This is a genomic window from Streptomyces sp. NPDC051921, from assembly GCF_040680975.1.
GTDB lineage: Bacteria > Actinomycetota > Actinomycetes > Streptomycetales > Streptomycetaceae > Streptomyces.
Map to the genome: position 1 here is coordinate 1 of NZ_JBFAXU010000020.1, position 57671 is coordinate 57671.

Annotated in this window: 47 protein-coding genes, 1 tRNA gene and 1 pseudogene (1 of these 49 running past the window's edge); 25 read left to right on the plus strand and 24 right to left on the minus strand. The window is 72.8% G+C overall.

The annotated features are described in order from the left end of the window. Nucleotides 1–1121 (minus strand): homocysteine S-methyltransferase family protein (locus tag AB0M16_RS24920; protein WP_365346489.1); only part of this gene is annotated, 1121 nt, incomplete at its 3' end. A gap of 243 nt (nt 1122–1364) precedes the next feature. Between AB0M16_RS24920 and AB0M16_RS24925 the strand changes: the two genes are divergently transcribed. The 6 genes from AB0M16_RS24925 to AB0M16_RS24950 all read left to right on the plus strand — a co-directional run bounded on the left by AB0M16_RS24925 (nt 1365) and on the right by AB0M16_RS24950 (nt 9025). Beyond that, nucleotides 1365–2129 (plus strand): IclR family transcriptional regulator, encoded by a 765-nt coding sequence (locus tag AB0M16_RS24925; protein ID WP_365346491.1) that lies wholly within the window; start codon nt 1365–1367, stop codon nt 2127–2129. A gap of 265 nt (nt 2130–2394) precedes the next feature. Then, the gene (locus AB0M16_RS24930) at nt 2395–3180 is read left to right on the plus strand and encodes an MIP/aquaporin family protein (protein WP_365346493.1); all 786 of its coding nucleotides are present in this window, start codon (nt 2395–2397) and stop codon (nt 3178–3180) included. Between the two features lie 35 nt (nt 3181–3215). Then, nucleotides 3216–4766 carry a glycerol kinase GlpK gene (glpK, locus tag AB0M16_RS24935; RefSeq protein WP_365346495.1) on the plus strand — a complete coding sequence of 517 codons (1551 nt, stop codon included), beginning with the start codon at nt 3216–3218 and terminating at the stop codon, nt 4764–4766. 16 nt (nt 4767–4782) lie between these two features. After that, nucleotides 4783–6396 (plus strand): glycerol-3-phosphate dehydrogenase/oxidase, encoded by a 1614-nt coding sequence (locus AB0M16_RS24940; RefSeq protein WP_365346497.1) that lies wholly within the window; start codon nt 4783–4785, stop codon nt 6394–6396. A 149-nt stretch (nt 6397–6545) separates the two neighbouring features. Beyond that, nucleotides 6546–7607: an LLM class flavin-dependent oxidoreductase gene (locus AB0M16_RS24945; RefSeq protein WP_365346499.1), complete on the plus strand. Its 1062-nt coding sequence runs from the start codon at nt 6546–6548 to the stop codon at nt 7605–7607. Nucleotides 7608–7774: 167 nt separating this feature from the next. After that, on the plus strand, nt 7775–9025 hold the full coding sequence (locus AB0M16_RS24950; protein WP_365346501.1) for a PAC2 family protein: 1251 nt from the start codon (nt 7775–7777) through the stop codon (nt 9023–9025). Between the two features lie 75 nt (nt 9026–9100). Here AB0M16_RS24950 and AB0M16_RS24955 read toward each other — a convergent pair whose 3' ends face one another. The 5 genes from AB0M16_RS24955 to AB0M16_RS24975 form a co-directional block, all read right to left on the minus strand. Next, the gene (locus AB0M16_RS24955) at nt 9101–12157 is read right to left on the minus strand and encodes an NPCBM/NEW2 domain-containing protein (RefSeq protein ID WP_365346503.1); all 3057 of its coding nucleotides are present in this window, start codon (nt 12155–12157) and stop codon (nt 9101–9103) included. A 113-nt stretch (nt 12158–12270) separates the two neighbouring features. Further along, nucleotides 12271–13500 (minus strand): cysteine--1-D-myo-inosityl 2-amino-2-deoxy-alpha-D-glucopyranoside ligase, encoded by a 1230-nt coding sequence (gene mshC, locus AB0M16_RS24960; protein ID WP_365346505.1) that lies wholly within the window; start codon nt 13498–13500, stop codon nt 12271–12273. A 178-nt stretch (nt 13501–13678) separates the two neighbouring features. Then, the gene (locus AB0M16_RS24965) at nt 13679–14494 is read right to left on the minus strand and encodes an SCO1664 family protein (RefSeq protein WP_365346507.1); all 816 of its coding nucleotides are present in this window, start codon (nt 14492–14494) and stop codon (nt 13679–13681) included. Then, nucleotides 14491–15081 (minus strand): DUF3090 domain-containing protein, encoded by a 591-nt coding sequence (locus AB0M16_RS24970; protein WP_365346509.1) that lies wholly within the window; start codon nt 15079–15081, stop codon nt 14491–14493. The genes AB0M16_RS24965 and AB0M16_RS24970 overlap by 4 nt, the downstream gene beginning before the upstream one ends. An 82-nt stretch (nt 15082–15163) precedes the next feature. Then, nucleotides 15164–15853: a histidine phosphatase family protein gene (locus tag AB0M16_RS24975; protein ID WP_365346511.1), complete on the minus strand. Its 690-nt coding sequence runs from the start codon at nt 15851–15853 to the stop codon at nt 15164–15166. Between the two features lie 85 nt (nt 15854–15938). On the opposite strand from AB0M16_RS24975, the gene corA reads away from it, so the two are divergent. Continuing rightward, nucleotides 15939–16931 carry a magnesium/cobalt transporter CorA gene (corA, locus tag AB0M16_RS24980; protein WP_365346783.1) on the plus strand — a complete coding sequence of 331 codons (993 nt, stop codon included), beginning with the start codon at nt 15939–15941 and terminating at the stop codon, nt 16929–16931. Nucleotides 16932–16959: 28 nt separating this feature from the next. Here corA and AB0M16_RS24985 read toward each other — a convergent pair whose 3' ends face one another. Continuing rightward, complete coding sequence (locus tag AB0M16_RS24985) at nt 16960–17745, minus strand: ferritin-like domain-containing protein (protein ID WP_365346513.1); 786 nt, start codon at nt 17743–17745, stop codon at nt 16960–16962. Between the two features lie 447 nt (nt 17746–18192). Next, nucleotides 18193–19242 (minus strand): LLM class F420-dependent oxidoreductase, encoded by a 1050-nt coding sequence (locus tag AB0M16_RS24990; RefSeq protein ID WP_365346515.1) that lies wholly within the window; start codon nt 19240–19242, stop codon nt 18193–18195. Between the two features lie 163 nt (nt 19243–19405). Between AB0M16_RS24990 and AB0M16_RS24995 the strand changes: the two genes are divergently transcribed. Both AB0M16_RS24995 and AB0M16_RS25000 read left to right on the plus strand, forming a co-directional pair. Then, the gene (locus tag AB0M16_RS24995; RefSeq protein WP_365346517.1) at nt 19406–20389 is read left to right on the plus strand and encodes an aldo/keto reductase; all 984 of its coding nucleotides are present in this window, start codon (nt 19406–19408) and stop codon (nt 20387–20389) included. After that, nucleotides 20386–22554: an ATP-dependent RecD-like DNA helicase gene (locus AB0M16_RS25000; RefSeq protein WP_365346519.1), complete on the plus strand. Its 2169-nt coding sequence runs from the start codon at nt 20386–20388 to the stop codon at nt 22552–22554. The genes AB0M16_RS24995 and AB0M16_RS25000 overlap by 4 nt, the downstream gene beginning before the upstream one ends. Nucleotides 22555–22662: 108 nt before the next feature. Here the strand turns inward: AB0M16_RS25000 and AB0M16_RS25005 are convergent, their stop codons facing one another. Further along, the gene (locus tag AB0M16_RS25005; RefSeq protein WP_365346521.1) at nt 22663–23298 is read right to left on the minus strand and encodes a hypothetical protein; all 636 of its coding nucleotides are present in this window, start codon (nt 23296–23298) and stop codon (nt 22663–22665) included. A gap of 47 nt (nt 23299–23345) precedes the next feature. Between AB0M16_RS25005 and AB0M16_RS25010 the strand changes: the two genes are divergently transcribed. Continuing rightward, nucleotides 23346–23534 (plus strand): DUF5703 family protein, encoded by a 189-nt coding sequence (locus tag AB0M16_RS25010; protein ID WP_125749393.1) that lies wholly within the window; start codon nt 23346–23348, stop codon nt 23532–23534. Between the two features lie 55 nt (nt 23535–23589). Here the strand turns inward: AB0M16_RS25010 and AB0M16_RS25015 are convergent, their stop codons facing one another. The 3 genes from AB0M16_RS25015 to AB0M16_RS25025 form a co-directional block, all read right to left on the minus strand. Then, a complete protein-coding gene (locus AB0M16_RS25015; RefSeq protein ID WP_365346523.1) occupies nt 23590–24432 on the minus strand; it encodes a chaplin in 843 nt (280 codons plus the stop codon). 119 nt (nt 24433–24551) lie between these two features. Then, on the minus strand, nt 24552–24785 hold the full coding sequence (chpH, locus tag AB0M16_RS25020) for a chaplin ChpH (protein WP_123450641.1): 234 nt from the start codon (nt 24783–24785) through the stop codon (nt 24552–24554). 149 nt (nt 24786–24934) lie between these two features. After that, a complete protein-coding gene (locus AB0M16_RS25025; RefSeq protein WP_365346526.1) occupies nt 24935–26260 on the minus strand; it encodes a M20/M25/M40 family metallo-hydrolase in 1326 nt (441 codons plus the stop codon). A gap of 208 nt (nt 26261–26468) precedes the next feature. Here AB0M16_RS25025 and AB0M16_RS25030 point away from each other — a divergent pair. The 3 genes and pseudogenes from AB0M16_RS25030 (at nt 26469) to AB0M16_RS25040 (ending at nt 28623) form a co-directional block, all read left to right on the plus strand. Then, nucleotides 26469–26556: transfer RNA gene (locus AB0M16_RS25030), tRNA-Leu, on the plus strand. Between the two features lie 51 nt (nt 26557–26607). Further along, a complete protein-coding gene (locus AB0M16_RS25035; protein ID WP_365346528.1) occupies nt 26608–27558 on the plus strand; it encodes an RluA family pseudouridine synthase in 951 nt (316 codons plus the stop codon). A 124-nt stretch (nt 27559–27682) separates the two neighbouring features. Beyond that, a pseudogene (locus AB0M16_RS25040) lies at nt 27683–28623 on the plus strand (IS481 family transposase). On the opposite strand, the gene AB0M16_RS25045 reads toward AB0M16_RS25040, so the two are convergent. The 4 genes from AB0M16_RS25045 to AB0M16_RS25060 all read right to left on the minus strand — a co-directional run bounded on the left by AB0M16_RS25045 (nt 28620) and on the right by AB0M16_RS25060 (nt 33058). After that, entirely contained in the window at nt 28620–29240 is a 621-nt protein-coding gene (locus AB0M16_RS25045; protein WP_365346530.1) for an MBL fold metallo-hydrolase, read from the minus strand. The pseudogene AB0M16_RS25040 and the gene AB0M16_RS25045 sit on opposite strands and share 4 nt — an antisense overlap. Continuing rightward, nucleotides 29240–30325 (minus strand): S-(hydroxymethyl)mycothiol dehydrogenase, encoded by a 1086-nt coding sequence (locus tag AB0M16_RS25050; protein WP_365346532.1) that lies wholly within the window; start codon nt 30323–30325, stop codon nt 29240–29242. The genes AB0M16_RS25045 and AB0M16_RS25050 overlap by 1 nt, the downstream gene beginning before the upstream one ends. 351 nt (nt 30326–30676) lie before the next feature. Further along, complete coding sequence (locus AB0M16_RS25055; protein WP_365346534.1) at nt 30677–32155, minus strand: amino acid permease; 1479 nt, start codon at nt 32153–32155, stop codon at nt 30677–30679. 201 nt (nt 32156–32356) lie between these two features. Then, the gene (locus AB0M16_RS25060; RefSeq protein WP_365346536.1) at nt 32357–33058 is read right to left on the minus strand and encodes an FCD domain-containing protein; all 702 of its coding nucleotides are present in this window, start codon (nt 33056–33058) and stop codon (nt 32357–32359) included. A 147-nt stretch (nt 33059–33205) separates the two neighbouring features. Between AB0M16_RS25060 and AB0M16_RS25065 the strand changes: the two genes are divergently transcribed. Both AB0M16_RS25065 and AB0M16_RS25070 read left to right on the plus strand, forming a co-directional pair. Beyond that, nucleotides 33206–33778 carry a gluconokinase gene (locus AB0M16_RS25065; RefSeq protein WP_365346538.1) on the plus strand — a complete coding sequence of 191 codons (573 nt, stop codon included), beginning with the start codon at nt 33206–33208 and terminating at the stop codon, nt 33776–33778. A 251-nt stretch (nt 33779–34029) separates the two neighbouring features. Continuing rightward, entirely contained in the window at nt 34030–35427 is a 1398-nt protein-coding gene (locus tag AB0M16_RS25070) for a gluconate:H+ symporter (RefSeq protein ID WP_365346540.1), read from the plus strand. Between the two features lie 42 nt (nt 35428–35469). Here AB0M16_RS25070 and AB0M16_RS25075 read toward each other — a convergent pair whose 3' ends face one another. The 3 genes from AB0M16_RS25075 to AB0M16_RS25085 all read right to left on the minus strand — a co-directional run bounded on the left by AB0M16_RS25075 (nt 35470) and on the right by AB0M16_RS25085 (nt 40998). Then, on the minus strand, nt 35470–38832 hold the full coding sequence (locus AB0M16_RS25075; protein WP_365346542.1) for a HEAT repeat domain-containing protein: 3363 nt from the start codon (nt 38830–38832) through the stop codon (nt 35470–35472). Further along, nucleotides 38829–39245: a hypothetical protein gene (locus AB0M16_RS25080; RefSeq protein ID WP_365346544.1), complete on the minus strand. Its 417-nt coding sequence runs from the start codon at nt 39243–39245 to the stop codon at nt 38829–38831. Before AB0M16_RS25080 ends, AB0M16_RS25075 begins: the two co-directional genes overlap by 4 nt. A gap of 85 nt (nt 39246–39330) precedes the next feature. Further along, the gene (locus AB0M16_RS25085) at nt 39331–40998 is read right to left on the minus strand and encodes an FAD-binding dehydrogenase (protein WP_365346546.1); all 1668 of its coding nucleotides are present in this window, start codon (nt 40996–40998) and stop codon (nt 39331–39333) included. Between the two features lie 95 nt (nt 40999–41093). Here AB0M16_RS25085 and AB0M16_RS25090 point away from each other — a divergent pair, with 95 nt between their 5' ends. The 7 genes from AB0M16_RS25090 (at nt 41094) to AB0M16_RS25120 (ending at nt 45300) form a co-directional block, all read left to right on the plus strand. After that, nucleotides 41094–41723 carry a helix-turn-helix domain-containing protein gene (locus AB0M16_RS25090; RefSeq protein ID WP_365346548.1) on the plus strand — a complete coding sequence of 210 codons (630 nt, stop codon included), beginning with the start codon at nt 41094–41096 and terminating at the stop codon, nt 41721–41723. Nucleotides 41724–41751: 28 nt separating this feature from the next. Next, nucleotides 41752–42516: a glucose 1-dehydrogenase gene (locus tag AB0M16_RS25095; protein WP_365346550.1), complete on the plus strand. Its 765-nt coding sequence runs from the start codon at nt 41752–41754 to the stop codon at nt 42514–42516. A 110-nt stretch (nt 42517–42626) separates the two neighbouring features. Next, complete coding sequence (locus tag AB0M16_RS25100; protein ID WP_365346552.1) at nt 42627–43142, plus strand: NUDIX domain-containing protein; 516 nt, start codon at nt 42627–42629, stop codon at nt 43140–43142. A gap of 9 nt (nt 43143–43151) precedes the next feature. Continuing rightward, on the plus strand, nt 43152–43547 hold the full coding sequence (locus AB0M16_RS25105; RefSeq protein WP_365346554.1) for a DUF202 domain-containing protein: 396 nt from the start codon (nt 43152–43154) through the stop codon (nt 43545–43547). Continuing rightward, nucleotides 43544–43858: a DUF202 domain-containing protein gene (locus AB0M16_RS25110; protein ID WP_365346556.1), complete on the plus strand. Its 315-nt coding sequence runs from the start codon at nt 43544–43546 to the stop codon at nt 43856–43858. The genes AB0M16_RS25105 and AB0M16_RS25110 overlap by 4 nt, the downstream gene beginning before the upstream one ends. A gap of 130 nt (nt 43859–43988) precedes the next feature. Next, nucleotides 43989–44285, plus strand: a complete 297-nt coding sequence (locus AB0M16_RS25115; RefSeq protein WP_365346558.1) for a hypothetical protein — start codon at nt 43989–43991, stop codon at nt 44283–44285. Between the two features lie 103 nt (nt 44286–44388). Beyond that, nucleotides 44389–45300, plus strand: a complete 912-nt coding sequence (locus tag AB0M16_RS25120; RefSeq protein ID WP_365346560.1) for an MBL fold metallo-hydrolase — start codon at nt 44389–44391, stop codon at nt 45298–45300. A gap of 16 nt (nt 45301–45316) precedes the next feature. Here AB0M16_RS25120 and AB0M16_RS25125 read toward each other — a convergent pair whose 3' ends face one another. Next, complete coding sequence (locus AB0M16_RS25125) at nt 45317–46582, minus strand: enolase C-terminal domain-like protein (RefSeq protein WP_365346562.1); 1266 nt, start codon at nt 46580–46582, stop codon at nt 45317–45319. Between the two features lie 363 nt (nt 46583–46945). On the opposite strand from AB0M16_RS25125, the gene AB0M16_RS25130 reads away from it, so the two are divergent. Beyond that, nucleotides 46946–47983 (plus strand): phosphotransferase family protein, encoded by a 1038-nt coding sequence (locus AB0M16_RS25130; protein WP_365346564.1) that lies wholly within the window; start codon nt 46946–46948, stop codon nt 47981–47983. A 6-nt stretch (nt 47984–47989) separates the two neighbouring features. After that, the gene (locus tag AB0M16_RS25135; protein ID WP_365346566.1) at nt 47990–49204 is read left to right on the plus strand and encodes an acyl-CoA dehydrogenase family protein; all 1215 of its coding nucleotides are present in this window, start codon (nt 47990–47992) and stop codon (nt 49202–49204) included. Nucleotides 49205–49248: 44 nt separating this feature from the next. On the opposite strand, the gene AB0M16_RS25140 is transcribed toward AB0M16_RS25135, so the two are convergent. From AB0M16_RS25140 to AB0M16_RS25155, 4 genes are read right to left on the minus strand one after another with little or no spacing between them, the layout of a single operon-like run. Next, a complete protein-coding gene (locus tag AB0M16_RS25140) occupies nt 49249–53607 on the minus strand; it encodes an AAA family ATPase (RefSeq protein ID WP_365346568.1) in 4359 nt (1452 codons plus the stop codon). 29 nt (nt 53608–53636) lie between these two features. Continuing rightward, complete coding sequence (locus AB0M16_RS25145; protein WP_365346570.1) at nt 53637–54230, minus strand: TetR/AcrR family transcriptional regulator; 594 nt, start codon at nt 54228–54230, stop codon at nt 53637–53639. Nucleotides 54231–54259: 29 nt separating this feature from the next. After that, nucleotides 54260–55936 (minus strand): AMP-binding protein, encoded by a 1677-nt coding sequence (locus tag AB0M16_RS25150; protein WP_365346572.1) that lies wholly within the window; start codon nt 55934–55936, stop codon nt 54260–54262. Beyond that, the gene (locus AB0M16_RS25155; RefSeq protein ID WP_365346574.1) at nt 55933–56697 is read right to left on the minus strand and encodes an SDR family oxidoreductase; all 765 of its coding nucleotides are present in this window, start codon (nt 56695–56697) and stop codon (nt 55933–55935) included. Before AB0M16_RS25155 ends, AB0M16_RS25150 begins: the two co-directional genes overlap by 4 nt. A gap of 150 nt (nt 56698–56847) precedes the next feature. Between AB0M16_RS25155 and AB0M16_RS25160 the strand changes: the two genes are divergently transcribed. Beyond that, nucleotides 56848–57671, plus strand: partial view of a DUF1343 domain-containing protein gene (locus tag AB0M16_RS25160; protein WP_365346576.1) — the 5' portion only. The gene runs 430 nt beyond the window's last position; 824 of the gene's 1254 nt are visible here — the first part of the coding sequence; its start codon is at nt 56848–56850; its stop codon lies off the right edge, out of view.

Below are 57671 nucleotides of genomic sequence, written 5' to 3' on the forward strand. Positions count from 1 at the left end.
TCCCACCGGCCCTCCAGCATGGCCTCACGGAACTTCTTCGACCCGTTCGCGTTCGTCCGCTCACCGATGGCCAGGTACGACGTGTCCTGACGGAAGGGGACGGTCTGGTAGAGCGAGGCGGCGCCCGGCTCGGGGCGCGGTTCGCGGGGCTGCGGGGTGAGGTCGCGGACGCGCTCGACCACCTGGCGCAGGTGCTCGGGGGTCGTACCGCAGCAGCCGCCGATGAGGGAGAGGCCGTACTCGCGGACGAAGGTCTCCTGGGCGTCGGCGAGCTCGGCCGGGGAGAGCGGGTAGTGGGCGCCGTCGGAGGTCAGGACCGGCAGGCCGGCGTTCGGCATGCAGGACAGCGGGATGCGCGAGTGGCGGGCGAGGTAACGCAGGTGCTCGCTCATCTCGGCCGGACCGGTGGCGCAGTTGAGCCCGATCATGTCGATGCCCAGCGGCTCCAGGGCCGTCAGGGCGGCACCGATCTCCGAGCCGAGCAGCATCGTGCCGGTGGTCTCGACGGTGACGGAACAGATCAGCGGCACGTCGACGCCGAGGGCGTCGAGGGCGCGGCGGGCGCCGATGATCGAGGCCTTGGTCTGCAGCAGGTCCTGGGTGGTCTCGACGAGCAGGGCGTCCGAGCCGCCCGCGAGCAGGCCCTCGGCGTTCTGCTGGTAGGCGTCGCGCAGGGCGGTGTAGGGGGCGTGGCCGAGGGTCGGCAGCTTGGTGCCGGGGCCCATGGAGCCGAGGACCCAGCGCTGCCGGCCGGTGCTCGCGGTGAACTCGTCGGCGACCTCGCGGGCGATGCGGGCGCCGGCCTCGGAGAGCTCGTGGACGCGCTCGGGGATGTCGTACTCGCCGAGGGCGGCGAAGTTGGCCCCGAAGGTGTTGGTCTCGACGCAGTCCACGCCTGCGGAGAAGTACTCGTGATGGACCGAACGGACGATGTCGGGCCGGGTGACGTTCAGGATCTCGTTGCAGCCCTCGAGGTTCTGGAAGTCCTCGAGGGTGGGGTCCTGTGCCTGGAGCATGGTGCCCATGGCGCCGTCGGCGACGACGACTCGGGTGGCGAGTGCTTCGCGGAGCGCTGCCGCTCGGCTGCGGAGGTCGGCGGAAGGGTTCGGCGACGAGGCCATGGATTGAGCTCCCTGGGATGCGACGGCTGTCGGCTTTGCACCCCCTGAGGAGGGTGCACTGGCCCAGACTAACCGCGCGGGTGCCGGGGTGGACATGGGGTTCCAACTGGCGGACTGCATCCTGTGTGCGGGGACTCCCGGTCCGGCCCGTTCTTGTCCGACACTGTCTGGTGTGACGCAAGGTCGGCATCGACCGATAGTGTTCAGCATTGTCGAACAGCATGTGAGGAGAAAGGCCGGGCGATGGCGAAGAACATCCAGTCGCTTGAACGGGCGGCGGCGATGCTGCGACTGCTCGCGGGCGGCGAGCGCCGGCTCGGCCTGTCCGACATCGCCTCCTCCCTCGGTCTCGCCAAGGGCACGGCGCACGGCATCCTGCGCACCCTCCAGGCCGAGGGCTTCGTGGAGCAGGACGGCCCCTCGGGCCGCTACCAGCTGGGCGCGGAGCTGCTGCGGCTCGGCAACAGCTATCTGGACGTGCACGAGCTGCGCGCGCGAGCCCTGGTCTGGACGGACGACCTGGCCCGCTCCAGCGGCGAGAGCGTCCATCTGGGCGTGCTGCACCAGCAAGGCGTCCTCATCGTCCACCACGTCTTCCGGCCCGACGACAGCCGGCAGGTCCTGGAGGTGGGGGCCATGCAGCCCCTGCACTCCACGGCCCTGGGCAAGGTCCTCTCGGCGTACGACCCGGTGGCGCACAGCGAGGTGGTGGAGGTCGAGCGGGAGCCCTTCACGCCCCGCACGGTCACGGATCTGGCGGACTTCGAGGCCCTGCTCGACATGACCCGGGCGCGCGGCTGGGCCGCGGACGTGGAGGAGACCTGGGAGGGCGTCGCCTCGGTGGCGGCGCCCATCCACGACCGGCGCCGGATGCCGGTGGGCGCGGTGGCCATCACGGGCGCCGTGGAGCGGGTCTGCTCGGAGGGCGAGCTGCGCTCGGAGCTCGTGGCGGCCGTACGGGACTGCGCCCGGGCGGTCTCCCGGGACCTGGGGGCGGGCCGCTTCTGAGGCCGCGGCCGAGCCCGTACGCACCCTCCTGAACCCGTCGGTAACGATCGCGTTATCGGCGGGTTTTTCGCGTCCGGGACCCTTGACGCGCTGTTAACCCTGGCGCAAAACTTCCGTTCATCGGTCGGCATTGTCGAACAGCTACCGGCAATACGCGCTAAGGTGTGGCAGTGCCTAGGGCCGAAAACGCCCTCACTCGAGGGCGCGGACCATCGGAGTGACCCGTGGTTCGCCTTCCCCTGGACGAAGGACAAAGGAGTCGCGGGTGTCCAGCTCCGACATCTTCCTCGGCGAGACCATCGGTACCGCCGTACTCATCCTGCTCGGCGGTGGCGTCTGCGCCGCCGTCACGCTGAAGAGCTCCAAGGCCCGCAACGCGGGCTGGCTTGCGATCACCTTCGGGTGGGGCTTCGCCGTCATGACGGCGGTCTACATGACCGCTTCCCTCTCCGGCGCCCATCTGAACCCCGCCGTGACGATCGGCATAGCGATCAAGGACGGCGACTGGAGCAACGTGCCGGTGTACATCGCCGGTCAGATGCTCGGCGCCATGATCGGCGCGGCGCTCGTCTGGATCGCCTACTACGGCCAGTTCCGGGCCCACCTCACCGACGAGTCGATCATCTCGACTCCGCACGAGGAGGGCATGGTCGACCAGAAGGCCGCGCCGAACGCCGGCCCGGTGCTGGGCATCTTCTCCACCGGCCCGGAGATCCGTAACGCCTGGCAGAACCTGGCCACCGAGGTCATCGGCACCGTCGTGCTCGTGCTCGCCGTGCTCACCCAGGGCCTCAACGACAGCGGCAAGGGCCTCGGCGTCATCGGCGCCCTGATCACCGCGTTCGTCGTCGTCTCGATCGGCCTCTCGCTCGGCGGCCCGACCGGCTACGCCATCAACCCGGCCCGCGACCTCGGCCCGCGCATCGTGCACGCCCTGCTCCCGCTGCCGAACAAGGGCGGCTCCGACTGGAGCTACGCCTGGATCCCGGTCGTCGGCCCGCTGGTCGGCGGCGCCATCGCCGCGGGTATCTACAACATCGCGTTCGCCTGAGCCGTCCTTCTTCCAGACCTTCCTTGGAGTCCACCGTGACCGACGCCCACACCGCCGCCGCCGCCTCCCACGGCGCAGGGCCGTTCATCGCCGCCATCGACCAGGGCACCACCTCCTCCCGCTGCATCGTCTTCGACAAGGACGGCCGGATCGTCTCCGTCGACCAGAAGGAGCACGAGCAGATCTTCCCGAAGCCGGGCTGGGTCGAGCACGACGCCACCGAGATCTGGACCAACGTCCAGGAGGTCGTCGCCGGCGCCATCGCCAAGGCCGGGATCACCGCGGCCGACGTCAAGGCGATCGGCATCACCAACCAGCGCGAGACCACGCTGCTCTGGGACAAGAACACCGGTGAGCCCGTCCACAACGCCCTCGTCTGGCAGGACACCCGCACCGACGCCCTGTGCAAGGAGCTCGGCCGCAACGTCGGCCAGGACCGCTTCCGCCGCGAGACCGGCCTGCCGCTCGCCTCGTACTTCTCCGGCCCGAAGGTCCGCTGGCTCCTCGACAACGTCGAGGGCCTCCGCGAGCGCGCCGAGCGCGGCGAGATCCTCTTCGGCACCATGGACTCCTGGGTCATCTGGAACCTGACCGGCGGTGTCGACGGCGGCCACCACGTCACCGACGTCACCAACGCCTCGCGCACCCTCCTGATGAACCTCCACACCATGGGCTGGGACGACAAGATCCTGCAGTCCATGGAGATCCCGGCCGCGGTCCTGCCGGAGATCCGCTCCTCCGCCGAGGTGTACGGCGCGGTCAAGGGCGGCGTCCTCGACGGTGTCCCGGTCGCCTCCGCGCTCGGCGACCAGCAGGCCGCCCTCTTCGGCCAGACCTGCTTCGCCGAGGGCGAGGCCAAGTCCACGTACGGCACCGGAACGTTCATGCTGATGAACACCGGCGACAAGATCATCAACTCCTACAGCGGCCTGCTGACCACCGTCGGCTACCAGATCGGCGACCAGAAGCCGGTCTACGCCCTGGAGGGCTCGATCGCCGTCACCGGCTCGCTCGTCCAGTGGATGCGCGACCAGATGGGCCTCATCAAGTCCGCCGCCGAGATCGAGACGCTGGCCTCCTCCGTCGAGGACAACGGCGGCGCCTACTTCGTCCCCGCCTTCTCCGGCCTCTTCGCCCCGTACTGGCGCTCCGACGCCCGCGGTGTCATCGCCGGCCTCACCCGGTACGTCACCAAGGCGCACATCGCCCGCGCCGTGCTCGAGGCCACCGCCTGGCAGACCCGCGAGATCACCGACGCCATGACCAAGGACTCCGGCGTCGAGCTGACCGCCCTCAAGGTCGACGGCGGCATGACCTCCAACAACCTGCTGATGCAGACCCTCTCCGACTTCCTGGACGCCCCCGTGGTGCGCCCGATGGTCGCCGAGACCACCTGCCTCGGCGCCGCCTACGCCGCCGGCCTGGCCGTCGGCTTCTGGCCCGACACCGACGCCCTGCGTGCCAACTGGCGCCGGGCCGCCGAGTGGACCCCTCGCATGGACGCCGACAAGCGCGACAGCGAGTACAAGAACTGGCTCAAGGCCGTAGAGCGCTCCATGGGCTGGCTCGAAGAAGAAGAGAACTGACGAGGAGTAAGTTGCGATGACCACCCTGCAGAGCCTCCCCTCCCTGGGGATGCACCCGGCTGCCGGTTCCCTTCCGACCCGCGCCGAGACCCGGGAGCAGCTGTCCAAGGCGACGTACGACCTCCTGGTGATCGGCGGCGGCATCCTGGGCATCTCCACCGCCTGGCACGCCGCGCAGTCCGGACTGCGGGTGGCCCTGGTGGACGCCGGCGACTTCGCCGGCGCCACCTCCTCCGCCTCCTCCAAGCTCCTCCACGGCGGCCTGCGCTACCTGCAGACCGGCGCGGTCAAGCTGGTCGCGGAGAACCACTTCGAGCGGCGCGCGGTCTCCCGCCAGGTGGCCCCCCACCTGTCGAACCCGCTCACCTTCTACCTGCCCGTCTACAAGGGCGGCCCGCACGGCGCGGCCAAGCTCGGCGCCGGCGTGTTCGCCTACAGCGCCCTGTCCGCCTTCGGCGACGGCGTCGGGCACCTGCTGAGCCCCGCCAAGGCCGCCCAGGACGTGCCGGAGCTGCGCACCGACAACCTGAAGGCCGTCGCGGTCTACGGCGACGACCAGATGAACGACTCCCGCATGGCCCTGATGACGGTCCGCGCCGCGGTCGACGCCGGCGCGGTCGTCCTCAACCACGCCGAGGTCACGGGCCTGCGCTTCACCCGGGGCCGGGTCACCGGCGCCGAGCTCCGCGACCGGATGTCCGGCGACGAGTTCGGCGTCGACGCCCGCCTGGTGCTCAACGCCACCGGCCCGTGGGTCGACCACCTGCGCAGGATGGAGGACCCGAACGCGGCCCCCTCCATCCGCCTCTCCAAGGGCGCCCACCTGGTCCTCAAGCGCACCTCCCCGTGGAAGGCCGCGCTGGCCACCCCGATCGACAAGTACCGGATCACCTTCGCCCTCCCCTGGGAGGACATGCTCCTGCTCGGCACCACCGACGAGGAGTACGAGGGCGACCCGGGCGAGGTCGCGGTCAACGACAAGGACATCGCCCAGATCCTGGACGAGGCCGCGTTCTCCATCCGCGACCAGCAGCTCGACCGCTCCCTGATCACCTACGCCTTCGCGGGCCTGCGGGTGCTGCCGGGCGGTCCCGGCGACACCTCCAAGGCCAAGCGCGAGACGGTCGTCACCGAGGGCCGCGGCGGCATGCTGTCGGTGGCCGGCGGCAAGTGGACCACCTTCCGCCACATCGGCCGCACCATCATGAAGAAGCTGGAGGCCCTCCCGGGCCAGCCGCTGGGCGACTACGCCGACGGGGCTGTGCCGGTCTCCACGCTGCCGAAGCGGCTCCCGCTGCCCGGCATCGCCAACCCGAACGCGGTCGCCCACCGGCTGCTCGTGGACGGCCCGGCTCCCGGTCCGCGCATGTCCGCCGACACCGCCAAGCACCTGGCCACCCACTACGGCTCGCTCTCCTTCGACATCGCCCGCATGGCGAACGAGAACCCCGAGCTCGCCCAGCGCATCCACCCCGACGCGCCGGAGATCTGGGCCCAGGTCGCCTACGCCCGCGACCACGAGTGGGCGGAGACCGCGGACGACGTGCTGCGCCGTCGCACCACGCTGACCATCCGCGGTCTGGCCACGGACGAGGTCCGCGGCAAGGTGGAGGACATGCTGCGCAAGTAGCGGTGCCGCGCGGCTGCCGGTCGCGCAAGTGGACTCCACGACGACGGAGTTGTCAGGGGCGGTCTCGAAAGAGCCGCCCCTGACCCGTGTCGGCCGGCGTGCCATGCTGCCGATACGCCTCCGAAACACTCCGCGCGCAGAGTTGATGCATGAAGTTTCAAGTGCTCTCTCTCATCGGCCATGCCCCGCACCCGCTGACCGGCGAACTGGAGCCCGCCGCTGACCGGTTGGAGCAGGTCCTCACGGTCGGCGAGGCCGCCGAGCGGCTCGGCTTCGACGCGTACTCCATCGGCGAGCGGCACGCCGGCCCCTTCCTCTCCTCCAGCCCCTCGGTGGTGCTCGGCGCGCTGGCCGCCCGGACCTCCCGGATCCGCCTCCTGACCGGCGTGACCGTCGTCGCGATCCTCGACCCGGTGCGGGTCGCCGAGGACTACGCCACCCTCGACCAGCTCTCCCGCGGCCGCATCGAGCTCGTCGTCGGCAAGGGCGCGGAGGCCGGGCACTTCGACCTCTTCGGTCTCGACGAGAAGCGCCAGTGGGACCTGCAGGAGGAGAAGTACGAGCTCCTTCGCCGCCTGTGGACGGAGGAAGGGGTGGACTGGCAGGGCGAGTTCCGGCCCGCCCTGAGGAACGTGACCACCCTCCCCCGCCCGTACGCGGGTCCGCCGCGGATCTGGCACGGATCGGCCACCAGCCTCAACTCCCCCGAGCTGGCCGCCAAGCACGGCGACCCACTGTTCACCGCCAACGCCATCCAGCCCCGCGAGGCGTACGCGCGGCTCATCGCCCACTACCGCGAGAAGTTCGAGGAGTACGGCCACGACCCGCGGCACGCGCGCGTGGCGGCGGGTTCCGGCGGCCTGCTCATCGCCGACACCGCCGAGCAGGCCGTGGACCGCTACAAGGAGCTCTACGAGGCGAAGGTGCGCCAGACCTTCCAGCCCCACCTGGAGGGCAAGGCCGGCTACAACACCCCGTTCCGCACGATCGAGGACGCCGTCGCGGGCGGCCCGCAGCTGATCGGCTCGCCGCAGCAGATCATCGACAAGATCCTGGGCTACCACGAGGTGTACCGGCACGACCTGCAGTCGATCACGGTCGACGCCTACGGGCAGTCCGCGGTGGAGCAGATCGAGACCCTGGAGCGGTTCGCCGAGGAGATCGCCCCGGTGGTGCGGAAGGAGGCCCCCAGCACGCTCTGGGAGGAGTGAGCTGCGAAGTCCGGGCGGCCGGCGTGGGCGCCGTGTGCCGACGGGAGTTCCTGGGTAGTCGATCAAGGCCGAGACGGCTCTCGGGCGGGTCCGAGGGCTGCGGGCGGGCCGCCGGAAAGGCATAAGGTTGGTCCGTACGACAGGAACTTCGACGAAGGAGGCGCTGGGTGATCGAGCTCGAGGGGGTTCCCGAGCTGATCGACCCGGTCATGGTGGCCGCGTTCGAGGGCTGGAACGACGCCGGTGACGCCGCCTCCGCCGCGGTCGCCCACCTGGACCGGGAGTGGAAGGGCGAGGTGTTCGCGGCGCTCGACGCCGAGGACTACTACGACTTCCAGGTCAACCGGCCCACGGTGTGGCTGGACGGCGGCGTCCGGAAGATCACCTGGCCGACGACCCGGCTCTCCGTGGTCCGGATCGGCGGCGACAAGCCCCGGGACCTGGTCCTGGTGCGCGGGATCGAACCGTCGATGCGCTGGCGTTCGTTCTGCAACGAGCTGCTCGGCTTCGCCCATGAGCTGGGCGTGGAGATGGTGGTGATCCTGGGCGCGCTGCTCGGCGACACCCCGCACACCCGCCCCGTACCGGTCAGCGGGGTCACCTCGGATCCCGACCTGGCCCGGACGATGGACCTGGAGGAGACGCGCTACGAGGGCCCGACGGGCATCGTGGGCATCCTCCAGGAGGCCTGCACGCACGCCGGGGTGCCGGCGGTGAGCCTGTGGGCGGCCGTCCCGCACTACGTGTCGCAGCCGCCGAACCCGAAGGCGACGCTCGCCCTGCTCAACCGCCTGGAGGACCTGATCGGCCTGCGCATCCCGCTGGGCGAACTGCCGGAGGACGCGCGGGCCTGGCAGCTGGGCGTGGACCAGCTGGCGGCCGAGGACAGCGAGGTCGCCGAGTACGTGCAGACCCTGGAGGAGGCGCGGGACACGGCGGAGCTGCCGGAGGCTTCCGGAGAGGCCATCGCCCGCGAGTTCGAGCGCTATCTGCGGCGCCGTGAGCCGGGTTCGGGCCCGGGTCCCGGCCCCGGGCTGGCGACGGAGGGCGGCGAGACCTCGTACCTCCGGGACAGCGCCGGCGACCGGACCCGGCCGCCGAAGCCGCAGCAGCCGGGGCCGGAGGCGGTGCCGGGCACGGAGGCGGGCACGGAGGCGGGCACGGAGGCGGTGCCGGGCACGGAGGCGGGCACGGAGCCGGAGCAGGCCCCGGGCGAGCGTCCCTCCGGCGAGCGGCCCGTGGGCGAAGCGCCGAAGGGCGAGCAGCTCTCGGGCGACGCGGACGAGACTCCCGGGGACTCCAGGGGCTCCAGAGAATCCAGGGGCTCCGGAGCCCCCGGGGACTCCGGAGCCCCCGGGGACTCCGGGGACTCCGGGGACTCCGAAGGATCCTCAGGGGCCGCAGGGGCCGACGACTGACCGCGAACGGGAGGGGTGGCACGGCCGCCCCTCCCGTTCGCGTCTGTCGGACCTCCCTGTTCGACGACGGCGCCGTCAGGCGCAGTCGAACCGGGCGGCCGCCCAGTCCCCGTGGTCCCCGCTCTTCGTGCCGTTGGTGTCGGTGATCCTCAGGTGGACATGGCGCGCGCCGGTCACGTCGACGTTCACCGGGACCGTGGCCGAGGCGCCCGTCACCCGCGGCGAGGTCCACAGCACCTTGCCGTCGGCCTCGACGGAGAAGGCGACGTCGCCGTAGCCGTTGATCTCGTCGTCGATGCCGACGTCGGCGGTGAACGCCGAGCAGCGGCCGCCGAGGTAGAACTCGACGTCGGAGTCGGCGTGGGCGCCGATGCCCTTGTCGTAGGTCTTGCCGGCGAGGGTCAGCGGGTGACCGTCCGCCGCGCCCGACTCGCCGTTGGAGCGGTCGCGTTCGGGCGGTCCCCAGCCGTTGGTGGACTTCAGCCAGACCAGGTCGCTCGCCCAGGCCGGGGCGGTCGGCGGCTCGGGCATCACCCCGACCGCGAAGCGCTGGGTCGCCGTGCGGTCCACCCCCGCAGCCCGGTGGCGGGCGGTCGCGGTGAGCGTGGCCTCTCCGGGTGCGGCGTTCCTGGCCGGGGTCACGGCGACCTCGACCCGCCGGGTGGTGCCGGCCGGGATGCGGGCGATCGGCGCGGCCGGGGCGACCTGCCAGCCGGCCGGGGCGTTCAGCGCGACCTCGACTCCGGTGGCGTCCTTGGTGCCGGCGGTGACGTCGACGGCGACGGTGCCGGGCACGCCCGCGCCGAGCTCCTGGCCGGCGGGGACGGCGAGGGTCGCCGGGGCCCCGGGCACCGCGCCGCCGACGGCACTGGTGTCGGTGAGCACGAGGGTGAAACCGCGGTCGGTGCGCTGGGCGGCCGTCTTGACCTGGACGACTCCCCCGCGGTCCTCGCGGTCGTACCACCAGCCCTGCTCGGCGGCCTCGAAGGCGGCCTGCGAGGTGAGCCGGGGCAGTGCCCGCCCGCCCAGGGTGACGTTTCCGGGGGCGTCACCGGTGTGGACGGTGAAGCGGTACGGCCGCGCGGCGGACTTGCCGGTGTACTCACCGACGCTGGGCCCGATCCGTACGGTGACGTCGCCGGCGCCGCGCTCCGGCGCGCGGACCTCGGCGCGCTGGGTGGCGGAGCGTCCGCCGCGGTGCTCGCGGGTGACGCCGTCGTCCTCGTAGAGGTCGAAGGAGGAGCGGCCCTGCGGGTAGATGTCCCAGGCGAGCGGGTCGCCGGGCTTGCGGTCGGTGTACGAGCGGATGCCGCCGGGCCACATGGGGACGGTGGCCCCGGCCCGGACGAACAGGGGCAGGGTGTCGAGCGGGGCGCTGTAGTGGTCCAGGGTGACGGGGCCTTCGTAGGTGCGTCCGTTCCCGTAGTCGATCCAGGTGCCCTTCGGGAGGTAGATGCCGTCGCGCTCCACCGCGTCCTGGTAGACGGGGGCGACGAGGAAGTCCTCCCCGCTGAGGAACTCGTACGTGGCGGCGGCCGACGCGGCCACCGGGTCGTCGGGGTACTCGACGACGAGGGGCCGGGCGAGGCCGAGGCCGGTCCGCGTGGCCTGCTGGGCGTGGGAGTAGATGTACGGCAGCAGGGCCTCGTGGAGCTTGAGGGAGGCGCGGTTGATCGAGGTGTACGGCTCGCCGTAGCGGAAGGGCTGCTTGTCGTGTGCGGCCCAGCCGTCCATGGTCATGGTGACGGGCAGGAACATCTTCCACTGCAGGTCACGGGTGTACGTCTTCGGGCTGCCGCCGAAGATGCCGTCGACGTCCCCGGTGGTGTACGCGAGGCCGGACATGGCGGCGCCGGCGTAGGTGGGGATCTGCCAGCGGATGTACTCCCAGCTGCCGGACTGGTCGCCGGACCACTGGACGCCGCAGCGCTGGGCGCCGGACCAGCTCTCGGGGGCCCAGGTGAAGCCGCGCGCGGTGCTGTTGCCCTCGATGCCCGCGTAGGCGCCCTTGCAGCCGTCCAGGGCGAACTTGTAGCCGGCGCCGACCCAGGCCACGTCGAGCTTGGCGACCCGCTGGCCGGCCTTCACCTGGTCGCCGAGCCGGTCGATGCCGTCCTCGGTCCAGAGGCCGAGTTGCATGCCGCGGGCCTGGAGGCCCTGGGCGGCCTCGGCGAGGTTCTCGTAGCCGCAGCCGTAGCCGTCGTTGACGAGCATCCAGCCGTTCGGCATGTCGTTCTGCACGTAGCCGTCGGCGACCTTCAGGGCGTCGAGGGTGTGCCGCTCGCCGCGGTTGGCGTTGTGGAGGTAGCAGTCGGCGTCGCCGATCTCCAGGCCGTACACGGGCGGCAGGAAGGGCTTGCCGGTGAGCCGGGTGTACTGGCCGATGACGTCCTTGAGGGCGTCCGTCCCGTCGCCGGCGAAGTAGTAGGCGTCGAAGCGCTGTTCGCGGGCGGTGGTGGTGACGGGCTCGCCGAAGACGTAGGTGTTGGGGGCGTAGGTGTTGCGGTAGACGCCGTAGCCGGCGGAGGAGAGGTAGAACGGGACGGAGTTGGGGTGGCCGCCGTCGTTCCAGTTGTAGTCGACGCCGACCTCGACGGTCTTGCCGCGGTGCGAGGTGTTGCCGCGCCCGTTCTGCATGCCGGCGCCGTAGAACTGCTCGTCGGCGCCGCGGGCCAGGGTCTGGGTGGTGCGGTCCTGGTTCCAGGTGAGGCCCTGGGTCTCTGACCAGAGCGGGGTGCCGTCGGCGCGGACCGCGGCGAAGCGCAGCGGGGACTTGTAGGCGCGGAGGGTGACCCGCGCGGTGCTCAGCTCGTAGCGGTCGCCGCGGTCGGCCCAGCGGGTGGCGGGCGGCGGGCCCTGCGGCAGGACGATGTCCTGTCCGGTGGGGTCGGTGAACCTGCCGTCGGGGGCGAGTTCGATGCGGAAGGTCTCGTCGGAGACGAAGCTCACCCGGGCCTCGGCGTGGCCGGCGGTCAGGCGGTAGACGGTTCCCTCGGCGGCGAAGCTCGTGACCTCGCCGACGGTGGTGTCGGAGGGTTCGGCGGACGCTGTGGTCCCGGGCCCCGCGAACACCGCGAGGAGCCCGAGCACGGCGCCGCCGATGACAGCTCTCATGCGCATTGATGATTGCATGGGGCGTTCTTAGCGCAGATTCGAGCATCGGGCCAGAGGCAAAACGGAACCGCCCCCGGACTTCGCGGGAAGTCCGGGGGCGGTTGCGTGACCTGGGTCGGGCGGGCGTCCCGCTACAGGGCGACACCCAGCAGCGCGTCGACGGCGCGGGAGACGAGCCCGGGCGCGGACTCGTCGGTGCCGCCCTCGGCGGCCTGGAGCGCGGCCCAGCGGTCGACCGCGACGAGCGCGGCCGGGGCGTCCAGGTCGTCGGCGAGCGCCTCGCGGAGCTCGTCGACGAGGGCGTCGGCGGACGGGCCGTCGGGGCGCGAGACGGCGGCGCGCCAGCGGCCGAGGCGCTCGACGGCGTCCTGGAGGACCTGGTCGGTCCACTCCCAGTCGGCGCGGTAGTGGTGCGAGAGCAGGGCGAGCCGGATGGCGGCCGGGTCGACGCCGTCCCGGCGCAGCATGGAGACGAAGACCAGGTTGCCCTTGGACTTGGACATCTTCTCGCCGTCCAGGGCGACCATGCCGGCGTGCACGTACGCCTTGGCCATGGGGAACTCGCCCGTGAGCGTCTGGGCGTGGGAGGCGCCCATCTCGTGGTGCGGGAAGATCAGGTCGGAGCCGCCGCCCTGCACGTCGAAGCCCATGCCGAGGTGGTCGAGGGCGATGGCGACGCACTCGATGTGCCAGCCGGGGCGGCCGGCGCCGAGGCTGCCGCCGTCCCAGCTGGGCTCGCCCTCGCGGGCGGCCATCCACAGCATCGGGTCGAGCGGGTTCTTCTTGCCGGGGCGGTCCGGGTCGCCACCTCGCTCGGCGGAGAGGTGGCGCATCAGCTCGGTGTCGTAGTTCGAGACCTGACCGAAGTGCGGGTCGGCCTCGACCGAGAAGTAGATGTCGCCGTCGAGCTCGTAGGCGGCGCCGGAGTCGCGCAGCCGCTCGACGAGCGGCACGATCCCCGGTATCGCCTCGACCGCGCCGATGTAGTGCTGCGGGGGCAGCATGCGCAGTGCGGTCATGTCCTCACGGAAGAGGGCGGTCTCGCGCTCGGCGAGGCCGACCCAGTCGATGCCGTCGCGGATCGCGCGCTCCAGGAGCGGGTCGTCGACGTCGGTCACGTTCTGGACGTAGTGAACCTGCCGCTTGGTGTCGAGCCACACGCGCTGAACGAGGTCGAACGCGTTGTAGGTCGCCGCGTGTCCCATGTGGGTCGCGTCGTACGGCGTGATGCCGCAGACGTAGATGCGGGCGACGGGGCCGGGGGCGAGGGTCACTCGTCCACCGGTCGCGGTGTCGTGAATCCGGAGGTCGCGGCCCTTGCCGGGCAGGGCGGGGACCTCAGAAGCGGGCCAGGCATGCATGTCCTGAGCGTAACCGGACAGCAGTTCCGGATACGAACCGCATCCGGGATCTTGACCGATTAGGCGGTCTTGCGGGAGGGAAGCGAGCGTGCATACCCCCCGGGGGTGTACCTCGACCCGTGAAATTGACCGAAACTCATCGCTCGTGGCGCGAGGCACATGGGTCGGAGCCCGGTCCTCACACCGGCGGCCAGGGAATCGCCGGCCACTGCCCGGACGGCACGGGATGCCGCCCGGTCGCGCGCAGTACCGCGACCCGGTCCCGCACGGCGGCCACCTCCGCCTCGGTCAACAGCCCGGCGAGCCGTTCCGCCAGTGGAGTGCCGGGCGCGAGCCGCCGGTCGAGCGCGCCGAGGACGGTGGCGGCCTCCTCGGTCAGCTCCTCCCCCGCCCAGCCCCACAGCAGCGTGCGCAGCTTGTCGTCCACGTGGAAGCTCACGCCGTGGTCGATCCCGTAGAGGCGCCCGTCGGGTGCGGGCAGCAGGTGCCCACCCTTGCGGTCGCCGTTGTTGATCACGGCGTCCAGGACGGCGAGCCGGCGCAGCTGCGGGGTGTCGGCGTGCACGAGCAGCGCCGTGCGGTCCTCGGCGACCTGCGCGGGCCCCACGGCCTTCCAGCCCTCGCCCGCCCGCTCGTCCTCGACGAGGGCGAGCAGGGTGGCCTCCGGGTCGGCCTCGACCCACAGCTGGACCATGCCCTCGCCGTAGGGCCCGTCGCGCAGCACGGTCGGCGGGACCAGGCCCCAGCCGGTCGCCTCGGACAGCTCGAAGGCGGCGACCTCGCGCTGGGCGAGGGTGCCGTCGGGGAAGTCCCACAGCGGGCGCTCCCCGGCGACGGGCTTGTAGACGCAGGCCGCCTCCTCGCCCTCGTACGCGACGGAGCAGTACAGCACCGCGTTGGACGCCTCGCGGACCCGGCCGCGGACGGTCAGTTCCCCCTTGGTGAGCAGATCGAGCGCCGTACGCGTCCGCTCGCGGGTTCCGTCACCGCTCATGCGCCGCGACGGTATCCGTTCTGGCGGGGGCAGACGTGCCCCTCGGGGTCGAGCGGCAGGCTGCACAGCGGGCACGGCGGACGGCCCGCGTTGACCACGTCCAGGGCCCGCTTGGCGAAGGCCCGGGCCTGCGCGCCGGTGAGCCGGACCCGCAGCATCGGCGGGCCGTTCTCCTCGTCCTGGAGCAGCCGCTCCTCGGCCGCCGCGAGGTCCTCCTCGGACTCCGCGTCGAGCTCGACGAGCGCCTGCGCCTCGACGATCATGCGCTGCTCCTCACCGTCCCAGGCGAGGGCCATGGTGCCGACCCGGAACTCCTCCTCGACGGGCGTGTCGAGGGGCGCGGTGTCCGTGGTGTCGGGGGGCGCGACCGCCGGGACGGGGGCGTTGCCCCCGGTGCGGCGCACGACCTCGTCGAGGAGCTCGTCGATCCGCTCCGCGAGTGCCGCCACCTGGGTCTTCTCCAGGGCGACGCTGGTGACCCGGCCGGCCGCGGACGCCTGGAGGAAGAACGTACGGCGGCCAGGCAGCCCGACCGTGCCGGCCACGAAACGCTCCGGCGGGTCGTAGAGGAACACCTGACGGGACACGTTCCCGACTCCCTTGTGTCTCGACTGTCGTGCTGCGGACTGGTTTTCTCCAGCGGCGCGTCCACCCTACTGCGCGGATGGATCACGGGGCGCCCGCACCGCCTCCCACCTCCGCCGCTCCTCGGTCGGCGGGGGTCTCGCGCGGCAGCAGGGCGGCGAAGTCGCCGGTGTCGCCGAGACGGACGAGGAAGGGACGCGTGCGGGTGTAGCGGATCACGGTGACGGAGCAGGGATCCACCTGGATCCGCTGGAAGAGGTCGAGGTGCAGGCCGAGGGCGTCGGCGACGATCGCCTTGACGATGTCGCCGTGCGAGCACATCGCGTAGACGGCGTCCTCGCCGTGCTCGGCCTCGATCCGGGCGTTCCAGTCGCGCACGGCGTCCACGGCGCGCGCGTGCATCGCGCGCATGGACTCGCCGTTGGGGAAGGCGGCCGCCGAGGCGTGGGCCTGGACGACGCCCATGAGCGGCTCGTCCATGAGCTCGGCGAGCTTGCGGCCCGACCAGTCGCCGTAGTCGCACTCGTTGATCCGGTCCTCGACGTGCAGCGGCAGCCCGGGGCGGGCGTCGAGCAGCGGGCGCACGGTCTCGCGGCAGCGCTGCAGCGGGCTGGAGACGACGGCGGCGAGCGGCACCCCGGTGAGCCGCCCGGGCAGCGCGGCGGCCTGGGCGGCGCCCCGCTCGTCGAGGGCGACCCCGGGCGTCCGCCCGGCGAGCACCCCGGAGGTGTTGGCGGTGGAACGTCCGTGCCGTACGAGGATCAGCGTGGCCATGTCGGCCAGCCTATGCGGCTGCACGCGCGCGTGGAGCCGGACGGCCGGGCTCCTGGGGATGCGGTCCGGCGGCGGTCGGGGGAGAATACGGCGCGTGATCGTGGACTCGGCCATCTATCGGCGCGGACAGCGGACGGAGAGCCCCTCCGACCTGTCGGACGCGCTGGCTGAGGCGCGGGCGAGCGGGGACTCGTTCCTGTGGGTGGGGCTCTACGAGCCGACCGAGCAGGAGTTCGGCCACGTCTCCTCGGAGTTCGCGCTGCACCCGCTGGCCGTGGAGGACGCCCTGAAGGCGCATCAGCGGCCGAAGCTCGAGGTCTACGACGACTGCCTGTTCGTCGTGCTCAAGCCGGTGGTGTACGAGCCGAAGAGCGACCGGGTCAGCTCGGAGGAGGTGATGGTCTTCGTCGGCGACTCGTTCGTGGTGACCGTACGGCACGGGACCGGCAGCCCGCTCACGGCCGTGCGCAAGCGCATGGAGGCGACGCCGGACGTGCTCCGGCACGGGCCGACCGCGGTCCTGTACGCGATCTGCGACACGGTCGTGGACCACTACATCGACGTCGCCGGGGAGCTGCAGATCGACCTGGAGGAGCTGGAGGCCGACGTGTTCGCGCCGTCCGGCGGCAGCCCGGCCCGGACCGCGGAACGGATCTACACGGCCAAGCGGCAGGTCCTGGAGTTCCGCCGGGCCGCGAGCCCGCTGTCCGCGCCGATGGCCCGGCTCGCAACGGGTGCGGTGCCCTTCGTGCACGACAAGGCCATGCCGTTCTTCCGGGACGTGCAGGACCATCTGCTGCGCGCCAACGAGCAGGTGGAGAGCCTGGACCGGCTGCTGTCCGACGTGCTGTCGGCGCATCTGGCGCAGATGGGCGTGCGGCAGAACGACGACATGCGGAAGATCTCCGCGTGGGCGGCGATGGCCGCGGTCCCCACGATGGTCGCGGGGATCTACGGCATGAACTTCGACCACATGCCGGAGCTGCGCTGGGTGGGGGGATATCCGGCGGTGATCCTGCTGATGGCGGGCACCGTCACGTTCCTGTACCGGCTGTTCAAACGGCGCGGCTGGCTGTGACGGGGCCCCGCCCGCCCCGGGAGGGGTCTCAGAAGGCGGGGGCCGGGGCCGCGGGCCCTCCGAGGGCGTCGCGGCGCTCGGGCATCCGGAGGTCGACCATCTTGTGCCAGCCGGCCGCGCGTTCGTAGGCGTACATGGCGTGGATGCCGGTGGCGAGGGCGGCGGCCTTGGCCCTGGGCCAGCGCAGGATGCGGCCCATGTGGCTCATCACGGCGAGGCTGACGTCCCGGTAGACCTGGATCTCGGCGAGCGCGGACTCCCGCAGGGTGCGCTGGATGAGCCGGCCGTGCCCCTCGTGGTTGAGCCGGAGCAGTTCCTCGTGGCAGTAGGCGAGGTGGTTGGCCTCGTCGTTGTCGATCATGTGGATGGCCTTGCCCAGCTCGGGGTGGTCCCCGAAGTACCGGACCAGCATCTCCATCTGGTCGGCCGCCCGTTGCTCGGTGACCCGACTGTGGCTGAGGTAGACGATGATGTCCCGCTCGCTCAGCGGCTCTTCGCGGCGCAGCTTGTCGTGGGCGAGACCGATCCCTCGCTGTTCGAGGAGCATCGTGTAGTCGGTCTCGGGCGGCACCGGGACGGGTTCGAGCCCGCGCTTCCTCATCAGGGCGTCGAAGATCCGCCCGTGCTTGTCCTCGTCGGCGCCGTGCCGGGTGATCTTGGGCGCCAGGTCCCGCATGCCGGGGGCGACGAGCGCGGCGATCCGCCCGTTCTCCCAGCCGCCCTGGGCCTCGCCGCTGGCGGCGATGGAGCAGAAGAGCTGGAACGACTCGTCGTTGTCGATGATTTCCTGGAACAGGCTCTTGGCCGTGAGCATGGCTGCCACCTCCCGTGGTGTACGAGTCAAGTGCGCCGCGCCCGGGCGGGCAACACGAGGGGCCGGGAGGCTGGGCCGAACGGGGTACGGGAGGCGGAGCGAGAGGTCGGGCGGGGGCGCGTAACTCCGGGCCCGCTCACGCGTTGTGCTGCGTGACGGCCGTGGCGGGGAAGACCCCCGAGCCCCCACCACGGCCGCGGACTTCGTTCGAGGACGTCCTAGGTCGGGAAAGCAGCGCCGTCCGCCCGCAGGGCGGGGCTCGCGGCGTCCGGTGCGTGCGATCGCCGGGCGGAGGGTCGCCCTCGTACCGGGCGTACTCGGGTGGCCCCGACGGCGCGGCGAGCATGCGCGCCAGGCGTCGCGAGCCGGGCAGGTCGTCACGGACACGAACCAGTGCTGGTCGCAGCCCTCAACGAATGGCTGTGACCAGCACTTTCACAACAGACCCTAGGCGAGTCCGGCCCGCTCCAGGGCCTCGACGCCCGCCCGGAGCGCCGCGAGGCGCTCGTCGAGGGTGAAGCCGGCCGGGGCGAGGGTCAGGGTGGTGACCCCGGCCGCCGCGTAGGCCTTCATCCGGTCGGCGATGCGGTCGACGGAGCCGAGCAGGGTGGTCTGGTCGATCAGCTGCCGCGGCACGGCCGCGGCGGCGCCGTTCTTGTCGCCGGCCAGGTACTTGTCCTGGATCTCGGCGGCGGCCTTCTCGTAGCCCATGCGCTGGGCGAGCTGGTTGTAGAAGTTCTGCTTGCGGCTGCCCATGCCGCCGACGTAGAGGGCGGTGTAGGGGCGGAAGATGTCGGCCAGCGCGTCGATGTCGTCGCCGAGGGCGAGCGGCAGCGTCGGGTGGACGTCGAAGCCCTCCAGGGTGAGCCCGGCCTTCTCGCGGCCCGCGCGGAGGTGGCGCAGCGCGGTCTCCTCCAGGTGCTCGGCGGCCGGGAAGATCAGCAGGGCGCCGTCCGCGATCTCGCCGGTCTGCTCGAGGTTCTTCGGGCCGATGGCCGCGATGTAGAGCGGGATGTGCGGGCGGGTCGGGTGGACCGTGAGCTTGATCGGCTTGCCCGGACCGTCGGGCAGCGGCAGCGTCCAGTGCTCGCCCTCGTAGGTGAGGCGCTCACGGGACATGGCCTTGCGGACGATCTCCACGTACTCGCGGGTGCGGGCGAGCGGCTTGTCGAACTTGACGCCGTACCAGCCTTCGGAGACCTGCGGTCCGGAGACGCCGAGGCCGAGGCGGAAACGGCCGCCGGACAGCGAGTCGAGGGTCGCGGCGGTCATCGCCGTCATCGCGGGCTGACGGGCCGGGATCTGCATGATCGCCGAGCCGACGTCGATCCGCTCGGTCTTGGCGGCGACCCAGGACAGCACGGTCGGGGCGTCGGAGCCGTAGGCCTCCGCCGCCCAGCAGACGTCGTAGCCGAGGCGGTCCGCCTCCTGGGCCACGGCGAGGTTGTCGCCGTCCATGCCCGCGCCCCAGTAGCCGAGGTTGATGCCGAGCCGCATGCCACGTACCCCTTACCCATCGGTAACGTCCCTGTGGGCGGGACTCTAGCGCGCGGCCCGGGCATTCGTCAGGAGGCGATCCGGGCCGGTGCGGGCGCCGGGCCGGGGCCGGGTTGTCCACAGGCTCTCTCCGCGTGGTGCCATGGCCAGTACTCTCGCGGCCATGGAGCAGAGGCATCTCGGACGTACCGGCCTGCGCGTGTCCCGGCTCGGGCTCGGCACCCTCACCTGGGGCCGGGACACCGACGAGCACGACGCGGCCGAGCAGTTGAAGGCGTTCTGGGACGCGGGCGGCACGCTCGTGGACACCGCGGACGTGTACGGGGGCGGCGAGGCGGAGTACCTGCTCGGACGACTCGTCGGCGACAAGGCCCTCGTCCCGCGCCGGGACCTGGTGATCTCGACCAAGGCCGGCAGCGTCCCCGACCCGGACCGGCGCACGGACTGCTCGCGCGGGCACCTGCTGGCGGCCCTCGACGCCTCGCTCGCCCGGCTCGGCACGGAGTACGTGGACCTCTGGCAGCTGCACGCCTTCGACCCGTACACGCCGCTGGAGGAATCCCTCCAGGCCCTCGACATCGCCGTCAGCACCGGCCGGGCCCGCTACGTGGGCGTCTCGAACTTCTGCGGCTGGCAGCTCGCCAAGGCCGGCACCTGGCAGCTGACCGGGGAACGCACCCGGCTCGCCGGGACGCAGATGGAGTACTCACTGCTGCAGCGGGGCGTCGAGCGCGAGGTGCTGCCGGCCGCGCTCGACCTCGGCGTCGGACTGCTGCCCTCCTCGCCGCTCGGCCGCGGGGTGCTCACCGGCAAGTACCGGCACGGCACGCCGACGGACTCGCGCGGCGGCTCGGAGGCCCTGGCCCCCTTCGTCGAGCCGTATCTCGACGACACGGCGAGCCGCATCGTCGACGCCGTCAGCACCGCGGCGGACGGCCTCGCGACGACCCCGCTCCAGGTCGCCCTCGCCTGGGTCCGCGACCGCCCCGGAGTGACCGCCCCGATCATCGGCGCGCGCAACGCGCAGCAGCTCACGGCCGCGTTGTCAGTGGAGAGCCTTAGTCTTCCTGACGAGATCTGCCGGGCCCTCGACGACGTGTCGGCGCCCGTGCACCGCTACCCGGATCACGACTGGAGCACCTTGTGACCGAGCCTTCCGGCGACACCCCGCCCGAGGCCGCCCCCACCGCGCCGGGCGAGCCCGACGAGTCCACGGCCGCCACCCCGACGGACGGCGCGGAACCGGCGGAGGCCGCGGAGGCGCCCGACACGACGGCCGCCCCGGGCCCCGAGGGCGACGGCGAGGACGGCGGAGCGGACGCGGAGTCCGGTGCGACGACGGCGGGCGAGGGCGAAGCCGCGGGTGCCGGGGCTCCCGAGCTGTCCGAGGCGCAGGCCGAGCTCGCGGCACAGCGCGAGTTCCGGGCGAGGATCGAGCAGCGGAAGGCCGGGCGGGTCGGGCCCGTCGAGGCCGGTGCAAAGCTGAGCGGGACGGCCGCCGATCTCCTCGCGGCGGTACGGGCCGTGGAGAGCGGCGCGAAGCCGGTGGCGGTCCCGCGCGTCGAGGAGCCCGCGTCACCCCGCCCGGCACCCGCCGCCGCGCCGGAGACGACCGTCCGCCCGCCGGCGCCCCCGGCCCCCGTGGTCACCGAGGAGACGACGGCGGCCGTGGGGCAGGTCCTCGCGCGGGGCGGGGCGCCCGAGACGCTCGCCGGACAGGTGGCCGCAGTGCTCGGCGAGGGCGCCGCGCGCGCCCTGGAGGACGACCCCTGGCAGCTGCTCTCGGTGCCGGGGGTGCGGCCCGAGCAGGCGGACGGCTTCGCGCGGGCGCTGCTCGGCGCGGCGTGCGGCCCCGCCGACCCGCGACGGGCGGTCGCCCTGGCCGCGTGGCTCCTGGAGCAGGCGGCGCTCAAGGGACACACGGCCCTGGAGATCGGCGCCGTGCGCGAGGGGCTGGCCAAGCTGTCGGTGCCCGAGCCCGACAAGGCGGTGGGGCTCGCGATCTCCGAGGCCGCGGTGCTCGTCTTCCAGGAGGAGCCCGAGGACGAAGAGGAGACGGCGTCGGAGTCGGAGTCCGACGGTGCCGCGGAACAAGGACCGCAGGCTCCCGTGCTCCTCGGTCTCGAGCGGTACGCCCTCGCCGAGGAGAGCCTTGCCGACGGGCTCGCCCGGCTCATCCGCACGGTCGAGGCGGCGGAGTGGGACGGGCCCGAGCTGGCCCGCGCCGCCGGCGCGCACGGTCTGGTACTGCACACGGGCGGCGAGGCCGCCCGCGCCGAGCCGACCGCCCTGGCCGAGGCCGCCCGCGCGCGGGGGCTCCGCGTCGCGCTCGCGGCCCACACGGCGCGCGACGGCGCCGTGCCCCTGGCCGCGCTGCTGTCCGGCGCGGCCGGCACGGGCAGGGACGCGGAGGGTGCGCTCGCCCTGGACCTGCTGTGCCTCCTGGACGCTCCGCAGCTCGACGTCGAGAGCGCCGCAGCGCTGGTCGAGGCGCTGCCCGACGGCTGCCGTCTGGTGCTCTTCGGCGACCCGCACGTCCTGGGAGCGGCCGGACCCGGCCGGGTCTTCGGGGACCTGCTGGCCACCCGGCTCGCCCCGCAGATCGCCTCGCGCACCCCGGACCCGGGCCCCCTCGGCGAGCTGGTCTCGGGCATCGGCATCGGCGAGCTGAACCAGGTCGACGCCCCCGGCAAGGAGGTCGTGATCGTCCCGGTCCGGGACGCCGGCGAGGCGGTGCACCGCACGGTCCAGCTGGTCGCCGACTCGATCCCGCGGGCGATCGGCGTGCCCGCCGAGCAGACCCAGGTGATCACGGTCGGCCACGGCGGATCGGCAGGCACCCGCGCCCTGAACGCGGCGCTCAAGCAGCGGCTCAACCCGGGCCCCGGCCGCTTCGGCGGCTACGACCCGGGCGACCGGGTGGCCCACTCCCCCTCCCCGGGCCGTACGGTCACGGGCACGGTCGTGTCGGCCGACGCCGCGGGCCTGCACCTGGACTGCGGAGGCGAGCGGGTCGTCGTTCCGAAGGAGCGGGTGGAGCCGGCGCTGCGGCACGGCTGGGCGCTGACCGCGCACCAGGCGGCGGGCGCGCGCTGGCCGGCCGCTGTCGTGGTGCTGCCGGGGGACGCGGCCGGGGGCCTGAGCCGGGCCTGGGTGTACACGGCGTTCGGCCGGGCGGAGCGGCACCTGTCCGTGGTGCACGGCGTGGACCAGGCACTGCAGCGCGCGGTGGCCGAGGGCCTGCCCGCGGAGCGCACGACCAGGCTCCGTCCCCTCCTGGAGGCGCTCCTCCAGGACGACGACGAGGGCTGAGGGGCGAAAGGCAGGAGCGCCCTGCCCGCGCGCACGCGGGCAGGGCGCCCGTGATCCGGTCCGCGGCGCCGGCCGTCACGTGCCGGCGCCGTGCGCTCCTGCGTTCCCTCAGACCCGGTGGACCCGCTCCGCCGGCTCCTGGTCCGCCTCGTCCTCGTCGTCGAAGACGGCGCTGACGTCGAAGCGGCAGACGATCCGCTCGGGATCGGCATGGTCGAAGGGGGCGTGCAGCCACTCGCCCGCTTCCGGGAGGTCCTCGGCGGCCTCGACCCAGAGGGTGGAGTCCCCCTCCTCCAGGCCGAATTCCTTGTGGCGGGACGCGATTTCGTCAGGTTCGTACTCGCCGAAGAGCACACCGAGGGCCGCGTGGGCCGTCCCCGCCTCCTCGTCCCGGTCGAGATCCGTGACGCGCCGGGCCTGCGCGATGAGCCGCTGCGGCTCCACCACGGCGTAGTCTCGGCGGATCAGCACGCTGATGGCGTGCGGCTCCTCCGGTCCCGCGTAGGGCGGCAGGGAGTCGTCGGCGCCGGGGATCTCGAAGGGTGTGACCTCGTCGTACCGGTCGTACAGGGCCTCGTCGTACGCCTCCGCCGCCGCGGCGAGCGCGTTGAAGGCCTCGTAGACGGCCGGGTCGTCGTCCCCGGTGCGGCGTTCGACCGCCTCGAGGTGACGGTCCAGTGCGGCTTTGACCGCCTCGGCGGCGGCACGTACCTCGGCAGCGGTGGGCTGCGCAGCATCAGACATAGGACAGACGCTATCCGTACCGACCCCTTGGCCGCACAATAGATGCGATGCCGGAATACGAATTTGTCGACGTGTACGTGCCGCGTGGCGTCTCCCGCAAGGAGGCGACGCGGCTCCTGACCGACCATGCCGAGTACGGACACTGGGAGTTGGACCGCCTGAGCCTCCACCGGGACGGCAGCCGCAGGGTGCGGCTGCGGCGGCGCATCATCCGTCAGATCCGCGCCACCTGGTGACATGAGAAGGGGCCCCGCAGAGCGGGGCCCCTCCGGTTTTCCTGCGAGGTCCGGGCTATGCGCCGCGGCGCGCCCGGCGGTAGATCACGGAGCCGGCGAGCAGCATGCCCGCGCCGACGGGGACGGCCACCCCGAGGGCCCCGGCACCGGTGTGCGCGAGCTCCTCGGTGGGCCGGTTCGGCGTGACCGTGTGCGTACCGGGCGTGTTCGGCCCGCCGGGCGTGCCCGGGTTCCCGGGCTGGTGCCCACCGGGGCCGCCAGGCGTCCCCGGGTTACCGGGGTTGCCAGGGTTACCGGGGTTGCCAGGGTTACCGGGGTTGCCCGGATTGCCGGGGTTCCCTGGGTTCCCGGGGTTCCCTGGGTTCCCGGGGTTCCCTGGATTGCCCGGGTTCCCGGGGTTGCCAGGCTCACCCGGATTGCCGGGGTTCCCCGGATGCGTCGGCTCGTCCCCGTAGCCGGAGGCGCAGTCGTTGTCGGAGACCGCGTTCCCCAGGCCCACGGCCGTGACGCTGTTGCCGCACACGTTGACCGGGGCGTCGATCGGGACCTGGACGTGATTGCCCGAGGCGACGCCCGGCGAGTTCGAGGCATGACCGCCGGCGGAGGAGCCGGAGCCCTGATCGTCGCCGTAGCCGCCGGTCGCACCCCCCTTGTTGGCGCAGGAGTTGCCGTACGCCGGGTTCATGAGGCCGATGCCGTTGACCGTGTTGCCGCAGATGTTGACCGGCGCGTGGACCGGGACCTGGACGTTGTTGCCGGAGGCGACGCCCGGCGAGTCGGACGCCGAACCGGTGGCGTGCGCGTCGGCGTGGGCGTAGCCGCCGCCGAGGGCGAGCACGCCGCCTGCCGCGGCGAGGGTGAAGATGCTCTTGCGCGTGATGCGTGTGACCTGTCGCATTGCTGATGACCTGCTTCCGTGCCTGCTCGGCTCGCGAGAAATGACCACCGGCCCCGGAGTGCATGGCACGCACTCCGGGGCCGGCCTTGGCTCAGACCCTCAGGGGTCGAGGCACAACGTCAGGCGTTGACGCAGGTGTTGCCGAAGGCGGGGTTCAGCAGCCCGATCACGGAGACCGTGTTGCCGCACACGTTCACGGGGATGTGAACGGGCACCTGGACGACGTTGCCCGAGAGCACGCCGGGGGAACCGATGGCGGCACCCTGGGCACCCGCGTCGGCAACGGCCATGCCCGCACCCGCGAGAACGAGACCGCCGGTGGCAGCCGCAGCAGCGACGACCTTCTTGATCATTATTCCTCCTTGTTGGCAATGCGGTCCCAGCCGCGGACCGCACCACCTGTAACGAGGGGGAACCAGGGGGGCTACGAGTCCCCTCGGGCATTCACTCTTTCCGGTAATCCGCGCACGCGCGGTCGATTTCCGCCGCTCCCGGGCGGACGTCAGGAGGCGTCGATGAACCGGTCGAGGACCCGGACACCGAACTTCAGGCCGTCCACCGGGACCCGCTCGTCGACGCCGTGGAACATGCCGGCGAAGTCGAGCTCGGGCGGCAGCTGGAGCGGCGCGAAGCCGAAGCAGCGGATGCCGAGGTCGTCGAAGGACTTGGCGTCGGTGCCGCCGGAGAGCATGTACGGCACGGCCCGCGCGATCGGGTCCTCGGCGCGCAGCGCGAGCTGCATCGCGTCGACCAGGCCCCCGTCGAAGCTGGTCTCCAGGGCCTTGTCGCCGTGCACGTCCTCACGCTTCACACGCGGCCCGAGGATGCGGTCGAGGTCGGCGAGGAACTCGTCCTCGTAGCCGGGCAGGAAGCGCCCGTCCACGTGCGCGGTGGCCTGTCCGGGGATGACGTTCACCTTGTAGCCGGCGCCGAGCATGGTCGGGGCGGCGGAGTTGCGCAGGGTGGCCCCGATCATCTTGGCGATGCCGCCGAGCTTGGCGAGCGTGGCGTCCATGTCCTCGGGATCGAGGGGGGTGCCGAGCGCGTCGGAGAGCTCGTCCAGGAAGGACCGCACGGTCTTGGTGACGCGCACCGGCCACTTGTGGCGGCCGAGCCGGCCGACGGCCTCGCAGAGCTCGGTGATCGCGTTGTCGTCGTTGGTCATCGAGCCGTGGCCGGCGGTGCCCTCGACGGTCAGCCGCATCCAGTGCATGCCCTTCTGGGCCGTCTCGACGAGGTAGAGCCGCAGGTTCTCGTTGACCGTGAAGGAGAAGCCGCCGACCTCGCCGATCGCCTCCGTCACGCCGTCGAACAGGTCGCGGTGATGGTCGACGAGGTGGCGGGCGCCGTAGGTGCCGCCGGCCTCCTCGTCGGCGAGGAAGGCGAGGACGATGTCGCGCGGCGGCTTGCGGCCGCTGCGCAGCCGGTCGCGGACGACCGCGAGGGTCATCGCGTCCATGTCCTTCATGTCGACGGCGCCGCGGCCCCAGACGCAGCCGTCGGCGACCTCGCCGGAGAAGGGGTGGTGGGTCCAGTCCTCGGCGTTGGCCGGGACGACGTCGGTGTGGCCGTGGATGAGGAGGGCCGGCCGCGACGGGTCCTCGCCCTCGATGCGGGCGACGGTGGACGCCCGCCCCTTGTGCGACTCGATGATCTTCGGTTCGAGACCGACCTCCGCGAGCTTCTCCGCGATGTACTCGGCCGCCGCCCGCTCGCCCGGGCCGGAGTGGTCGCCGTAGTTGCTGGTGTCGATGCGGATGAGGTCACGACAGAGGTCGACGACCTCGTCCTCGCCCGTGACGCCCCGGCCGGTGTTCGACTCGCTCACGCTGCTTCCTCCCACTACGTGCCCCACGTGGACTCCTGCTGATCTCCCCCATCCTCCCGCGAGCCCCGCTCGGCACCCAAGGGCGTCCGCCGACCGACATGCGGCCGTCACATGCCGAGACGGTCGGGGGTGGTGATCGGCCACCCCAGATGTTTGCTATGGTTTTCCTCGTCGGAAGGGCCCAGCGGCCGGGAAGACAAGATCACCTGTCCGGGTGGCGGAATGGCAGACGCGCTAGCTTGAGGTGCTAGTGCCCTTTATCGGGCGTGGGGGTTCAAGTCCCCCCTCGGACACCAGCGAAGGACCCCACATCATGTGGGGTCCTTCTTGTTAGGGCGGTAGGAACGGTGCGACGCAGATCCAAGGCTCCTTCCTCCCCCCTCCCCCAGCACGAAGGGATCGATGCCGCGCGGGTCCGACTGCCGGAGGACCCGGAGCGGGCCTGGGCGACCGTGCGGGAGCACCTGCTCGACCGGTACGCCGGGGCGGTGGGCGCCGAGCGGGTCGAGGAGATGCTGCGCGAGGGCAGGTTCGTGGGGGCGGACGGGACGGCGGTCGACGGGGAAGAGGCGTACGCCGCCGGGCGACACCTCTGGTTCCACCGGGACTTCCCGGCCGAGGAGCGGGTGCCGTTCGAGGTCGATGTGGTGTACCGGGACGAGCGGATCGTGGTGGCGGACAAGCCGCACTTCCTCGCGACGATGCCGCGGGGCCGCCACGTCACCGAGACGGCGCTCGCGCGGCTGCGGCGTGAGCTGGACCTGCCGGAGCTCCAGCCCGCGCACCGGCTCGACCGGCTGACGGCGGGGCTCGTGCTCTTCGTCGTACGGCCGGAGGACCGCGGTGCGTACCAGACGCTGTTCCGGGACCGGCTGGTGCACAAGGCGTACGAGGCGGTGGCTCCGTACGATCCGGCGAGGGAGCTGCCGGTGACGGTGCGCAGCCGGATCGAGAAGGAGCGCGGGGTGATGGCCGCCCGGGAGGTGCCGGGCGAGCCGAACGCGGAGAGCCGCGTCGAGCTCCTGGCGCAGGCCGGCGGGCTCGCCCGGTACCGGCTGGTGCCGGTGACCGGGCGGACCCATCAGCTGCGGGTGCACATGAACGCGCTCGGGCTGCCGATCCTCCACGATCCGGTCTATCCGGTGGTCCGTGAGGACGGGCCGGAGGACTTCGGGCGGCCGCTGCAGCTGCTCGCGCGGTCGCTGGTGTTCACCGACCCGATCACGGGGGAGCCGAGAAGGTTCATGAGCCGGCGGCCCCTCGGTGGCCTCGGGCCCGCGGCGGAGCCGCAGCTCTAGGTGTTCTGTCCAGGGAGGTTGTGGACGGGTGATGCAGGTCTCGGCTGAGGAATCTTGAAATGGGTGAGGGCCTTCTGGCCTGGTGTGGATTGCGACATCTGCACCGGCGACCAGAAAGGCCCTCATGGCCCACCGTAATGCACCCCTGACCGAGACCGGACGCCTGCGCCTGGCCCGCTGCGTGGTCGAGGACGGCTGGCCGCCGAACGCTTCCAGGTCTCACCCACCACCGTCCAGCGGTGGGCCGGCCGCTACCGGCTGCTGGGCGAGGCTGGGATGACCGACCGCTCGTCACGACCGCACCACAGCCCCCGCCGGACGCCGACCCGGACCGAGCGCCGGATCATCAAGGTCCGGCTCACGCGGCGGTGGGGACCGGCCCGCATCGCGCACCTGCTGGGCCTGGTGCCCTCGACCGTGCACCGGGTCCTGAACAGATTCGGCCTGGCCCGCCTGTCCCACCTGGACCGGGCCACCGGCCGCGTCATACGCCGCTACGAACGCGACCGCCCCGGCGAACTCGTCCACGTCGACATCAAGAAGCTCGGCAACATCCCCGACGGCGGCGGCCACAAGACCCTCGGCCGCCAGGCCGGCCGGAAGAACCGTGCAGGCGTCGGCTACAGCTACATCCACACCGCCGTCGACGACCACTCCCGCCTCGCCTACAGCGAGATCCTGGCCGACGAGAAGAAGGAGACCGCCACCGGCTTCTGGCAGCGGGCCCACGCCTACTTCACCAGCGTCGGGATCACCGTCGAGCGCGTCCTGACCGACAACGGAGCCTGCTACCGCTCCCGTGACTGGCGCGACGCCCTCACCCGGGCCGGGATCGCGCACAAGCGAACCCGGCCCTACCGACCCCAGACCAACGGCAAGGTCGAACGCCTCAACCGCACCCTGCTCGACGAATGGGCCTACGCGAAGCCCTACCGGTCAGAGCAGGAACGACGCGACGCCTTCCCCCACTGGCTGCACTCCTACAATCACCACCGCGGGCACACCGCGCTCGCAGGCAAACCACCCGCCAGCCGCGTCCCCAACCTCACAGGGCAATACATCTAGGGCAGCCACTCCTGGAGGTGCGGGGCCTCGGCGCCGATGGTGGTGGTGTCGCCGTGGCCGGTGCGGACCACCGTCTCGGGCGGGAGGGTGAGGAGCTTCTCCCGGATCGAGTCGACGATGGTCGGGAAGTCGGACCAGGACCTGCCGGTCGCTCCGGGGCCGCCCTGGAACAGGGTGTCGCCGGTGAAGACGGTGCCCAGGTCGGGGGCGTGAAGGCAGACGGCGCCGGGCGCGTGGCCGGGGGTGTGCAGGACGTGGAGGTCGGTCCCGGCGATCGTGAGGACCTGGCCGTCGGCGAGGTCTCCGTCCGGGGTGTGGTCGGGGTGGGTCAGCTTCCACAGCGGCTGGTCGGCCGGGTGGAGGAGGATCCGGGCGCCGGTGGCGGCTGCCAGGGCCGGGGCCGCGCCGATGTGGTCGTCGTGCGCGTGGGTGCAGACGATGGCGCGCAGGGTGCGCCCGTCGAGGGCGGCGAGGACGGCCTCGGCGTCGTGGGCGGCGTCGATGACGATCGCCTCGGTGTCGTCGCCGACGATCCAGACGTTGTTGTCGACCTCCCAGGTGCCGCCGTCGAGGCTGAAGGTGCCGGAGGTGACCAGGTGGTCGATGCGGGCCGCCATCAGAGGACCACCACCGAGCGCAGGACGTCGCCCTCGTGCATGCGGGCGAAGGCCTTCTCGACGTCGCCGAGCCCGATGGTCTCGGTCACGAAGGCGCCGAGGTCGATCCGGCCCTGCTGGTGCAGGTCGATGAGCATCGGGAAGTCGCGGGACGGCAGGCAGTCGCCGTACCAGGAGGACTTGAGCGCGCCGCCGCGGCCGAAGACGTCGAGGAGCGGGAGGTCGAGTCGCATGTCGGGGGTGGGGACGCCGACGAGGACGACGGTGCCGGCCAGGTCGCGGGCGTAGAAGGCCTGCTGGTAGGTCTCGGGGCGGCCGACGGCCTCGATGACGACGTCGGCGCCGAAGCCGCCGGTGAGCTCGCGGATCGCCTCGACGGGGTCGGTGGTGCGGGAGTTGACCGTGTGGGTGGCGCCCATCTCCGCGGCCTTGGCCAGCTTCCGGTCGTCGATGTCGACGGCGATGATCTTCGCGGCTCCGGCCAGGCGGGAGCCGACGACGGCGGCGTCGCCGACGCCGCCGCAGCCGATGACGGCGACGGAGTCACCGCGGCCGACGTTGCCGGTGTTGATCGCGGCGCCGATGCCGGCCATCACGCCACAGCCCAGGAGGCCCGCGATCTCGGGGGCGACGGCCGGGTCGACCTTGGTGCACTGGCCGGCGGCGACGAGGGTCTTCTCGGCGAAGGCGCCGATGCCGAGCGCCGGGGAGAGCTCGGTGCCGTCGAGGAGGGTCATCTTCTGCCGCGCGTTGTGGGTGGCGAAGCAGTACCAGGGGCGGCCGCGCAGACAGGCCCGGCACTGGCCGCAGACGGCACGCCAGTTGAGGATCACGAAGTCGCCCGGGGCGACGTCGGTCACGCCCGCGCCGACCGACTCGACGGTTCCGGCGGCCTCGTGGCCGAGGAGGAAGGGGAACTCGTCGTTGATGCCGCCCTGCTTGTAGTGGAGGTCGGTGTGGCAGACGCCGCAGGCTTTGATCTTCACGACGGCTTCGCCGGGGCCGGGGTCGGGGACGACGATCGTCTCCACCCGGACCGGCTCGTTCCTGCCGGGGGCGATGACCCCCTGGACCTGCTGCGCCATCGTGACTTCCTTCCTCCGAAACGGTGATCCGCGTAACGGATGTGACGATATCGGCCAGGTTACGCGCAGCTCGCGACCTTCGCCCGACGCTGCGAGGTCTTCTCCCGAACAGGCGTGACACGGCCTCAGGGGAAAGGCGGCGACCGGTGAACTGGAGCCGTCCGCCGACGCGTTGGCGCTCCGGCCGGTGGTTCCACCGGAGACGGCGGGGCGGCGGGCACGGCACCCGGCGGCGGCAACGGCGGGCGTCCGATGCGCGGGACCCCCGCGAGCAGGGAGGGCTGCTCGCGGGGGTCTCGCTCTTCCCGTGGGGGGAAGCGGGGGCCTTCCCGTTGGGGCGGGAAGGGGAGGTCAGTCCTCCTGGCGGTCACCCGCGGTCGCGCGGACCCGGCCGCGGACCAGGAACCAGCCGCCGACCAGCGCCGCGGCGACCAGCGGCAGGCAGTTGACGGTGGTGCGGCCGACGCCTCCGTCCATCCACATCAGGACCAGGACGGCGGCGAGGAAGCCGAGGGTCACGATCTGGGTGTAAGGGGCCCAGGGCAGCTGGTAGGAGGGGCGGACGAGCTTGCCCTCCTTGGCGCGGCGGACGAAGAACAGCGAGCAGATCATGATCATCGCCCAGGTGCCGATGATGCCGATGGACGCGAAGTTCAGCACCAGCTCGAAGGCGTCCTCGGGCATCCGGGCGTTGAGGACGACGCCGGCGACGCCGAAGCCCGCGGTGAGCAGGATGCCGCCGTACGGGACGCCGCCCTTGTTCATGACGCCGGTGAACTTCGGCGCGGAGCCGGCCAGCGACATCGAGCGCAGGATGCGGCCGGTGGAGTAGAGGCCGGAGTTCAGGCTGGAGAGGGCGGCGGTGAGGACGACGAGGTTCATCACGCCGGCGGCGCCGGGGATGCCGAGCTTGTCGAAGACGGTGACGAACGGGCTCTGGTCGCCGGAGTACGCGGTGTACGGGAGGATCAGCGCCAGCAGGATGACCGAGCCGACGTAGAACAGACCCACGCGCCACATGATCGAGTTGATCGCCTTCGGCATGATCTTCTCGGGGTTCTCGGTCTCGCCGGCGGCGACGCCGCACAGCTCGACGGAGGCGTAGGCGAAGACGACGCCCTGGATGAGCAGCAGCATCGGCATGACGCCGTTCGGGAAGATGCCGCCGTTCTCGGTGATGTTGGCGAGGCCCGGGGTGTGGCCGCCGACGTCGTGGGAGGTCGCGACGAGGAAGATGCCGACGAGCATGAAGACCACCAGGGCGGCGACCTTGACGATGGCGAACCAGAACTCCATCTCACCGAAGTACTTCACGGAGATGAGGTTGGCGGCGAGGACGATCGCGAGGGCGATCAGGGCCAGCACCCACTGCGGGATGTCGCTGAACATCGACCAGAAGTGGGCGTAGGTGGCCGCGGCCGTGATGTCGGCGACGGCGGTGGTCGACCAGTTGAGGAAGTAGAGCCAGCCGGCCGTGTAGGCGCCCTTCTCGCCCATGAACTCACGGGCGTAGGACACGAAGGCGCCGGAGGACGGGCGGTAGAGCACGAGCTCGCCGAGCGCCCGGACCACGAAGAAGGCGAAGAGGCCGCACACCGCGTACGCGATGAAGAGGGAGGGGCCGGCGTTCGACATGCGGCCACCGGCGCCGAGGAAGAGGCCCGTGCCGATGGCGCCGCCGATGGCGATCATGTTGATGTGCCGGGACTTGAGGTCCTTGCGGTATCCGGCGTCGCCTGCGTCGACGTGGGGGGTCGTCGACGAGGCCGTGGCTCCGGAGGCCGCCGGGGTGGCGGACAGCGGGTCGGCCGCAGTGATGCGGTCACTCATGGAGTTGTTCGCCTTCGTGAGGGGGAGGGTCTGTGCGGTACCCGGCCGTGCCCTTGTGGGGCTCCCGGCACGGCCAGCGCACATCCTCACGGCAACAACCGGTTGCTGACTGTGACCGATGTCACTGAACGCCCTTATTTGAGCTAGTTCAGAGGTTACCTGCGGGTGAACATCGTGTTACGGCGCCGTCACTGGGAGCGGCTACGGCGCGAGGACGTCCAGCTCCTTGAGCGCGCCCACCGCGATCTGCCGGGTCAGCTCCTCCGCGCGGGCCGCGTTCTTCTCCCGTACGGCCTCGGCGACCTGGACGTGGAGGGTGACGGCGGCCGGGTCGGGGTCCTCGAACATCACCTGGTGGTGGGTGCGGCCGGTGAGCACCTCGGCGACCACGTCGCCGAGCCGGGCGAACATCTCGTTGCCGGAGGCATTGAGGACGACCCGGTGGAAGGCGATGTCGTGCACCAGGTACGCCTCCAGCTGGCGGCCGCGCGAGGTGGCGACCATGCCGAGGGCCTGCTCGGTGAGCTCGCGGCACTGCTCGGGGGTGGCGTTCAGGGCGGCGAGCCCGGCGGCGACGGGCTCGATCGCGGAGCGCAGCACGGTGAGCGAGCGGAGCTGGCGGGGCCGGTCGGTGCCGGCCAGGCGCCAGCGGATGACCTGGGGGTCGTAGACGTTCCAGCGCTCGGTCGGCAGCACGATGACGCCGACCCGACGCCGGGACTCGACCAGGTGCATGGATTCGAGCACACGGACGACCTCGCGCACCACGGTCCGGGAGACGTCGAAGCGCTCGGCGAGCTCGTCGGTGCGCAGCACGCCGCCGGGTGGGTACTCCCCCGCGGTGATCGCGAGACCCAGGGTGGTCAGGACGTGCGGATGAAGCCCCTGAGCCGGTGTCGTCATGGTGATCAGCCTATGCGTGATCACACGTGTGATCACATCAGGAAGAAAAAGTACGACTTATTTGTCACACACTCTTGAATACGTCGTACCCAATGGGTTTCATGAGCGCGACGGATCGATGTCGAAGAAGACAGCGAGGCACCACCCATGAGCACCACCCCCCAGCCCGGCACGGCGGACCGTCCCCAGGTCGTCGTCGTGATGGGCGTCGCCGGCACCGGCAAGACCACGATCGGCCCGATGGTGGCCCGGGCGCTCGGCCTCCCGTACGCGGAGGGCGACGACTTCCACCCGCCGGCCAACGTGGCCAAGATGTCCGCCGGCGTCCCGCTCGACGACGCGGACCGCGAGCCGTGGCTCGACGCCATCGGGGAGTGGGCGCACGGCAGGGCCGGGCTCGGCGGCGTGGTGAGCAGCTCGGCGCTGAAGCGGAGTTACCGGGACCGGCTGCGGGTGGCCGCCCCCGGCGTGGTCTTCCTCCATCTGACCGGCGACCGGGAGCTCATCGAGGGGCGCATGGCCGCGCGCCAGGGCCACTTCATGCCGACGGCGCTCCTCGACTCGCAGTTCGCCACCCTGCAGCCGCTGCAGGAGGACGAGGCCGGTGTCTCCGTCGACGTCTCCGGCACGCCCGAGGAGATCACCGCCAGGGCCGTCTCCGCCCTGCGCCGTCTCGACGAGCAGGGCCGGTGCACCGAACCGGAGCAGGACCGGACCTAGCTCCGGGCCCCCGCACCACCGGACCCCCGCACCACCGGACCCCCGGCACCACAGGGACCGCTTGCCGAGGGCCCCGCACCGCCTGGACCCCCGCACCACCGGGACCCGCTTGCCGGGGACCCCGCACCACCCGGGACCCCGCTTGCCGGGGACCCGCCTCCCCGTTCTTCACCACCGGGGACCCCGCTTGCCGAGGACCCCGCACCCCCCGCACCCCCGCCCCCATCCCTCTGACCCCCAAGGGACCCCCCGTGACCAGTCTCAGCGTCGAGACGCTGGCGGCGGACGCCGCCGAACCGATCACCTCGGCGGGCAACGCCCAGCTCGGCATCGCCGTTCTCGCCGGTATCGCCGTCATCGTCCTGCTCATCACCAAGTTCAAGCTGCACGCGTTCCTCGCGCTGACCATCGGGTCGCTGGCGCTCGGCGCGTTCGCGGGTGCCCCGCTCGCGGACACCATCAAGTCCTTCACCACCGGGCTGGGCACCACCGTGGCCGGTGTGGGCGTGCTCATCGCGCTCGGCGCGATCCTCGGCAAGCTGCTCGCCGACTCCGGGGGCGCCGACCAGATCGTCGACACGATCCTCGCGAAGGCCGGCGGCCGGGCCATGCCGTGGGCGATGGTCCTGATCGCCTCGGTGATCGGTCTGCCGCTGTTCTTCGAGGTCGGCATCGTGCTGCTGATCCCGGTCGTGCTGCTCGTCGCCAAGCGCGGCAACTACTCCCTGATGCGGATCGGCATCCCCGCGCTCGCCGGTCTGTCCGTCATGCACGGGCTCATCCCGCCGCACCCCGGCCCGCTCGTGGCGATCGACGCGGTCGGCGCCAACCTGGGCGTCACCCTCGCCCTCGGCCTCCTCGTCGCGATCCCGACCGTGATCATCGCCGGTCCGGTCTTCTCCCGGTTCGCCGCCCGCTGGGTGGACATCCCGGCCCCGGAGAAGATGATCCCGGTCCGTCCCTCCGAGGACCTGGAGAAGCGCCCCGGCTTCGGCGTGACCGTGGCCACCGTGCTGCTGCCGGTCGTCCTGATGCTGGTGAAGGCGCTCGTCGACATCGTCGTCGACGACCCGGACAACGGCCTGCAGAAGGTCACCGACGTCATCGGCTCGCCGCTGATCGCCCTGCTGACCGCCGTCATAGTCGCGATGTTCACGCTGGGCCGCGCGGCCGGCTTCACCAAGGAGCGCCTGTCCTCCACCGTCGAGAAGTCGCTCGCCCCGATCGCGGGCGTGCTGCTGATCGTCGGCGCGGGCGGCGGCTTCAAGCAGACCCTGATCGACATCGGTGTCGGCCAGATGATCCTCGACTTCTCGAAGGACTGGTCGATCCCGGCCCTGCTGCTCGCCTGGCTGATCGCGGTCGCGATCCGGCTCGCGACCGGTTCCGCGACGGTCGCGACCATCTCGGCGGCCGGCCTGGTCGCTCCGCTCGCCGAGGGCATGTCCACGAGTGAGGTCTCGCTCCTCGTCCTGGCGATCGGCGCCGGCTCGCTCTTCTTCAGCCACGTCAACGACGCCGGTTTCTGGCTGGTGAAGGAGTACTTCGGGATGAGCGTCGGCCAGACGGTCAAGACCTGGTCGGTGATGGAGACGATCATCTCGGTGGTCGGCATCGGTTTGGTGCTGCTGCTGTCACTGGTGTTGTGAGCTGAGCGGTACGCGAAGTCCGGAGGGCCGGTCGGGCCGACGTCAGGTCGGATCCGGGCGGCCCTCCGGTGTGAGGACGGCCAGCAGGGACGCGGCACGGGAGGCGATCTCCGCCGAGTCGTTCACGGCGGCGTGGCGGAGGAACGGGACGACCTCGGGGTCGTCACGCCGGACGTCGGCCAGGAACCGGAAGGCGGTCTCGCGGACCTCCTGGTCGGGGTCGTTGTCGTACCGGTCCTGGGCGAGGGTCCGCACTTCGGCCAGTTCACCGCACCGGGAGGTGAGCATCGAGAGGGAAAGGGCCCGCACCTCGGCGGCCTCGTCGGCCGCGGCCCGGTCGATCACGACGCCGACCGCTTCCGGGTCCTCGGCGTATCTGTCGAGCAGGAGATAGGTCATCAGTTCCGCCCTGATGTCGTCATCGGCGTTCACGGCGAGATCGAGGGCCAGTCCTCGTGCCCGGGCAGGGTCGAGCGTGTCCAGGGCGTCCAGGGCACGCAGGCGGGTGTGGGCGGTCTCCTCACCGCTCGTGGCGCGCTCGACGCACAGACGTTTCGCCTCCGCTTCGGCGGCGTGCTTCACGAACTGCTCCAGAGCCGTCGCCCGGACGCCGGAGTCCTCGTCCTCGCGCACGTGGTGGAGGAGCAGCGCGGACAGACCCTCGTCGGACGGTTCGGTGTCGCCGAGACAGCGCAGCGCGGCGGACCGGACCTCGGACGAGGGATGGGCGCACCGCTCGTGGAGCAGGGCGTGCATGCCGGGGTCGTCCGATCCGAGGGAGCCGACGGCCGCGATGGCGGCGGCCACCACCCCTGGGGCGCGGTCGTTCCGTACCCGGTCCGCGACGAGCGCCCGGGCCGTCGGTGCGTCACCGGCGTGTGTCGCGGCGGCGGAGAGGGCCGCGGCGCGGATGCCGGCCGCCTCGTCGCGCAGCGCCTCTCCCAGAACGTCACCCGGCTCGTTGCCGGCGAGGGCGATCAGGGTGCCGAAGGCCTCTCCGCGGATCTCGTAGTCGGTCTCCCGGGTGGCCCGGGCCGCCGCGGCGCGGGCCACGGGAGCGCCCGCGCCGTGTTGGGCGATGCACTCCAGCGCCGCCAGGCGGACGTCGCGCGCGTCGTCGTGGAGCAGCCGGTCGACGGCGAGAGCCGTCTGCGCCTCGGGGTCGAGGCCGGTCGTGTAGGCGAGGCTCCTCAGGAGCGACGACCTCACGCGAGGGCTCGGATCTTCCCGGACGTGGTGCCGTATCACCTCGAACCAGTCCGGGCCGTGCGTGGTCCGCCGCCTCAGCACCTCGAGGGCGACGATCCGCAGTCTGGGGGAGCCGCTGCGCAGGTGCGACCCCTCGCCGCCTTCGATGTGCAGCAGGATGTCCGTCGTCAGGCGCGTCGTGGAGTTGAGCGGCTCGACTCCGTTCCCGGCCGCGCTCCAGCGGTGTAGCCGCTTCTCCTGCCAGTGCAGGTATTCCGTCCGGCCCGCCCAGTCGTCGCCCAGGGCCGCGAGGGCCGGTCCCAGGCCCTCCAGCCTGGAGTAGGGGTAGAAGAAGGTCACGTCCAGCGCCTCGGCGACCTCCACGCACCGGATCACCCGCCGCACCAGCGTCGCGCTCTGCGTCGCGAGCATGCCGGGGCGGCGTACCTCCGCCAGGCAGCGGGCCACGAACAGCGGTACCGCGAACGCCGCGTCGCCCTCGCCGGTGACGGGGACCGCGATCGCCCCCGGCGCCAGCAGCCGGTCGAGCACCCCCGCGACGAAACGCTCGTCCAGGAGACCCACGAGCAGCAGCAGGACCTCCTGCCAGGCCGGATCGTGGACCTTCGCCGCGAAGAGGTACTGGAGGTCCGCCTCCGAGAGCTCGCGCTGGTGGTTGAAGCGGTGGGCGAGGTCCGTCGCCGTGAGGTACTCGAGGAACGCACGGTGGACGAAGCCGTAGACCTCGCCGCCGAAGCGGCTGAGGATGAAGTTCCGGTGGCGGAACTGGTCCAGCATGATGCGGGCCGCCGTGGCCGCGCGGTCCGGCGGGAGGGCGTAGCGGTCCCTCAGATAGTCCTCGAAGTGCTTGATGAGGTCGGGGCCCGCGATGTGGTTGCCCGCGATCCCGCCGTGGCCCTCCTGCATCCGTCGGGCGATGAGGCGCAGGAGTTCCCGCTTGTCCTCGGCGGCCAGGTACGGCAGGTGCTCCTCGACCCGGTGGTCCCTGAGGTACTTGCTGGGGTCCCAGTGCTCGACCAGGACGTCGACGGCGTGCTCGTAGACCGCACGCCGGTCGCGCGGGAGTTCGCGGCGGCGGCCGATGATGGCGAGGATCGTGAGGACGAGCGGGTTTCCCGCGAGTTCCCGGACGGACGGGGAACCGTCCACCGCCGAGGCCACCCGTGCGATCAGCTTGCGGGCGCGCCCGGGCTCCTCGGGGCAGGCGACGGAGAACCACTGCTCGGTGAAGGTGCCGATCTGTTCGCGGTCGAGGTCCTGGAGCATGAAGTTGGCGAAGCCGGCGCCGTCCAGGACCGCGCGCCGGTAGCCGTAGCCGCGTGAGGTGACGAGGACCCGGGCCCGGGGGTGGCGGGCGGCGAAGCCCGCGATGCGGCGGGTGACCGCGTCCCTGATGTCCTTCTCGAAGAGTTCGTCGAGGCCGTCGAAGATCACGAGGGCAGTCCGGGGCCCCTCGCCCGTGAGCGCGGCGGTGAGCAGCTGGGGCGGAAGACCGAGGCCCTCCGTCGCGTACTGGTGCCCCAGGAAGTCCTCGAAACTGCGCTCGCGCCAGGCGGCCTGGGCGTAGCTGCGGAGTTCGATGATCAGGGGAAGTCGGCCGCGCAGGGGCTCCAGGCCGGGCGGGGGCTCGGGGGCGGTGAGGGCGAGGGCCAGGTACCGGGCGAGGGTGGACTTGCCGGCGCCCGGGTTGCCCAGGAGGACGAGGTGGTCGTGGTGGGCGTCGGCGAGCACCTCGAGGACCGGTCGGGGCGGGCGCTCCTGATAGGCGCGGCGGACCCGGTCGACCGTCTCCCGGTCGACGCCGGGCGGCAGTTCGTTCGGCTCCGACTCGGCGGGGTCCGCCAGGCGGCGCAGGAGTTCTGGCGGCAGCTCGACGGGCGGCGGGTCGGCCCGTACGGACTGGGGGACGAAGACCTCTCGCAGCGGGACGACGGGATGCTCGCCCTGCTCCCGCAGCGGGGTGAGGACCTCCAGGTCGAGGCGGCCGTAGCACTGGCGAACGCGGGCGGCGTAGGTCTCGCAGGCCGACGCGGCGTCCGCGGCGTCCGTCCGCATGGGCGGCGTCCCCGAGACGACGGTGACGTTGCCCTGGACATGGCTGATGAGGGTGATGTCCCCCTCGGCGCTCGCACCCGCCGCGGACTGGGCGGCGGCGGCCTCGGCGCTCTTGCGCCGACGGGTGAAGAAGCCCCTCACGAGGCGGGACCGGGCGGTTCGATGCGGACCGAGCCGCCGACGCCGTCGATCTGGTGCAGGTCACCGCCCGCACGGGCGCCCTGGGCGGACTGGGTGCCTCCGCCCGGGCCCGACGCGGGGGACGCGGGGGTGGTGGGTACCGCGGGGGCCGCGCCTCCCCTGAGCGTGACGTCGCCCGTGACGTTCCGGATCTGGTGCACCGATCCCCCGGCCGCCGCCTGGTCGGCGGACTGCGCCGGGCCCCGGGAGAGGAAGCCCGCCAGGGCCAGCGCGAAGCCCGCAATCGTGAAGAACAGGCTGAGGACGCTGCTCCACTTGTCGGCGGCGTCGAGCCCCTGCAGGACGAGGAACGCGGCGAGGCCGCCCAGGGCCGCGACGGCACCAATACCCATGAGGATCATGCGTCTTGTCACTCCGTCATACTGCCCTGCGCCGGGCCCTGCCGTCAGCCCGCCGCGTGACCCGACGCGACCGGCCCGCCGCCTCGTCGCGCCGGTGTCAGCCCACGGCCTTCGCCGCCGCCCGCCCCGCCGCGCGGCCCGAGAAGAGGCAGCCGCCGAGGAAGGTGCCTTCGAGGGAGCGGTAGCCGTGGACGCCGCCGCCGCCGAAGCCGGCCGCCTCGCCCGCCGCGTACACGCCGGGCAGCGGTTCGCCGGAGGCGGTGAGGACGCGGGAGGAGAGGTCGGTCTGCAGGCCGCCGAGGGACTTGCGGGTGAGGATGTTGAGGCGTACGGCGATCAGCGGGCCGGCCTTGGGGTCGAGGATGCGGTGCGGGGCGGCCGTGCGGATCAGCTTGTCGCCCAGGTAGCGGCGGGCCCCGCGGATCGCTGTGACCTGGAGGTCCTTGGTGAAGGGGTTGGCGATCTCGCGGTCGCGGGCGGTGATCTCCCGGCGCAGCGCGGACTCGTCGACGAGGTCTTCGCCGGTGATGCGGTTCATGCCGCGGACGAGGGCGGCGAGGTCGCGTTCGACGACGAAGTCGGCCCCCTTGTCCATGAAGGCCTTCACCGGTGCGGGGACGTCGGCGCGGGCGCGGCCGAGGACGTCGCGGACGGACTTGCCGGTGAGGTCGGGGTTCTGCTCGGAGCCGGAGAGGGCGAACTCCTTGCCGATGATCTTCTGGTCGAGCACGAACCAGGTGTGGTCGTGGCCGGTCCGCATGATGTGTTCGAGGGTGCCGAGGGTGTCGAAGCCGGGGAACAGCGGCACGGGCAGCCGCTTGCCGGTGGCGTCGAGCCAGAGGGACGACGGGCCGGGCAGGATGCGGATGCCGTGGCGGGCCCAGATGGGGTTCCAGTTCTCGATGCCCTCGGTGTAGTGCCACATCCGGTCGCGGTTGACGTGGTGGGCGCCGGCGTCCTCGGCGATGCCGAGCATCAGGCCGTCGACGTGGGCGGGCACGCCGGAGAGCAGCCGGGCGGGCGGGGTGCCGAGCCGCTCGGGCCACTGCTTGCGGACCAGGTCGTGGTTGCCGCCGATGCCGCCGGAGGTGACGATCACCGCCTGGGCGCGGTACGAGAACTCCCCGACGGCCTCGCGGCTGCTGGCGGTGCCGCGCGGGACGCCGGAGGGGGCCAGGACCTCGCCGGTGACGGTGTCGACGGCGCCGGCGGTGCGGCCGAGTCCGGTGACGCGGTGACGGAAGCGGAAGCGGACCAGGCCGCGGGCGACGCCCTCGCGCACCCGCCGCTCGAACGGGGCGACGAGGCCGGGTCCGGTGCCCCAGGTGATGTGGAAGCGGGGTACGGAGTTGCCGTGGCCGTTGGCGTCGTAGCCGCCGCGCTCGGCCCAGCCGACGACCGGGAAGAAGCGCACCCCGAGCCCGTGCAGCCAGGCCCGCTTCTCGCCGGCGGCGAAGTCGACGTACGCCTCCGCCCACTTGCGCGGCCAGGCGTCCTCGGGCCGGTCGAAACCGGCGGTGCCGAGCCAGTCCTGGAGGGCCAGGGCGTGGCTGTCGCGGATGCGCATCCGGCGCTGCTCGGGCGAGTCGACGAGGAAGAGCCCGCCGAAGGACCAGTGCGCCTGGCCGCCGATGGACTGCTCGGGTTCCTGGTCGAGCAGGATCACCGAGCGGCCGGCGTCGACCAGCTCGGCGGTGGCGGCGAGGCCGGCGAGGCCGGCCCCGATGACGATGACGTCGGCGTCGTACGACTCGTGGGAAGACATGGACCGCATCTTGGATACACCGATGTATCCAGTCAACGGTCCGGCCGCGTTCCGGGCCCTCCCGTTTTCTAATGCCGAGCATTAATATGGTGGGCATGGCAAGGACGTCAGGGCCCGAGACCCGGGAGAAACTGATCCGCGCGGCCGAGGAGGTCTTCGCGGCCAAGGGCGTCGACGGCGCCCAGCTGCGGGACATCGTGAGCCTCGCGGGACAGGGCAACCCCTCCGCCGTGCAGTACCACTTCGGCTCCCGCGCCGGACTGCTCGACGCCGTGATGGCCGGCCGGCAAGAGCGCACCGAGCAGGTGCTCGCCCCGCTCCTCGACGCCGCCGCCGACGACACCCACGACCTGATCGGCGCCCTCGTCACGGCCGAGGCGACCGAGCTGCGCAGCGACCGGGGCCGCCGCTGCCTGCGGATCTCCGCCCAGCTCAGCCACGAGAGCGGGGTCCGCACCCGCACTCCGCACCCCACGCTCGCCGGCACCTGCTACTGGCGCCTCATCGAGCGGATCGAGGGCTGCCTGGCCGCGAACGGGCTGCCCGGGCCGCTGCGCCTGGAGCGGCTCGACCTGGCGCTGACCGTCGTGGGCGCGGCCATGGCGGACCGGGCCCGGCAGTACCTCGACGGCACCGAGCCGCTGACGGACGAGGCGCTCTTCCTCGCCGATCTCGTCGAGACCACCACCGCACTCCTCCGGGCCGCACAGCCCCGGAGCGTCTGACACCCGAGACGATCCCGAAGGGACCCCCATGAACGACCTCACCGGAAAGACCGTGCTCATCACCGGCGGCGCCCGCGGCCTGGGCGCCGAGGCGGCCCGCCGGGCCGTGGCCGCCGGCGCCGACGTCGTGGTCACCGACGTCCTCGACGAGGAGGGCAAGGCGACCGCGGCCGAGCTCGGCGAGCGGGCCCGCTTCCTCCACCACGACGTGACCTCCGAAGAGGAGTGGGCCGCCGCCGTCGCGTACGCGGTCGCGGAGTTCGGCGGGCTGCACGGTCTGGTGAACAACGCCGGCATCTCGACCGGCGCCTTCCTGGAGACGGAGTCGGTCGAGCACTTCCGCAAGGTCCTCGACATCAACCTGACCGGGGTGTTCATCGGCATGAAGGCCGCCATACCCGCCATGAAGGAGGCCGGCGGCGGCTCCATCGTGAACATCTCCTCCGCGGCCGGCCTCATGGGCCTGGCCCTGACGGCCGGCTACGGCGCCTCCAAGTGGGGTGTGCGCGGACTGACGAAGATCGGCGCCGTCGAGCTCGGCACCGCGAAGATCCGCGTCAACTCGGTGCACCCAGGCATGACGTACACCCCGATGACCGCCTCCGTCGGCATCGAGAAGGGCGAGGGCAGGTACCCCAACACCCCCATGGGCCGGGTCGGCGAGGCGGACGAGATCGCGGGCGCGGTGGTCTTCCTGCTCTCGGACGCCGCCTCGTACGTGACCGGCGCCGAGCTGGCGGTCGACGGCGGCTGGACCACCGGCCCGACGGTGAAGTACGTCATGGGCCAGTGACGGGCCGAGCGGTGGCGGGCCGGCCGCACCGACCGGCCGACGTCGGTGAGCGGCCGACGTCGGCGACCGGCCGGCGTCAGTGAGCCGGCGGCGGTGATTTCATGGGCGTCATGAGCGCCTCTGACGAAGTACTCGACGTCGTCGACGAGCACGACCGGGTCGTGGGCCGGGCTCCGCGCGGCGAGGTGTACGCGCGGGGCCTGATCCACCGCTGCACCTTCATCCAGGTGCGGGACGGCCAGGGCAGGATCTTCGTGCACCGACGCACCCCGACGAAGCTGGTCTTCCCCTCCCTGTACGACATGTTCGTCGGCGGGGTCGTCGGCGCCGGCGAGTCCTACGACGACGCCGCGCTGCGCGAGGCCGAGGAGGAGCTCGGCGTGTCCGGGCTGCCCCGGCCCGTACCGCTGTTCCGCTTCCTCTACGACTCCGAGGGCGTCGCCGGGAAGTGGTGGTCGGCGGTCTACGAGGTGCGCTGCGAGCTGCCGGTGCGGCCACAGGCCGAGGAGGTGGCCTGGCACGCCTTCCTGCCGGAGGAGGAGCTGACCGCGCGGCTCACCGAGTGGGAGTGGGTGCCGGACGGCCGCGCCGCGTACGAGCGGTTGCTCGCGCGGCGGGGCCGTTAGGGTGCGTGCGTGAGCGACTTCGTACAGAGCCTGCGGCTGTGGTTCGCGCCGCAGCGCCTCCGGGAGGAGGGCGAGACCCCGGACTACCGCTTCTCCCTGGCCAACGAGCGGACCTTCCTCGCCTGGATCCGGACCGCGCTCGCCCTGATCGGCGGCGGTTTCGCCGTGGACCAGTTCCTGCCGGACCTGCGCTGGGGCGTCCGGGTCGGCCTCTCGCTCGCCCTGCTCGCGGCCGGTGTGCTGTGCGCGGTGCGCGCCGTGAACCACTGGGTGCGCTGCGAGCGGGCCATGCGGCTCGGGGAGGACCTGCCCGTCTCCCGCTTCCCGACCGTGCTCAGCCTCGCGGTGGCGGTGGTCGCCGTCGCGATGGTGGTGGTCGTGGTCTTCGGCTGGGCCGGGCGATGAGTCCCCCGGCCGTGCGGGACCCCGGGCTGCAGCCCGAGCGGACCCGGCTCGCGTGGCGGCGTACGACGCTGTCGTGCACGGTGACGGCGGTGCTCGCGGGCAAGCAGGCGATCCACGACGGGGTGACGGCCACCGGGCTGGTCGCCGCGGGCCTCTCTGCCCTGGTGTGGGTCGGCTTCCTGGCCGTCGGCCACCGCAGGATCCAGGCCCTCGACACGGCCCGTCCGCGACCGCTGTCGCACCGGGGCGCGCTGCTCGCGGCGGCGTGCACGGTGGCGTTCGCCGGGTTCGCGGTCGCCGTGGTGATCTGACCGGCAGCACCTGGTCCGGGCCGGGCGTGGCACCTCGACGGCGGCTGCGACACCGCCCTACGGAACCTGCCGAAACGGACATTCCGGTCTAGTCTGAGGGCGTCACACCACCCCTCGCAGAGGCGGAGCCATGACCGCTGTCCACCACGAGCACGCCACCCACGCGCACACCCACGGCCCGTCGTGCGGGCACACCCCCGTCACCCACGGGGACCACGTCGACTACGCCCACGACGGGCACCTGCACCGCGAGCACGCCGGGCACTGGGACGAGTGCGAGACCACCTCCCACGTCGCGCACACGCATCCCGACCACGCTCACGGGCCGGACTGCGGGCACACCGCCGTCGCCCACGGGGACCACGTCGACTACGTGCACGACGGGCACCGGCACGCGGAGCACGGCGACCACTGGGACGACCACTGACCCCGCTCCCGGTCCGGTCCCCCGACCGCCCCGGCTTCCCCCGGACCCGCGCCGACTGGCACTCTTCCCCTGTCCAGTTGGGCTCTCATCCGGGGGATTTCCTTTGCCTGCCACCGATCCTTACGTGGTCGCGCTCGCGCCGAACGTCCACGCCTTCGTCCAGCCCGACGGCGGTTGGTGCCTGAACAACGCCGGCTTCGTCGGGGACGCAGACGAGACGCTGCTCGTCGACACCGCCGCCACCGAGCGCCGGGCCCTGCTGCTGCGCGACGCCGTCCGCGACGCGGGCCTCGCGGCGCCCGGCACGATCGTCTCCACGCACCACCACGGCGACCACACCTACGGCAACGGGGTGTTCCGGCCCGAGGCCCGGATCGTCGGGCACGAGAACTGCCGGTCCGAGCAGCTCGCCGCCGGACGTCAGCTCCATCTGCTGTGGCCGCAGACCGACTTCGGGCGGGTCGACATCCTGCCGCCGCAACTCACCTACCGGGACCGGCTGACGCTGTACGTGGGCGACGTCGAGGTGCGGGTGATCCACCCCGGCCCGGCGCACACCACCGGCGACTCGATCGTCCATCTCCCCGAGCAGGGCGTGGTGTTCACCGGCGACCTGGTCTTCCACGGCGGCACGCCCTTCCTGCCGATGGGCTCGCTGGCCGGCTCGCTGCGCGCGCTCGATCTGCTGCGCTCGCTCGACGCGCCGACCGTGGTGCCGGGGCACGGGCGGGTCACCGACCCCTCGGCGTACGACACGACCGAGCGCTATCTGCGATGGGTGCTGGAGCTGGCGGCCGAGGGCCACGCGAAGGGCGCGACGCCGCTGGAGACGGCGCGCGCCGCCGACCTCGGCGAGTTCGCCGCGTGGCAGGAGAGCGAACGGCTGGTCGCCAACCTGCACCGCGCGTACGCGGAACTGGACGGCCTTCCGGAGGGGCACCCGCTGGACCCGGCCGCCGTCTTCGGGGACATGGCGGCGATGAACGGCGGCGTGCCGGTGGCCTGCCACGCGTAGCGCGCGGCGCGGGCGGTCAGCGCGACAGCGCGCGTCGCATCGCCGCCGCGTCGTCGCGGTCGCGCAGGGTGCCGTCGTCGTCCCGCCAGCGGCGGTGCAGGTCCGCGAGCCGGTCGTGGTCGAGTTCGACACCCAGACCCGGCGCGTCGGAGACGGCGAGGCGGCCGGCCCGGAAGAGCGGGGCGGTGGTGACGACGTCCTCGGTGAGCCACGGGTGGTGGGTGTCGCAGGCGTGTTCGAGACGCGGCAGCGTGGCGGCGACCTGGGTCATGGCGGCGAGGCTGATGCCCAGGTGGGTGTTGGAGTGCATGGACAGCCCGACGCCGTACGTGCGGCAGAGCGCGGCGAGTTCGCGGGTGCGGTGCAGTCCGCCCCAGTAGTGGTGGTCGCAGAGCACGATCCGCACCGCGCCGGACGCGAAGGCCTCGGGTGCCTCCTCGAAGGTCGTGACGCACATGTTGGTGGCGAGCGGCACGTCCGTACGGGCGGCCGTCTCCGCCATCGCGGCGGTGCCGGTCACCGGGTCCTCCAGGTATTCGAGGACGTCGCCGAGTTCGCGGGCGACGGCGAGGGCGGTGTCCACGGACCAGGCGCCGTTGGGGTCGAGGCGCAGCGGACGGCCGGGGAACTCCTTCGCGAGGGCGCGGATGGCGGCGACCTCCTGCTCGGGCGGGAAGACCCCGCCCTTGAGCTTGAAGGAGGGGAAGCCGTGGACGCGGTCGAAGCGGCGGGCCTGCTCGACGACGCCGGCCGGGTCGAGGGCCGCGCCCCACACGTCGGGGCCGGAGCCCGGGTGGGCGGCCCACTTGTAGAAGAGGTAGGCGCTGTACTCGACCTCGTCGCGGACCCTGCCGCCGAGCAGCGCGTGCACGGGCAGGCCGAGGGTCTTGCCGAGGGCGTCGAGGCAGGCGGTCTCGACGGCGGAGACGACGGAGAGCCGCAGCTTGTCGGCCGTACGGACGCCGCGCAGACCTCCCGCGTCGACCCGCTCGTCCACGGCACCGGCCCCCTCCGGAACGCAGACCTCGGCGGCCAGTGCGAACAGGCAGTTCACATCCGTGATCGAGCGGCCGGGCAGTGCCTCGGCCAGCGGCCGGGCGAGGTCCAGATAGGTCGTGTCGCCGTAGGTCTCGCCGAGACCGGTGATTCCACCTGCGGTGATCACCTCTACGACGAGGCGCGGCGTGAAAGGCTGATGGACGCCCTGGGTGTTGAGGAGGGGTGGGTCGGCGACGAGGACGGGGGTCAGGCGGACATGATCAATGCACAGCGCTGAATCCATATGTGAACCCTATTCAGGGAGGGGGACGCACCGCCAGAGGCGCGCGAGGTTTCCCCGACGTGGGCCGGGGTCGGCCCGAAAACAGACCGAGGGCGGGGCGGGGGCAGGCCCAGGCCGGGCCGTGGGCAGGCCCAGGCCGGGCCGTGGGCAGGCCGGGCCGAGCCGGGGGCAGGTCGGGGCGGAGCCGGGGGCAGGTCGGGGCGGAAGGGGAACGCCCGGATGCTCCGGTCGGGCCCCTTCCGCGCGGGGGCAGGCCTGGCGGGGGCAGGCCGGGCGGGGGCAGGTCAGGAAGGGACCCCCCTGGACGACATACCGACTGGTCGGTCATGATGGGCGCGACGCCGACCCCGGAGGTACGCCCGCATGAGTTCGCCCTCGCAGCACGCTGCCCCGCCCCCCGGTCTCGACCTCGAGCGGCTGCGCGGCCACCTCGACCGGGAGCGCCCCGGCCTGGTCGCCGGCCCGCTGGAGGCGCGGCTGATCGAAGGCGGCCGCTCGAACCTCACGTACCTCGTGACCGACGGCACCGGCCGCTGGGTGGTGCGCCGCCCGCCGCTCGGCCACGTCCTCGCCACCGCGCACGACATGAAGCGAGAGCACCGGGTCATCAGCGCACTGCACGCCACCCCCGTGCCCGTGCCCGAGGTCGTCACGCTGTGCGAGGACGAGTCGGTGCTCGGAGCCCCGTTCTACGTCATGGACTTCGTCGAGGGCACCCCGTACCGCTCCGCCGCCGAACTCGCCCCGCTGGGCCCCGAGCGCACCCGCGGGGCCGTCCTCGGCCTGGTCGACACCCTCGTCGACCTGCACGCCGTGGACCCGGCCGCCGTCGGGCTCGCCGACTTCGGCCGCCCCGAGGGCTTCCTCGACCGGCAGCTGCGCCGCTGGGGCAAGCAGCTCGCCGCCTCGCGGGGGCGCGAACTGCCCGGCGTCGACGAGCTGCACGCCGCCCTCGGGCGCGGCCTGCCCGACTCCCCCGCCGCCACCGTCGTACACGGCGACTACCGCCTCGACAACGTCCTCATCGGGGCCGACGACCGCATCCGGGCCGTCCTCGACTGGGAGATGTCGACCCTCGGTGACCCGCTCACCGACCTGGGCCTGCTCGTCATGTACAGCACGCCGCTCGACCTGCCGAACTCCCCCATCTCCACCACCGCCTCGGCCCCCGGACACCCGAGCAGCGCGGAGCTGGTCGAGCGCTATGCCGCCCGGTCCGGCCGCGACACCGGCGCCCTCTCCTGGTACACGGCCTTCGCCTGGTTCAAGCTCGCCGTGATCCTGGAGGGCATCCACTACCGCTACACCCTCGGCCAGACCGTCGGCGCCGGCTTCGACCGGATCGGCGAACTCGTCCCGGTCTTCATCGACCACGGCCTCACCACCCTCCAGGAAGGCTGATCCGCCATGCACTTCGCGTACGACGCCCGCACCGAGGAACTCCGGGCGAAGCTCCTCGCCTTCATGGACGAGCACGTGTACCCGGCCGAGGCCGTCGCCGAGGAGCAGCGGGCCCGGCTCGCCTCCCCGTGGGACACCCCGCAGATCGTCGAGGAGCTGAAGGCCGAGGCCCGCCGCCAGGGCCTGTGGAACCTCTTCCTGCCCGACGCGGAGTACGGGGCCGGGCTCACCAACCTCCAGTACGCGCCGCTCGCCGAGATCACCGGCCGCAGCCCGCACCTCACGCCGACCGCCCTCAACTGCGCGGCACCCGACACCGGCAACATGGAGGTGCTCGCCCAGTTCGGCGACGAGGCGCAGAAGAAGCAGTGGCTGGAGCCGCTGCTCGCGGGCGAGATCCGCTCCGCCTTCGCCATGACCGAGCCCGAGGTCGCCTCCTCCGACGCGACGAACATCGAGACCCGGATCCGTCGGGACGGCGACTCGTACGTCATCGACGGGCGCAAGTGGTACATCTCCGGGGCGATGAACCCCGAGTGCAAGATCTTCATCGTCATGGGCAAGACCGACCCCGACGGCGCCGACCCGCGCCGCCAGCAGTCGATGGTCCTGGTCCCGCGCGACACCCCCGGTGTCGAGGTGCGGCGGGCGATGCAGGTGTACGGCTACGAGGACCACTCCCACGGCGGCCACGCCGAGGTGGTCTTCCACGGCGTCCGGGTTCCCGCCGCGAACCTGATCGGCGAGGAGGGCGGCGGCTTCGCCATCGCCCAGGCCCGCCTCGGCCCGGGCCGCATCCACCACTGCATGCGCCTGATCGGCATGGCCGAGCGGGCCGTGGAGCTGATGTGCCGGCGCGCGGTCTCCCGTACCGCCTTCGGCAAGGCCCTCGCCCAGCAGGGCGTCGTCCAGAACTGGATCGCGGACGCCCGGGTCACCATCGAACAGCTGCGGCTGCTCGTCCTGAAGACGGCCTGGCTGATGGACACCGTCGGCAACCGGGGCGCCCACACCGAGATCCAGTCGATCAAGATCGCCACCCCGCGGGCGGTCGTCGACATCCTCGACAGGGCGGTCCAGGTGCACGGCGCAGGTGGCGTCTCGCAGGACTTCCCGCTCGCCGAACTGTGGGCCGCGGCCCGCACGCTGAAGCTGGCGGACGGTCCGGACGAGGTCCACCAGCGGTCGCTGGCCCGCCGGGAGCTGAAGAAGTACCTGTAGGCGTCACCGGGTCGCCCGGGAGGGGACCGGCGCGGCCGGAGGGGTCAGGGCAGCCGGAGGCAGAGCAGACCCGTCGTGGTGTGCACGCAGAGGCGTTCGCCGTCGAGCCAGTCGAGGTCCAGGACCTCGCAGCCGAGGAAGATCCGGTGCAGGACCTCGGTGGTGTCGGCGGCGAACAGCGTCAGCGTGCCGTCGGAGGTGGCGGTCAGGACGGTAGCCCGCCCGTGTCGGGTCTGCAGCCGCAGTCGGGTGACGGGCGCGGTGTCGGGGCGGGGCAGCACGCGCGGCGGATGCGCTCGCCGCTTGATCCCGCGGCCCCGCCGGCCCGTACGGGTCTCGATCGCCTCCCCGAGCCTGGTGCGGACGGTGAGGTCGCCGTCGTCGGTGACGATGCCGAGAACCGGGCCCTCCGGCCAGCTGCCGAGGTCGTACGTCTCCTCGCCGCTCTCCAGCTCCACGTGCCGCACGACCTCGCCGTGCGGCAGGCCCCGGAGGACCACCCGGTGGAACGGCCCGGAGAACTCGGTCATCCCGTCGTCGCCGGCGTCGCTCACGTAGACCTTCGAGCCGCGGGCCGCCGCGAGGACGCCGTTCTCGGTGGGAACGAGCCGGAGTTCGTGCACCCGCCCCAGGGGCAGCGAGAAGCGGCCGGTCCACTCCCCGTCGGGGGTGCGCAGGTCCAGCCACACGTCGGGGTCCATCCGGGTGTCACCGAAGGCGAGCAACCGGGGTGCCCCGTCCCCCGGCGCCACGCCGAGCAGGCGTATCCGGCGCAGGGGCTGTCCCGGCAGCGGGACGTCGCCGCCGGGGACCCACAGCGAGGCGTCGCGGCCCTTCGGCCCGGTCCGGCGCACCACCGGGGCCCCCGTGCTCCCGGCCACCAGCAGCGCCCTGTCCGGGTCGGCCACCTCGTCGAGGAGGGCGCCGGTGACGCCGTCCAGCATCCGTACGCCGGTTCCCCTGCGGCCCACGACGACCGGCCGGCCGTCGCTCGTCCCGACCACCATCCAGTCGTGGAACGCGGGTGCCCGCTCGGCGACGGAGCCCAGCCGCCAGACCTTGGCGGAGAAGGCGCTGCCGCTCCAGGAGACCAGCACGGGCAGGCCGTCGCCGTCCCCGTCGCCCAGGGCGACCAGTCGGCGCACGGCGGCGTCGGTGGGCGTCCGGCCCACCGTGCGGCCCGCGGCGTCCCGGGCCAGGACCTCGTCCGAGGTGGCATCGAGGCAGAGCGGACCGGCGGCGATGAGCAGGGCGGGCGCGGTCTCCCGGCCGGACCATTCGATCAGCCGCAGGCCGTCGGCCTCGGTGGCGAGCGCCTTGCGGCCCCTGGAACTCCACCGGAGGGCCTTCTCGGAGGCGACGCACAGCACGCCGTCCCGGAACGCCAGCGCCGAGACGGTACGGCCGCGCAGCAGGTGCCGGCGTTCGCCCACGACGGAGCCGTCCGGGGCGAGTTCGGTGACCGTGAGCAGCGCCCGGCGGCGCGGGGTCGCCCGGGGGTGGCACCAGGCGACGGCGACGCGCAGACCGCCGTCCGATCCGTGCCGGGCGACGGCGATCCGGACGGGGCGGAGGGACCTCGGGGCCCGCGGGCGGTGCCTCAGGTCCCCGGCGGTCAGCGTGCCGGACCCGTCCACGGTGACCACGACGCAGTCGTCCCCGCCCGGGACGAGGGCGCAGTCGACGACGCCCGGCACCTCGGCGGCGCCGATCAGGTCGCGGGTCTCCAGGTCCCACAGCCAGACCCGGCCCTCGGTGCACAGCGCCGCCCAGGGGCGGCCGGGCGCGGTGCGCACGGCGCGGACCCGGCCGAAGTCCCCGGGCAGCGAGCCGCGCGGCCCGCCGTCCGCGCCGTCCCACACCCGTACGCCTCCCCCGGCGTCCTCGGCGGTGACCAGGACCGGGCGCCCGTGGACGGTCGCGACGGCCGCTGCGGTGACCCGGCCGGTGAAGGTGCCGATGGTGCGGTACGGGACGGGTGCCAGCTCGGCCCACTCGCTGTCCCACGGGAGCGCCGGCCACCGCTCCCGTACGGCGTGGGCGAGCGCTTCGGCGCCCGTCTGGAAGGCGGAGAGGCGGAGTTGGGCGGCGCGGGTGCCGGGGTCGTCGAGGCTGCACAGGAGCGCGGCGCAGTGGCCGAGGGCCCGGGCGGCGGCCCGGGCGGGCCCTGACCCGGCGCGGTTCAGGACGCGGTGGAGCGCGGAGGGCTCGGCGGCGAGCAGCAGGGCCGGGTCGAGGGCGAGGGCGTCGAGCAGGGTGGTGCCCTCGGCGTGCTCGATCAGGTGCCGCAGGACGTAGGGCGGGGCGGCCGACCAGTCGCGGCCGCCGCCGGGCCGTTCGGGCACGAGGGCGTGGAGCGCGTGCGCGGCCCGTTCCCGTACGTCCCGGTCGAGGGTGGTGCGCAGGGCGTCGGCGTACGCCTGGTGGTAGAGGCGGTAGACGGCCCGCCCGTCGGTGTCGAGTTCCTCGACGAGGTGTTCGCCGGCGAAGGTGAGGAGCTGGGCGAGCTCCTCCCAGGCGAAGGGCTCGTGGGGCGTGCCGGGTGGCAGGCAGGCCGCGGCGAGCGCCCGCCACACGCGGTCCGGCGGGAGGCCGGGGCCCTCGGCGAGGGCGAGGGCGGCGAGCAGGGCGTGCGAGCGCTCGGCCGCGCCGGGAGGTGCGGTGGCGAGCCGGCGGCGCAGGACGCGCAGGAACGTCACACCGGGGGTCTCGCCGAGCTCGGGAACCTGGTGGCGCCAGTCCGGGTCGGCGAGGTCGAGGGCGCGGGGCGCGCGGGCGAGGGCCCGGGCCGCGATGCGGGCGGAGAGGAAGGCGCCGCGGGCCCGGGCGGCGATCTCCTCGGCGACGGGTGCGGCCGTGGCCGCGTCGTACGGGCTGGTGCTGCCGGGGCCGTCGGGGGCCTGGAGCAGGCTGCGGGCGTAGTGGGCGACGTCGGCGGTGGTCGCTTCCAGGGTGGCGTCCAGGTCGAGGACGGAGAACTCTCCGTCGAAGGCGTCCAGGACGTGGCGACGGGTGCCGACGAGGAGCCGGACGCAGGGGATCCGGACGAGGGGGACCAGGAGTTCCGTGGCGATGCGCCGGGACTCCGAGGCGTCCGGCGCGTCCGCGGGGTCGGCGGCGGCCGCGGACTGCCCGCCCTCACCGGTCTCGCCGGCCTCGTCGAGGGCGTCGACGAGGACGTGCAGCGGTTCGCGGCGGGCGGCGAGGGCCGCGAGGAGTGCCCGCGGGGCGGTGGCGGCCTCCCCGTCGAGCCCGGCGGCGTCGGCGATGCCCGCCGTGACGTCCTCCAGGAAGCGGTGCCGGGCGTGGATCGCGGTGTGCACCTCCTTCCCCGCCCCGAGCAGCAGCCGCCCCAGCAGGGCGGACTTGCCGACGCCGGGCCCCCCGGTGACGGCGACGCCGCGCCCCCAGGCGCCGTCCCGGTGGCCCAGCCAGGCGGTGAGCCGGTCGAGCTCGGCGGTGCGGCCGACGAAGTAGGAACCGGTGCGGGCGCCCTGGGCGCGGGTGAAGCCGCGGCCGCGCGGGGCGAAGTGGTTGTCGAGCTCGGCGCGCCTGCGGCGGCCCTCGGGGCTGAGCCGCACCCGCAGTTCGGCGAGGTCGTGGGCGTCGTCCCGGGCCTCGGGGCGGTAGCCGGAGTTCTCGAAGGAGAAGAAGGCGTAGCCCTCGGTCTCGACGTGGGCGCGGGCGGTCTGCTCCAGGCCCGCGCCGCGGTAGACCTCGTTGACGGTGTCGACGACCTGCTCCACGGACAGGCGGCGCTGCTTCCGGGAGACCGACAGGCGGCCGAGTGCCGTCTCCAGGGCGGTGGTGAACGCCATGGTGTGGGCGAACTGGTCGGCGCGGGCGACGGCGACGACCGCGAAGTCGGTGAGCGTGCCGCGCCCCTCGGCGGCCCCGGCGCGGACCGCGGCGCGCAGGCTCTCGGCGACGGCGGAGGCGTCGGCGCCGCCCTGCCCGGCGTGGCAGGTGTCGATGACGAGGAGGACGCGGCGGGCGCCGGACTCCAGGACGAAGCGGGTGACGTCCTCGGCGGCGATCGCCGTCCCGGCGAGCCGTCCCTCGCGGCTGTCCCGGCAGAGCAGGTAGTGCCGGCCGGCGCCTTCGACGCCGTGGCCGGTCCAGTAGAGGACGACGGCGGTGGCGGACCGGTCGGCGCGGTAGGCCCAGTCGAGGAGCCGGGAGCGCAGCTCCTCGGCGGTGGGGTCGTCGATCCGTTCGTCGAGGCGGTAGCCGAGCCCGCCGAAGAGGCGGACGGCGGAACGTAACTCCTCGGGCACGGGCTCCAGTTCGGCGGCGTGGTCGTACCTGCCCACGCCGACGACCACGAGCCCGCGGGCCGGCTCCCGCCGCACCGCGCCGCTCGTGTCCCCGTCCCCCGTCGTGCTCTCCGTGTCCCCCGCCACGGGGCAGTTATACCGCTAGGAGGTGCGGATCACGGGCGGAGGGCCCGCAGCAGCAGGTCCGCCAGATGGTCGGCGACCTGCTGCGGGGTCAGCGGGCCGTCGGGGCGGTACCAGGTGGACAGGTGGTGGACCGAGCCGAAGTGGTAGTCGACGACGAGGTCGGCGGGGGTCGCGCTGGAGAACACCCCGGCCTGCTGCCCCTCCTCGATCAGGGCGCGGAAGCGCTCGTGGTAGCGCCGCCGCTCGACGCGCACCTGCTTGTTCTTCTCCGGGCTGAGGTGGTGCATCGAGCGGAAGAAGATCGACGCGTCGTCGAGGTTCTCGATGGTGGTGACGACCACGTCGGCGGCGGCGCCCCGGAGGCGCTCCTGGACCGGCGCGTCGGCGTCCGCGAAGGCGTCGAGCCGCTCCTGCTGGAGCCGCAGCACCCGTGCGTAGACCTCCTGGAGCAGGTCCTCCTTGGAGCCGAAGTAGTGGTAGAGGGCTCCCTTGGTGACGCCCGCCGCCTCGACGATCTCCTGGACGGAGGTCCGGTCGTAGCCCTGCTCCGCGAAGAGCCGGGTGGCGGCGGCGAGGAGTCGCTGGGGCACGGGGGCGCCGTTCCCGTCGGTCGTCCTTGCCATGCTGTGCCGCCTTTCCTTCATGCTCGTGCTCACTTCCGGGAACGCAGGTCCCGCCTGAGGATCTTCCCACTAGTGGTCTTGGGGAGCTCCGGCAGGATCTCGACCTCGCGCGGGTACTTGTACGCGGCGAGCCGCTGCTCGCAGTACGCGGAGAGCTCGGCGGGCTGCGTCTCCGCGCCGGGGCGGAGGCTCACGTACGCCTTGACGGTCTCGCCGCGGTAGGCGTCGGGGACGCCGACGACGGCGGCCTCACGGACGGCCGGGTGGGTGTAGAGGACGTCCTCGACCTCGCGCGGCCAGACCTTGAAGCCGGAGGCGTTGATCATGTCCTTCTTGCGGTCGACGACGTAGAGCCAGCCGTCCTCGTCCATGAAGCCGATGTCCCCGGTGCGCAGCTCGCCGTCGGGGAAGGCGGCGGCGGTGGCCTCGGGCAGCCGCCAGTAGCCGGGGACGACCTGGGGTCCGCTGACGGCGATCTCGCCGTGCGCGCCGAAGGGGACGTCGGCACCGTCCTCGTCGACGATGCGGACGAGGGTGTCGGGGCCGGGGACGCCGACGGAGAGGGTGCCGGAGGCGGGGTCGACGGGCGCCTCGTGCTCCGGTGGTACGGAGGCGCAGGGCGCGGTGCACTCGGTGAGGCCGTAGCCGTTGCGCAGGTACGGGCCGAAGCCGGCGCGGAACTTCTCGACCAGGGCGGGCGGGACGGGGGCGCCGCCGGAGGACATCACGAGGAAGGACGAGAAGTGGTCGGGGGTGGCGGCCGGGTGCGCGGCGAGCGCCATGAAGGCGGTGGAGGGGCCGACCGTGTAGGCGGGCCGGTGCTCCAGGAACGCGTCGAGGACGACCCCGGGCTCGAAGCGGTAGGCGAGGGCGAGGGTGCCGCCGTTGGCGAAGCTGGTGGCGAGCTCGCAGACGAGTCCGGTGATGTGGAAGAGCGGCGCGAGGACGAAGTAGACGCTGCCCGGGGGTATCGGGTGGCCGGTGCGCTGGCGCTCGGCGTTGTGCACGATCCCCCGGTGCAGGTTGAGCGCGCCCTTGGGGGTGCCGCTGGTGCCGGACGTGTAGCTGATCAGGGCGATGTCGTCGGTGGCGAGCTCACGCCCTTCGGGGGCCGGGTGGCCGGCCCGGGCGGCCGCGAGGAGGTCGTCGGCCTCGGTGGGGACGGGCTCGAAGCCGAGGACGCGGGCGTCGTCGCGGGTCTGCAGCTGCCGCTCGTCCGCGGTGAGGGCGATGGCGACACCGGTCTCGGCGGCGGTGTCGCGGACGTAGGCGCCCCAGGCGCGGTCGGAGCAGATCACGGCGCGGGCACCGGAGTCGCGCAGGGCGTGGGTGACCTCTCCGGCCTTGTACATGGGGTTGAGCGGGACGACGGTGGCGCCGGCCTTCCAGGCGCCGAGCAGGGCGAGGACGAAGTGCGGGCTGTTCTGGAGCATGACCGCGACCCGGTCGCCGCGCTCGACTCCGCGGGCGGCGAGGTGGCCGGCGACGGAGTCGGAGAGGGCATCGGTCTCGCGGTAGGAGATCCGGGCGTCGAAGTAGGCGAGGGCGGGGTGGTCGGGGGTGCGGGCGGCGGCGGCCCGGAAGGCGTGCAGCGCGGTCGGCGGCGGCGTGACGGGGGCGCGCTGGGCGTCGGTGAGCCGACCGAGCCAGGGCCTGGCGGCGTAGATCGAGTCCGTACGGGCCGAGCCGGCGTCCTGGGTCGTCATGCCTGTGCCCCTTCCCACTTCTGCTGGATGTGGTTCATGTTGCCGATCCACCGTTCGGGGTCGGTCGCCCGGGCGCGGTAGTAGTCCGCGACCTCGGGGTGCGGCAGGACGAGGAAGCGGTCGGCGTCGATGGCGTCGAAGAGGGCGTCGGCGACGGTCTCCGGCTCGATGGCGGTGGGGGCGAGCACGAGCTCGCCGGCCGAACCGGCCGCGGTCAGCATGTCGGTGCGCACGCCCTGCGGGCAGATGGCGTGCACCTTGACGCCGCGGTGGCGGTAGGTGAGCGAGAGCCACTCGGCGAAGGCGTACGCGCCGTGCTTGGAGACGCTGTACGGCGCCGCGCCGACCATGGTGAGCAGTCCGGCGGCCGAGACGGTGGAGACGAAGCGGCCCGTGCCGCGCTCCAGCCAGTCGGGCAGCAGGGCCCGGGCCGCCCGGACGTGGGCCATCACGTTGACGTCCCAGGCGGCGGCCCAGACCTCCTCGTCGGCGAAGGCGTCGCCCGGCGAGGCGAGTCCGGCGTTGGCGCACCAGACGTCCACGGTGCCGCCGAGCGCGGCGCGGGCCTCCTCGACGACGGCGGAGGCGTCGCCGGGCACCGCGAGGGCGCGGATCTCCTCGGCGACGGCCTTGGTGCGGCCGGGGTCGAGGTCGTTGACGACGACGCGGGCCCCTTCGGCGGCGAACCGGCGGGCGAGCGCGGCGCCGATGCCGCCTCCCGCGCCCGTGACGACGACTCCCGCGCCCTGCACCGTACTCATGGGGCCCACCTTTCCGTTGCGTCCGTGCGGGCAGACTAACCAGTCGGTATGGAGTCGGGGAAGGGGTCGGCGCTCGTGCCTCGTTCCGCGTGGCCGCGGCGGGCGCTAGCGTGCGTGGCCATGTCAGGGAAGGCGATCAAGGAGGTTTCCATGAGCCTGTCCAGACGAGGCGTGCTGGCGGCCGGCGGCGCGCTGGCCGCCGGGTCGGCCGCCGGAGCGGCCCCGGCGGCCGCCGACGCGCCGCCCGGCCGGGGCCGGCGGGTCCGCACCGGCTTCGAGCGGCTGGCCGCCGACGGGTACACGGCGCTCGCCGGGCAGCGGGTCGGCGTGGTCACCAACCCGACCGGGATCACGGCCGGGGCCCGGCACGTCGTGGACGTCATGCACGCCGACGAGCGGGTGGACCTGGTGGCCGTCTTCGGCCCCGAGCACGGCTTCCGCGGCACCGCCCAGGCCGGCGGCTCGGAGGGCCGCTACGACGACCCGGCGACCGGGCTGCCCGTCCACGACACGTACCTGAAGAGCGGTCAGCCGCTCGCGGACGTGTTCACGGCTTCTGGCGTGGACACGGTCGTCTTCGACATCCAGGACGTCGGCGCCCGCTTCTACACGTACATCTGGACGCTCTACGACTGCATGGCGTCCGCCGCGCTCGCGGGCAAGCGGTTCGTGGTCCTGGACCGGCCGAACCCGGTGACCGGGCGGGCCGCGCTGGGGCCGGTCCTGGACCGGGCGTTCGCGACCTTCGTGGGCCGCGAGCCGATCGCGCAGGCGCACGGGATGACCGTGGCGGAGCTGGCCCGGCTGTTCAACGGCGAGTTCCTGGCGCGGCCGGTACCGCTGGAGACGGTGGCGGTGAGCGGCTGGCGGCGCGGCGACTTCTTCGACGCGACCGGTCTGCCGTGGGTGCCGCCGAGCCCCAACATGCCGACGCCCGACACCGCGCTCGTCTACTCCGGCACCTGCCTCTTCGA

Coding starts and splice junctions, on each gene's coding strand:
- AB0M16_RS24925 (WP_365346491.1), top strand. CDS start 1,365: ATGGCGAAGAACATCCAGTCGCTTGAACGGGCGGCGGCGATGCTGCGA.
- AB0M16_RS24940 (WP_365346497.1), top strand. CDS start 4,783: ATGACCACCCTGCAGAGCCTCCCCTCCCTGGGGATGCACCCGGCTGCC.
- AB0M16_RS24945 (WP_365346499.1), top strand. CDS start 6,546: ATGAAGTTTCAAGTGCTCTCTCTCATCGGCCATGCCCCGCACCCGCTG.
- AB0M16_RS24955 (WP_365346503.1), bottom strand. CDS start 12,157: ATGCAATCATCAATGCGCATGAGAGCTGTCATCGGCGGCGCCGTGCTC.
- mshC (WP_365346505.1), bottom strand. CDS start 13,500: ATGCATGCCTGGCCCGCTTCTGAGGTCCCCGCCCTGCCCGGCAAGGGC.
- AB0M16_RS24965 (WP_365346507.1), bottom strand. CDS start 14,494: ATGAGCGGTGACGGAACCCGCGAGCGGACGCGTACGGCGCTCGATCTG.
- AB0M16_RS24975 (WP_365346511.1), bottom strand. CDS start 15,853: ATGGCCACGCTGATCCTCGTACGGCACGGACGTTCCACCGCCAACACC.
- AB0M16_RS24985 (WP_365346513.1), bottom strand. CDS start 17,745: ATGCTCACGGCCAAGAGCCTGTTCCAGGAAATCATCGACAACGACGAG.
- AB0M16_RS24990 (WP_365346515.1), bottom strand. CDS start 19,242: ATGCGGCTCGGCATCAACCTCGGCTACTGGGGCGCGGGCATGGACGGC.
- AB0M16_RS24995 (WP_365346517.1), top strand. CDS start 19,406: ATGGAGCAGAGGCATCTCGGACGTACCGGCCTGCGCGTGTCCCGGCTC.
- AB0M16_RS25005 (WP_365346521.1), bottom strand. CDS start 23,298: ATGTCTGATGCTGCGCAGCCCACCGCTGCCGAGGTACGTGCCGCCGCC.
- AB0M16_RS25010 (WP_125749393.1), top strand. CDS start 23,346: ATGCCGGAATACGAATTTGTCGACGTGTACGTGCCGCGTGGCGTCTCC.
- AB0M16_RS25015 (WP_365346523.1), bottom strand. CDS start 24,432: ATGCGACAGGTCACACGCATCACGCGCAAGAGCATCTTCACCCTCGCC.
- chpH (WP_123450641.1), bottom strand. CDS start 24,785: ATGATCAAGAAGGTCGTCGCTGCTGCGGCTGCCACCGGCGGTCTCGTT.
- AB0M16_RS25045 (WP_365346530.1), bottom strand. CDS start 29,240: ATGGCGGCCCGCATCGACCACCTGGTCACCTCCGGCACCTTCAGCCTC.
- AB0M16_RS25050 (WP_365346532.1), bottom strand. CDS start 30,325: ATGGCGCAGCAGGTCCAGGGGGTCATCGCCCCCGGCAGGAACGAGCCG.
- AB0M16_RS25055 (WP_365346534.1), bottom strand. CDS start 32,155: ATGAGTGACCGCATCACTGCGGCCGACCCGCTGTCCGCCACCCCGGCG.
- AB0M16_RS25060 (WP_365346536.1), bottom strand. CDS start 33,058: ATGACGACACCGGCTCAGGGGCTTCATCCGCACGTCCTGACCACCCTG.
- AB0M16_RS25065 (WP_365346538.1), top strand. CDS start 33,206: ATGAGCACCACCCCCCAGCCCGGCACGGCGGACCGTCCCCAGGTCGTC.
- AB0M16_RS25085 (WP_365346546.1), bottom strand. CDS start 40,998: ATGTCTTCCCACGAGTCGTACGACGCCGACGTCATCGTCATCGGGGCC.
- AB0M16_RS25090 (WP_365346548.1), top strand. CDS start 41,094: ATGGCAAGGACGTCAGGGCCCGAGACCCGGGAGAAACTGATCCGCGCG.
- AB0M16_RS25095 (WP_365346550.1), top strand. CDS start 41,752: ATGAACGACCTCACCGGAAAGACCGTGCTCATCACCGGCGGCGCCCGC.
- AB0M16_RS25100 (WP_365346552.1), top strand. CDS start 42,627: ATGAGCGCCTCTGACGAAGTACTCGACGTCGTCGACGAGCACGACCGG.
- AB0M16_RS25110 (WP_365346556.1), top strand. CDS start 43,544: ATGAGTCCCCCGGCCGTGCGGGACCCCGGGCTGCAGCCCGAGCGGACC.
- AB0M16_RS25115 (WP_365346558.1), top strand. CDS start 43,989: ATGACCGCTGTCCACCACGAGCACGCCACCCACGCGCACACCCACGGC.
- AB0M16_RS25125 (WP_365346562.1), bottom strand. CDS start 46,582: ATGGATTCAGCGCTGTGCATTGATCATGTCCGCCTGACCCCCGTCCTC.
- AB0M16_RS25130 (WP_365346564.1), top strand. CDS start 46,946: ATGAGTTCGCCCTCGCAGCACGCTGCCCCGCCCCCCGGTCTCGACCTC.
- AB0M16_RS25135 (WP_365346566.1), top strand. CDS start 47,990: ATGCACTTCGCGTACGACGCCCGCACCGAGGAACTCCGGGCGAAGCTC.
- AB0M16_RS25145 (WP_365346570.1), bottom strand. CDS start 54,230: ATGGCAAGGACGACCGACGGGAACGGCGCCCCCGTGCCCCAGCGACTC.
- AB0M16_RS25150 (WP_365346572.1), bottom strand. CDS start 55,936: ATGACGACCCAGGACGCCGGCTCGGCCCGTACGGACTCGATCTACGCC.
- AB0M16_RS25155 (WP_365346574.1), bottom strand. CDS start 56,697: ATGAGTACGGTGCAGGGCGCGGGAGTCGTCGTCACGGGCGCGGGAGGC.